The organism is Lysinibacillus sp. G1-3, from assembly GCF_056322905.1.
The window spans coordinates 57672-115342 of the sequence record NZ_JBWHYQ010000018.1; the positions used below are offsets into that span (position 1 = coordinate 57672).

55 protein-coding genes, 2 riboswitches and 1 other annotated feature (2 of these 58 cut by a window edge) are annotated in these 57671 nt (G+C 37.0%); of the genes, 18 read left to right on the forward strand and 37 right to left on the reverse strand.

The genetic code is table 11. From position 1 onward, the window contains the following. The 3 genes from ACVYAD_RS18900 to ACVYAD_RS18910 form a co-directional block, all read left to right on the forward strand. Positions 1-362: the 3' portion of a LytTR family transcriptional regulator DNA-binding domain-containing protein gene (locus ACVYAD_RS18900; protein WP_476427468.1), read on the forward strand. 595 nt of this gene lie to the left of the window's left edge; the window shows 362 of its 957 coding nt (coding positions 596-957); its start codon lies beyond the left edge, outside the window; the stop codon is at positions 360-362. Positions 363-510: 148 nt separating this feature from the next. Then, positions 511-1359, forward strand: a complete 849-nt coding sequence (locus ACVYAD_RS18905) for an ABC transporter ATP-binding protein (protein WP_349661586.1) — start codon at positions 511-513, stop codon at positions 1357-1359. Next, positions 1356-2063 (forward strand): ABC transporter permease, encoded by a 708-nt coding sequence (locus tag ACVYAD_RS18910; RefSeq protein ID WP_476427469.1) that lies wholly within the window; start codon positions 1356-1358, stop codon positions 2061-2063. The genes ACVYAD_RS18905 and ACVYAD_RS18910 overlap by 4 nt, the downstream gene beginning before the upstream one ends. A 31-nt stretch (positions 2064-2094) precedes the next feature. Here ACVYAD_RS18910 and ACVYAD_RS18915 read toward each other — a convergent pair whose 3' ends face one another. Further along, complete coding sequence (locus ACVYAD_RS18915) at positions 2095-2691, reverse strand: GNAT family N-acetyltransferase (RefSeq protein WP_476427470.1); 597 nt, start codon at positions 2689-2691, stop codon at positions 2095-2097. 93 nt (positions 2692-2784) lie between these two features. On the opposite strand from ACVYAD_RS18915, the gene pdxR reads away from it, so the two are divergent. Next, complete coding sequence (gene pdxR / locus ACVYAD_RS18920) at positions 2785-4161, forward strand: MocR-like pyridoxine biosynthesis transcription factor PdxR (protein ID WP_476427471.1); 1377 nt, start codon at positions 2785-2787, stop codon at positions 4159-4161. A gap of 85 nt (positions 4162-4246) precedes the next feature. Next, entirely contained in the window at positions 4247-5056 is an 810-nt protein-coding gene (locus ACVYAD_RS18925) for an EcsC family protein (RefSeq protein WP_476427472.1), read from the forward strand. Between the two features lie 79 nt (positions 5057-5135). Here ACVYAD_RS18925 and ACVYAD_RS18930 read toward each other — a convergent pair whose 3' ends face one another. Beyond that, positions 5136-6104, reverse strand: coding sequence for a quinone oxidoreductase family protein (locus ACVYAD_RS18930; protein WP_476427474.1), 969 nt, complete (start codon positions 6102-6104; stop codon positions 5136-5138). A gap of 76 nt (positions 6105-6180) precedes the next feature. Between ACVYAD_RS18930 and ACVYAD_RS18935 the strand changes: the two genes are divergently transcribed. The 4 genes from ACVYAD_RS18935 to ACVYAD_RS18950 all read left to right on the forward strand — a co-directional run bounded on the left by ACVYAD_RS18935 (position 6181) and on the right by ACVYAD_RS18950 (position 10120). After that, the gene (locus ACVYAD_RS18935) at positions 6181-7815 is read left to right on the forward strand and encodes an ABC transporter substrate-binding protein (protein WP_476427475.1); all 1635 of its coding nucleotides are present in this window, start codon (positions 6181-6183) and stop codon (positions 7813-7815) included. Next, the gene (locus tag ACVYAD_RS18940) at positions 7815-8171 is read left to right on the forward strand and encodes a hypothetical protein (protein WP_476427476.1); all 357 of its coding nucleotides are present in this window, start codon (positions 7815-7817) and stop codon (positions 8169-8171) included. The genes ACVYAD_RS18935 and ACVYAD_RS18940 overlap by 1 nt, the downstream gene beginning before the upstream one ends. Before the next feature lie 36 nt (positions 8172-8207). Continuing rightward, complete coding sequence (locus ACVYAD_RS18945; RefSeq protein WP_476427477.1) at positions 8208-8432, forward strand: hypothetical protein; 225 nt, start codon at positions 8208-8210, stop codon at positions 8430-8432. 111 nt (positions 8433-8543) lie between these two features. Continuing rightward, positions 8544-8808: a binding site (T-box leader), on the forward strand. A 70-nt stretch (positions 8809-8878) separates the two neighbouring features. Further along, on the forward strand, positions 8879-10120 hold the full coding sequence (locus ACVYAD_RS18950) for an MFS transporter (RefSeq protein ID WP_476427478.1): 1242 nt from the start codon (positions 8879-8881) through the stop codon (positions 10118-10120). 175 nt (positions 10121-10295) lie between these two features. On the opposite strand, the gene ACVYAD_RS18955 is transcribed toward ACVYAD_RS18950, so the two are convergent. The 4 genes from ACVYAD_RS18955 to ACVYAD_RS18970 form a co-directional block, all read right to left on the reverse strand. Beyond that, entirely contained in the window at positions 10296-11249 is a 954-nt protein-coding gene (locus ACVYAD_RS18955; protein WP_349661595.1) for a methyl-accepting chemotaxis protein, read from the reverse strand. Between the two features lie 214 nt (positions 11250-11463). After that, entirely contained in the window at positions 11464-12648 is a 1185-nt protein-coding gene (locus ACVYAD_RS18960; protein ID WP_349661596.1) for an NAD(P)/FAD-dependent oxidoreductase, read from the reverse strand. Positions 12649-12698: 50 nt separating this feature from the next. Continuing rightward, positions 12699-13127: a helical membrane plugin domain-containing protein gene (locus ACVYAD_RS18965; protein WP_079563022.1), complete on the reverse strand. Its 429-nt coding sequence runs from the start codon at positions 13125-13127 to the stop codon at positions 12699-12701. A 460-nt stretch (positions 13128-13587) separates the two neighbouring features. After that, positions 13588-14205, reverse strand: a complete 618-nt coding sequence (locus ACVYAD_RS18970) for a TetR/AcrR family transcriptional regulator (RefSeq protein ID WP_476427479.1) — start codon at positions 14203-14205, stop codon at positions 13588-13590. Between the two features lie 124 nt (positions 14206-14329). Here ACVYAD_RS18970 and ACVYAD_RS18975 point away from each other — a divergent pair, with 124 nt between their 5' ends. Then, entirely contained in the window at positions 14330-16516 is a 2187-nt protein-coding gene (locus ACVYAD_RS18975; protein WP_476427480.1) for an MMPL family transporter, read from the forward strand. Positions 16517-16717: 201 nt separating this feature from the next. Here the strand turns inward: ACVYAD_RS18975 and ACVYAD_RS18980 are convergent, their stop codons facing one another. Further along, positions 16718-18232, reverse strand: a complete 1515-nt coding sequence (locus tag ACVYAD_RS18980; RefSeq protein ID WP_349661599.1) for a DHA2 family efflux MFS transporter permease subunit — start codon at positions 18230-18232, stop codon at positions 16718-16720. A 157-nt stretch (positions 18233-18389) separates the two neighbouring features. Between ACVYAD_RS18980 and ACVYAD_RS18985 the strand changes: the two genes are divergently transcribed. Further along, positions 18390-19295, forward strand: a complete 906-nt coding sequence (locus ACVYAD_RS18985; RefSeq protein WP_476427482.1) for a TetR/AcrR family transcriptional regulator — start codon at positions 18390-18392, stop codon at positions 19293-19295. A gap of 500 nt (positions 19296-19795) precedes the next feature. Here ACVYAD_RS18985 and cydS read toward each other — a convergent pair whose 3' ends face one another. From cydS to ACVYAD_RS19045, 12 genes are all read right to left on the reverse strand, one after another. Next, on the reverse strand, positions 19796-19894 hold the full coding sequence (gene cydS, locus ACVYAD_RS18990; protein WP_386829881.1) for a cytochrome bd oxidase small subunit CydS family protein: 99 nt from the start codon (positions 19892-19894) through the stop codon (positions 19796-19798). Between the two features lie 11 nt (positions 19895-19905). Continuing rightward, entirely contained in the window at positions 19906-20934 is a 1029-nt protein-coding gene (locus tag ACVYAD_RS18995; protein WP_476427483.1) for a cytochrome d ubiquinol oxidase subunit II, read from the reverse strand. After that, entirely contained in the window at positions 20931-22274 is a 1344-nt protein-coding gene (locus tag ACVYAD_RS19000) for a cytochrome ubiquinol oxidase subunit I (RefSeq protein WP_349661602.1), read from the reverse strand. The genes ACVYAD_RS18995 and ACVYAD_RS19000 overlap by 4 nt, the downstream gene beginning before the upstream one ends. A gap of 129 nt (positions 22275-22403) precedes the next feature. Then, positions 22404-23180 carry a sulfite exporter TauE/SafE family protein gene (locus ACVYAD_RS19005; protein WP_476427484.1) on the reverse strand — a complete coding sequence of 259 codons (777 nt, stop codon included), beginning with the start codon at positions 23178-23180 and terminating at the stop codon, positions 22404-22406. Positions 23181-23532: 352 nt separating this feature from the next. Further along, the gene (locus ACVYAD_RS19010) at positions 23533-24165 is read right to left on the reverse strand and encodes a response regulator (RefSeq protein WP_197140389.1); all 633 of its coding nucleotides are present in this window, start codon (positions 24163-24165) and stop codon (positions 23533-23535) included. After that, complete coding sequence (locus tag ACVYAD_RS19015) at positions 24162-25193, reverse strand: PAS domain-containing sensor histidine kinase (protein WP_349661605.1); 1032 nt, start codon at positions 25191-25193, stop codon at positions 24162-24164. Before ACVYAD_RS19015 ends, ACVYAD_RS19010 begins: the two co-directional genes overlap by 4 nt. A gap of 287 nt (positions 25194-25480) precedes the next feature. Continuing rightward, on the reverse strand, positions 25481-25819 hold the full coding sequence (locus ACVYAD_RS19020; protein ID WP_476427485.1) for a rhodanese-like domain-containing protein: 339 nt from the start codon (positions 25817-25819) through the stop codon (positions 25481-25483). 151 nt (positions 25820-25970) lie between these two features. Further along, entirely contained in the window at positions 25971-27377 is a 1407-nt protein-coding gene (locus ACVYAD_RS19025; protein WP_349661607.1) for an MBL fold metallo-hydrolase, read from the reverse strand. Between the two features lie 19 nt (positions 27378-27396). Continuing rightward, positions 27397-27960: a helical membrane plugin domain-containing protein gene (locus ACVYAD_RS19030; protein WP_476427486.1), complete on the reverse strand. Its 564-nt coding sequence runs from the start codon at positions 27958-27960 to the stop codon at positions 27397-27399. A gap of 25 nt (positions 27961-27985) precedes the next feature. Continuing rightward, complete coding sequence (locus ACVYAD_RS19035; RefSeq protein ID WP_476427487.1) at positions 27986-29179, reverse strand: NAD(P)/FAD-dependent oxidoreductase; 1194 nt, start codon at positions 29177-29179, stop codon at positions 27986-27988. Between the two features lie 642 nt (positions 29180-29821). After that, entirely contained in the window at positions 29822-31465 is a 1644-nt protein-coding gene (locus tag ACVYAD_RS19040; RefSeq protein ID WP_476427488.1) for a sensor histidine kinase, read from the reverse strand. Then, positions 31462-32163 (reverse strand): response regulator transcription factor, encoded by a 702-nt coding sequence (locus tag ACVYAD_RS19045; RefSeq protein ID WP_349661611.1) that lies wholly within the window; start codon positions 32161-32163, stop codon positions 31462-31464. The genes ACVYAD_RS19040 and ACVYAD_RS19045 overlap by 4 nt, the downstream gene beginning before the upstream one ends. A gap of 103 nt (positions 32164-32266) precedes the next feature. Between ACVYAD_RS19045 and ACVYAD_RS19050 the strand changes: the two genes are divergently transcribed. The 3 genes from ACVYAD_RS19050 (at position 32267) to ACVYAD_RS19060 (ending at position 34971) form a co-directional block, all read left to right on the forward strand. Further along, positions 32267-33439: a DUF418 domain-containing protein gene (locus ACVYAD_RS19050; protein ID WP_476427489.1), complete on the forward strand. Its 1173-nt coding sequence runs from the start codon at positions 32267-32269 to the stop codon at positions 33437-33439. Between the two features lie 271 nt (positions 33440-33710). Continuing rightward, positions 33711-34265: an SLOG family protein gene (locus tag ACVYAD_RS19055; RefSeq protein WP_476427490.1), complete on the forward strand. Its 555-nt coding sequence runs from the start codon at positions 33711-33713 to the stop codon at positions 34263-34265. A 391-nt stretch (positions 34266-34656) separates the two neighbouring features. After that, the gene (locus ACVYAD_RS19060) at positions 34657-34971 is read left to right on the forward strand and encodes a hypothetical protein (protein ID WP_476427491.1); all 315 of its coding nucleotides are present in this window, start codon (positions 34657-34659) and stop codon (positions 34969-34971) included. A gap of 216 nt (positions 34972-35187) precedes the next feature. Here the strand turns inward: ACVYAD_RS19060 and ACVYAD_RS19065 are convergent, their stop codons facing one another. From ACVYAD_RS19065 to ACVYAD_RS19075, 3 genes are all read right to left on the reverse strand, one after another. Next, positions 35188-36516 (reverse strand): L-cystine transporter, encoded by a 1329-nt coding sequence (locus ACVYAD_RS19065; RefSeq protein ID WP_349661637.1) that lies wholly within the window; start codon positions 36514-36516, stop codon positions 35188-35190. 690 nt (positions 36517-37206) lie between these two features. Next, positions 37207-38163, reverse strand: coding sequence for a GGDEF domain-containing protein (locus tag ACVYAD_RS19070; protein WP_476427492.1), 957 nt, complete (start codon positions 38161-38163; stop codon positions 37207-37209). After that, positions 38123-39022 carry an EAL domain-containing protein gene (locus ACVYAD_RS19075; RefSeq protein WP_476427493.1) on the reverse strand — a complete coding sequence of 300 codons (900 nt, stop codon included), beginning with the start codon at positions 39020-39022 and terminating at the stop codon, positions 38123-38125. Before ACVYAD_RS19075 ends, ACVYAD_RS19070 begins: the two co-directional genes overlap by 41 nt. Before the next feature lie 340 nt (positions 39023-39362). Between ACVYAD_RS19075 and ACVYAD_RS19080 the strand changes: the two genes are divergently transcribed. Beyond that, the gene (locus tag ACVYAD_RS19080; protein WP_476427494.1) at positions 39363-40523 is read left to right on the forward strand and encodes a PucR family transcriptional regulator; all 1161 of its coding nucleotides are present in this window, start codon (positions 39363-39365) and stop codon (positions 40521-40523) included. A gap of 102 nt (positions 40524-40625) precedes the next feature. Further along, complete coding sequence (locus ACVYAD_RS19085) at positions 40626-41507, forward strand: DMT family transporter (RefSeq protein ID WP_476427495.1); 882 nt, start codon at positions 40626-40628, stop codon at positions 41505-41507. 43 nt (positions 41508-41550) lie between these two features. On the opposite strand, the gene ACVYAD_RS19090 is transcribed toward ACVYAD_RS19085, so the two are convergent. The 4 genes from ACVYAD_RS19090 to ACVYAD_RS19105 form a co-directional block, all read right to left on the reverse strand. Further along, a complete protein-coding gene (locus ACVYAD_RS19090; RefSeq protein WP_349661618.1) occupies positions 41551-42120 on the reverse strand; it encodes a YitT family protein in 570 nt (189 codons plus the stop codon). 450 nt (positions 42121-42570) lie between these two features. Next, positions 42571-43092, reverse strand: a complete 522-nt coding sequence (locus tag ACVYAD_RS19095; RefSeq protein ID WP_349661619.1) for a DUF2179 domain-containing protein — start codon at positions 43090-43092, stop codon at positions 42571-42573. Between the two features lie 309 nt (positions 43093-43401). Further along, positions 43402-43560, reverse strand: coding sequence for a hypothetical protein (locus ACVYAD_RS19100; RefSeq protein ID WP_170939023.1), 159 nt, complete (start codon positions 43558-43560; stop codon positions 43402-43404). A 272-nt stretch (positions 43561-43832) separates the two neighbouring features. Then, complete coding sequence (locus tag ACVYAD_RS19105; protein ID WP_476427496.1) at positions 43833-44015, reverse strand: hypothetical protein; 183 nt, start codon at positions 44013-44015, stop codon at positions 43833-43835. A 142-nt stretch (positions 44016-44157) separates the two neighbouring features. Here ACVYAD_RS19105 and ACVYAD_RS19110 point away from each other — a divergent pair, with 142 nt between their 5' ends. Further along, entirely contained in the window at positions 44158-44511 is a 354-nt protein-coding gene (locus ACVYAD_RS19110; protein WP_476427498.1) for a hypothetical protein, read from the forward strand. A gap of 150 nt (positions 44512-44661) precedes the next feature. Here ACVYAD_RS19110 and ACVYAD_RS19115 read toward each other — a convergent pair whose 3' ends face one another. From ACVYAD_RS19115 to ACVYAD_RS19145, 7 genes are all read right to left on the reverse strand, one after another. Beyond that, positions 44662-45960, reverse strand: a complete 1299-nt coding sequence (locus ACVYAD_RS19115) for a nucleobase:cation symporter-2 family protein (protein WP_476427499.1) — start codon at positions 45958-45960, stop codon at positions 44662-44664. Beyond that, the gene (locus tag ACVYAD_RS19120; protein WP_079562994.1) at positions 45960-46544 is read right to left on the reverse strand and encodes a xanthine phosphoribosyltransferase; all 585 of its coding nucleotides are present in this window, start codon (positions 46542-46544) and stop codon (positions 45960-45962) included. Before ACVYAD_RS19120 ends, ACVYAD_RS19115 begins: the two co-directional genes overlap by 1 nt. A 236-nt stretch (positions 46545-46780) precedes the next feature. Beyond that, a riboswitch (purine riboswitch) is annotated at positions 46781-46882 on the reverse strand. A 174-nt stretch (positions 46883-47056) separates the two neighbouring features. Then, positions 47057-48880, reverse strand: a complete 1824-nt coding sequence (locus ACVYAD_RS19125) for an APC family permease (RefSeq protein WP_476427500.1) — start codon at positions 48878-48880, stop codon at positions 47057-47059. A 180-nt stretch (positions 48881-49060) separates the two neighbouring features. Next, a riboswitch (cyclic di-AMP (ydaO/yuaA leader) is annotated at positions 49061-49211 on the reverse strand. A 191-nt stretch (positions 49212-49402) separates the two neighbouring features. Beyond that, positions 49403-49930, reverse strand: coding sequence for a PepSY domain-containing protein (locus tag ACVYAD_RS19130; RefSeq protein ID WP_476427501.1), 528 nt, complete (start codon positions 49928-49930; stop codon positions 49403-49405). Between the two features lie 243 nt (positions 49931-50173). After that, on the reverse strand, positions 50174-50845 hold the full coding sequence (locus ACVYAD_RS19135) for a PepSY domain-containing protein (protein ID WP_349661626.1): 672 nt from the start codon (positions 50843-50845) through the stop codon (positions 50174-50176). Continuing rightward, positions 50842-52137 carry a sensor histidine kinase gene (locus ACVYAD_RS19140; protein ID WP_476427502.1) on the reverse strand — a complete coding sequence of 432 codons (1296 nt, stop codon included), beginning with the start codon at positions 52135-52137 and terminating at the stop codon, positions 50842-50844. The genes ACVYAD_RS19135 and ACVYAD_RS19140 overlap by 4 nt, the downstream gene beginning before the upstream one ends. Further along, the gene (locus ACVYAD_RS19145; RefSeq protein WP_476427503.1) at positions 52127-52822 is read right to left on the reverse strand and encodes a response regulator transcription factor; all 696 of its coding nucleotides are present in this window, start codon (positions 52820-52822) and stop codon (positions 52127-52129) included. Before ACVYAD_RS19145 ends, ACVYAD_RS19140 begins: the two co-directional genes overlap by 11 nt. Positions 52823-53166: 344 nt before the next feature. On the opposite strand from ACVYAD_RS19145, the gene ACVYAD_RS19150 reads away from it, so the two are divergent. After that, positions 53167-54432, forward strand: coding sequence for an Nramp family divalent metal transporter (locus ACVYAD_RS19150; RefSeq protein ID WP_349661629.1), 1266 nt, complete (start codon positions 53167-53169; stop codon positions 54430-54432). A 317-nt stretch (positions 54433-54749) separates the two neighbouring features. Here the strand turns inward: ACVYAD_RS19150 and ACVYAD_RS19155 are convergent, their stop codons facing one another. The 4 genes from ACVYAD_RS19155 to ACVYAD_RS19170 form a co-directional block, all read right to left on the reverse strand. Then, positions 54750-55439, reverse strand: a complete 690-nt coding sequence (locus tag ACVYAD_RS19155; RefSeq protein ID WP_476427504.1) for an ABC transporter permease — start codon at positions 55437-55439, stop codon at positions 54750-54752. After that, the gene (locus ACVYAD_RS19160) at positions 55432-56355 is read right to left on the reverse strand and encodes an ABC transporter ATP-binding protein (protein ID WP_476427505.1); all 924 of its coding nucleotides are present in this window, start codon (positions 56353-56355) and stop codon (positions 55432-55434) included. The genes ACVYAD_RS19155 and ACVYAD_RS19160 overlap by 8 nt, the downstream gene beginning before the upstream one ends. A gap of 137 nt (positions 56356-56492) precedes the next feature. Beyond that, positions 56493-57428, reverse strand: a complete 936-nt coding sequence (locus ACVYAD_RS19165) for a sensor histidine kinase (protein ID WP_476427506.1) — start codon at positions 57426-57428, stop codon at positions 56493-56495. 5 nt (positions 57429-57433) lie between these two features. Continuing rightward, positions 57434-57671, reverse strand: partial view of a response regulator transcription factor gene (locus ACVYAD_RS19170; RefSeq protein WP_476427507.1) — the 3' end only. 455 nt of this gene lie beyond the right edge of the window; 238 of the gene's 693 nt are visible here — the last part of the coding sequence; its start codon lies off the right edge, out of view — the gene reads right to left on this strand; its stop codon occupies positions 57434-57436.

The following is a 57671-nucleotide window of genomic DNA, read 5'->3' on the forward strand; positions in this document are numbered from 1 at the left end:
CTCCCTCTCTTGAAAGTACACCGATTCGACTTGATAAAATCCCTACAAAGAAGAACGATAAGATTATTTTATTTAATCCTCCTGAAATCGATTATATCGAAAGTGTTGAGGGTGTTGTTTCACTGTATGTTACAGGTGAAGCCTATCCATGCACATTATCATTAAATGAGCTTGAACAAAAATTGACACCGTTCGGCTTCTTTAGAAGTCATCGCTCTTATATCGTTAACTTACAAAAGGTACGGGAAATCATTACGTGGACTCGCAATAGCTACAGCTTAGCTTTGAATAGCACTGAAAAGACCGTAGTACCTTTGTCGAAAAACAAACTCGCAGATTTAAAGGAAATACTCGGAATATAGTAGATTTCCCAGGAAATAAACGACTCCTGTCAGCTGAAAAATTTCACCACTAATGGTCATTTCACTGCCTTTCACCTGTAATTTAATGTTGTTATCTTCATTGTCCCTTATAGTTGAGACATCAACAACAACACAGGGAGGTTTTCAAATGAACGCAGTAATCGATGTTCAGCATTTGAAAAAAACATTTAATAAGGAAACAGCATTACAGGATGTTTCATTTACCATTCAAAAAGGAGAAATATTTGGCTTTCTTGGACCTAGTGGTTCTGGAAAAACAACTACTATAAAAATATTAACAGCACAAACTGAAAAAACTGATGGCGACGTTTTATTGTTTGGCCGCCCAGCAAATGAGATGAAACAAAGTAACAATCGTAAACGCTTTGGTATTTTAACAGATAATAGCGGACTATATACACGACTTTCAATCGAGGAGAATTTATTACTATTCAGTAATTTATATCAATTACCTAAATCAGCCGTCAAAGATGCTTTGGATTTTGTTAACCTATACGGTGATCGTAAAAAGAAAATTAGTCAGCTTTCTAAAGGAATGATGCAACGTGTTACGCTAGCACGTGCCATCATGCATAAACCAGAACTATTATTTTTAGATGAACCAACTTCTGCACTCGATCCCGTTAATACACAGCATATTTATAACGGCTTGCGTAAATTAAACGAGATGGGTACAACAATATTTTTAACAACACATGATATGAGTGAAGCAGAGATACTTTGTGATCGTGTCGCCTTCTTACATAAAGGTAAAATTAGAGCAATTGGTTCGCCAAAAGATTTGAAAAAAGAGTTTGGTGATGAGTCTATTACAGTTGAACTAAAAAATGGCGCTAGCGAAGTCATTCAAAATGGAAAGCAGGATGCAGAAAAGCTGTTTCATTGGATGCAATCTAACGAAGTTTCTCGCATTTATACAAACGAGCCGACACTAGGTAATATTTTTATGCAAATAACAGGGAGTGATTTAGTATGAACCTTTCAATGACACGTATTCAAGCTATTTTAATGAAGGATTATAAGGAATTTTCACGTAACTATGCGGTATCCATTATGGTATTTATGCCACTTATTTTGGCATTTTTATATAGTAAAACGGGCTCAGCTACTATCGCAACCTATTTCCTTTCAATTAATATTGCATTTTCTATGGTGACTACCTATGTACAATGTTGTCTAATTGCTGAAGAAAAAGAAAAAAATACGCTTCGCAGTTTGATGCTTTCCCCTGCTTCACTTGGCGATATTTTAATTGGTAAAAGCTTGTTTGTCTTTATTATTACGATAGTAATCGTAGCATTGACTATTTTCATTGTTGGCTATAACCCAGCTAACCTTTTCATCTTAGCTATCGCTTTAATAGTTTCAACTGTGTTCTATATTGCAATGGGAACATTATGTGGATTATTCGCCAAAACGATTATGGAAGGATCTCTTATTATACTACCTGTTATCCTAATTTTCTCATGTGGTCCTCTTGCACTAGCTCTACCTTCTGCTAGTCCGATTTTCAAGATTGCTGAATGGTTACCAAGTTCCCAATTGGTAGTATTAGGTGAAGCTCTAGAAGGCACATACACAACAATGGATGTCATTATTCCAATAGCTACTATCATCGCATGGTCAATAGTAACTTGGATTGTAGTAGGATATATTTATAAAAAAAGAATGGTCGACTAATGACCATTCTTTTTTTAGTATAATAATTTCTTTATCCAAATTTCTCGGTAGCGTCATTTAGCAACTGCTGCAAATGCTTTTTCACTAGTGGCCACTCTTGTAGCGTAATGCTGTACATCACAGTATGACGAGTTGTGCCATCCTTACGCACCATATGATTACGTAAGATCCCCTCTTTTGTTGCTCCTAGACGCTCAATTGCCCTTTGTGAACGCACATTTTCATGATCAGTTTTAATTTGTACACGCTGTAGATTTAATAGCTCAAAGCAGTATTGTAATAATAAATATTTGCAATTCGTATTAATAGCCGTACGCCAAAAAGCAGGTGAAATCCATGTAGTTCCTATTTCAAGCCGTTTATGCGTATCATCAATGTCCATAAATCGAGTCGAACCGATGATTTGTTCAGATTTTTTATCCACAATTACGAATGGGAACTCGGTTTTTTCTCGTTTTGTTAGTAATGCATTATCCACAAATTTATTCACATCGTCCATTTTTTCTATAGTTGTGGACATATGTGACCAAATCTCTGGGTAACTTGCAGCCTCTAATAACCCTTGAATATCCTCATGTTCTAACGGCTTAAGCAATACAACCTCATTTTCTAGTGCTATAAAATTCATTTTCTTCACTCCTTTTCAATATTTAACGATAATTTTGATATGATAGATAGAACCAATTTTCAAAAAATACACCATACCAGGAGGTGCAACATTTTGGATTTATCGATCTCTTTTACTGGAGATTCACCGAAGTACGTGCAAATTTACGAAGAAATAAAACAAGCAATTTTAAGCAAAAAACTGATGGCCGATGAGCAATTACCTTCTAAACGGACTCTTGCAATAACGCTTGACGTTAGTGTCCATACAATTAAAGAAGCTTATGAGCAATTACTAGCTGAAGGCTATATCTATAGTAAGGAACGCTCTGGCTATTTTATAGCACCCTTTGAATTTGAATGGGAACAGCAGCAAAAACATCACATATCCACAGCTAAAGCATCAGCTACATATACTATAAAATTTGATTTTAATAACGGACATGTGGATAAGGGAGCTTTTCCATTCTCCAGCTGGCATAAGCTGTTGAAAAAGCACTTCAATGTGGATAATTTAACGACAAGTCCTTGGCAAGGAGAAGTAATATTGCGGACGGAAATCGCTCGTTATGTTGAACGATCCAGAGGGGTTACTTGTGAGGCATCACAAGTGTTTATTTATAGTGGTACACAAAATCAGCTTCAAGCTCTATGTCACTTTTTTGGCCCAAAAGCACAAGTAGGCTTAGAGGATCCTGGCTTTAAAAGAGTACATGCAACATTACAACAATGTGGACTAACAACTCATGCCATTCCTGTTGATAACTCAGGAGTTACTATACCGAAAAAATCAATTCACATGTTATACACAACACCCGCACACCAGTTTCCATTAGGCATGGTTATGCCTGTTGAACGGCGTGCAGCACTTCTGCAATGGGCTACTACTGAAAAAGCATATATTATTGAAGATGACTATGATTCAGAATTTCGTTATAAGGGGCTCCCTATCCCCTCTTTAGCAAAAATGGATCAACTTCAACGCGTAATTTATTTCGGAACATTTTCCAAAACTCTTATCCCATCGCTGCGCATGAGTTACATGATTTTGCCTAAATCGTTAGTCGAAGCTTTTACTCATTTTAATCAAGAACAAAAATCTGTTGTTTCCAAAATAGATCAGCTTGTGTTAGCCGATTTTATTGCTCAAGGTTTATTCGATAAGCATTTAGCCAAAATGCGCACTGTGTATCGTAAAAAGCAACAGACTTTACTAGCAGCTATTAACACCCATTTTTCGAATGAATTCGAAGTAATTGGTGAAAAATCAGGACTACACATCGTTATGAAGTTACCAAAAAGACTTTCTGAACAAGAGGCGATTAGGCTTGTGCAAAAGAAAGGTATCCAAGTTTACCCATGTTCAACCTCCTATCAGCACAACTCTGAACATGCTATGGTCATTATAGGCTATGGTGGGCTTACCCTTGAGCAAATCCAAGAAGGTATAGCGTTACTTGCAACAGTTTGGCAATCATCTACATCAGCTTAATTTCAAGATTTATAAAAACAATCGAAACCTTTTTAAAAACCTTTTCGTATTTATACTAAATGCACATATAAGGGGAAAAGACAAAATGGAGAATCTCGAGCAATTAGAAAAGCATTTGCAAGAAGTTCAAGCGTGGGAGAAAGATCAAAAAGATTTGTGGTTTTGGGAGAAATTAGGTCGCATTCCGTTTAAAATCTTAGATAAGATGACACCTGCCTTTCTCCAAAATAAGATAGCATTACTAGTTGATGAATTAGGGAGCTATATTCAATCAGGTGGGCAATACTTAATTAATGAACAGGCTATGCTGCAGAAAATACGCAACAATTCTTCGTTTCATAAAATTTTTGCCATATCTGATATAGGACAAATTCCTTTGGAGGATATGATTGCTCTAAGTGACAAACTTCAAAATGAACGCGTAAAGTTAGCAACAGTACAAGGTGCTTCTACCGGCTTTGGTGGTATCTTTACACTAGCTATAGACATTCCTTTTATTTTAGGAATGGCTTTAAAAACATTGCAGGAGATTGCGATCATTCACGGCTATAATCCAAACGATAAAATGGAACGAATTTTTATCGTTAAATGTCTCCAATTCTCCTCTGCTGATATTGTCGGCAAAGAAGCTATATTGAAAGAGCTTTCTTCTATGCATACGACGGATCGTGTCGCAGAGGATATGATTTCACAACTGCAAGGTTGGCAGGAAGTATTTTTTACGTATCGCGATCAATTCGGCTGGAAAAAGCTGTTTCAAATGATTCCGGTAGCTGGGATGATTTTCGGAGCCTATGCAAATAAAGGAATGATTCAAGATGTAGCTGAAGCAGGAATTATGCTCTATCGCAAACGACGTATATATGAAAAAATCAATGAACTAGACAAGCAATAACACTAACTATGCCGATATAAAAGATGACTTTACAATATCAGAGTCATCTTTTTTATATCTACACTAGGATTTGATTACTTTATATTTTAATTAATATTTTCCCTTGATGCTGGCGACTTTCCATCAAATCATGGGCTTTCTGCATGTCCTCTAATTTAAAGATTTTCGCAATAGGTACTTGGAAGCTCTCTTCCTTCAGCAATGCAAACATCTCTTGGGTAACTTGTTGTAGCATTTCTGGCTTGGAAGCTCGAGTCGTTCCTAGACTAAAACCTTTCACATTACGGCAGCTATTATGTAAATCAGATGTTTTTATATTACCTGCTTTACCACTACTATTTCCAAATTGCACTAGCGTACCATACGGAGCTAAACAGTGAAAGCTCTCTTCTGTAATATTTCCAGCGATGGAGTCAAAAATGATGTTTACACCTTGACCATCCGTATATTCATTGACTTGCGCACTAAAATTATCGTATGTCAGTACATGGTGGGCACCTAGCTCATAGGCAATTGTCGCTTTTTTCATATCACTAACTGTGCCAATAATATTTTTAGCACCTAGCTTTTTCGCCATTTGAATAAGCATTGTCCCTGCCCCGCCAGATGCAGCATGAATTAGTACGCTATCGTTTGTACGAATTGGAGCGATTTGATGTGTTAAGAGATAGGATAAAAACAAAACCGTTGGCACAGCGGCTGCCTTCTCCAAAGAGACATCATTTGGAACTTTGAAGACAAGATGCTCTTTCGCTACCACATATTCTGCATATGCTCCATCTTTCGGGAATGCAATAACGACATCACCAGCTTTAAATGCACTATTTTCATCGTAAACCTCTTCAACTACACCTGCTACATCTAAACCAAGTATCATTGGAAAATTTGCTTTTGCTTTATTACCTGTTCTATTTTTAATATCAGCAAAATTCACACTCGTATATGTCGTACGTATTAATACTTCCCCTGCTGAAATAGTCGGCTTTGGACATTCTACGTACTTTAAAACATCAGAAGTTCCAAACTCATTAATAATCACAGCCTTCATAAATTTCTCCCCCCTTGTTATAGTTAGATTATAAAATAAAACAAATTTCACAAAAAGAGACAAAAGGAGATATTAAATGTCCACCTTTCTATCAAAAGATAAAACACTGTTTTATTTACTTTCGCTCTATTGTCATCAGAAAGACAACGACTTTCATCACCAACAATTAGCAACTATATTAAAGATAAGTCCTAAACAACTGAATCGTTACCTTAAATTGTTTCAGCAACACAATTGGCTTATTTATAATGCCGGGAATGGTCGTGGACACTTATCCAAAATTCAATGGCAAGAAGATATTGAACAAATTATTGTAGATCAACTTAAATCTCATCTCCCAACAATGACTATGATGGATTGGGAAGAATTATTTGCATTTCCTAATTTAACAGATTCTTTAGCTGTGAAATTTAAGCATCTCTATCAACAAAATATAAAAAACAATATCTTTTATAATGAGCATCTGATTGTACCAATCTACCACCCTATTCACACTCTACAACCGAATCAAGTAAACGATGTTTATAGTGCCGCACTCATATCCAATTTAACAAATCGTTTAGTTGAAGCAGATGAAAATGGTAATCTCCTCCCTTCTCTTGCGCACCATTGGCAAGTTAATGGAGAAACATTGCGTCTTTATTTACGAAAAAATGTTGCATTCCACAATGGCGATTTACTAACAGCACATGATGTAGCTTGGTGTTTACGCCAATTACTACATCTACCTTTGTGGCAGCCTATTCGAGAAATTATTATTGTTGATATGTGGACAATTGATTTTATTTTTTCGGAGTCTTGCACATATGCACTACACTTACTAACAGATATACAAGCAAGTATCTTTAAGATTGTAGATAATGTAGTTTTCGGAACAGGTTCATTTGCTGTATCAAAACATACATCTCACCAAATTGTTTTAGAAGCATTTGACAATTTTTTCGGCATGCGAGCATTATTGCATACGGTAGAATTAAACATACTTCCAAAAGGATCTAATTCGTTTTATCAAACTAATTTCTCAAATGATAATAATCGTAAAAAAATGAATATCCAAAACGGGATTTGTGCAGTCATTTTAAATAAAAATAAAGAATCTTGTTCTACTAAAGCGCAAAGGCAACATATTAAAAACATAATACATAAACATTTATATACAGCTATTGAGAATGATTTTGCATTACAAAATCATTTAAGAAATTTTAGTAAAACTATCTCGACTCTATGTAAAAAAGAGGTTTTAAAAATCGGTGTACCTAAAGAGAAATTAAATTTAATCCAACACTTAGTTTCATCTTTAGCGAAATATGGTTACCACCCACAAATAGAAACATTAACACTATCAAATTATATTAAAGATAATCCTCAACCTCTTAAGTACGATGCATTTATTTATACGAATGTCACAACTGTTAATAGCGCTTTTCACAAATTGCATGACCTGTTCAGCCCAGTTTCTCCAATTTACAAAGTGTGCAAAGAAGATGCTTATTTTATAAATATCTTTGAAAAATTTAAATTAGCCACGATGGCAGAATGGCCGTCACTTTTCGATTCTTTAAACCACTATTTAATTGAAGAAGCTATTTTGATACCATTATTTACACATCTCGACGATATTCCGTTTGCTCATGATATTTTAGAATTGAACTTCAATCACTTAGGGCACATCGACCTTTCAACAATTTGGTATGACAAGGAGGAATTATGATGAAAATCAAACTAAGAAAAGAACAATACAACGATATTCCATACAATTACTTTGATAACGAAAGTGACAGGGTGTGCTTCATGTTTTCTGGCACTGGCTATACGTATGAAAAACCACTTCTTTATTATTCTACTGAGCTGATGCTGGAGCTTGGCTATGATGTAGTACAAGTATGCTATACGTTTGATTCGCAACAATTTGAACAGGAACCAGAAGCTATTTCAGCAATGGTTTATAATGCCGCAAACCCTATTGTGGAATTTATTTTAAGCACAAAATCTTATAGCGAAGCTGTATACATAGGAAAATCACTCGGAACATTACCGATCACAGATTTTTATATGCAGCGAGTGTAATCTGTTCCTTCTCGTTATGTACTTTTGACACCCCTATTGTCACTTGATCATGTGATGAAAAATTTGCTTGGAAAGCAGGCATTTTTAGCAATCGGTACTGCTGACCCTCATTTTTCTAAAGAAAGATTAGAACTACTTTCTTCATTTGAGCTTACTATTGTAGAAAATGCTGACCATTCTCTTGAAATAAAAAATCATACAGTAGAGTCAGTGATTCTTTGCCAATCACTTTTAACAGAGCTTACAACCTATCTTCAATAAGAATATCGGAACCTTTTCATGCAATATCGGAATCATTCCAGAATTTATCGGAATGTTTTAAAAATTCCAAAGAACACTTTACCAGAATTACAAATATATGCTACACTATTAAAAAATACATTGAAGAGAAGAGTAAATAAGGCTGTTCTTCCCAGAGAGCTCGGGTTGCTGAAAACGAGTAAGAACGAATTATTGAAACAAGCCTCGGAGTAGCGCATTGGATTTCTGCTTGAATGATGATGCGACGGGAACTCCCGTTACAGAGAAACAGTATAAGCATACATATTTATGCCGTACTGAAAAGGCTATTATGGCGACATAATAGTGAACTAGGGTGGCACCACGTGAGTATAAATTCCACAATCTCGTCCCTAAGACAAATCGTCTTGGGGGTGGGATTTTTTTGTTTTAGTTGTTACTTGTCATAACTAAAGGGAGGAATTTATATGAGTGTGAATAAATTAATAGAAACGTGGCGTTATCCGGCCATATTATTGTTTAGTATTGGAGTATCCAGCGTCGGAAGCTGGATATATTTTATAGCTTTAAATCTAATTGTTTTAAACCTTACTGGATCCGCTATCGCTGTGTCTGGCTTATATATCGTTAGGGCTTTATCCAAACTTTTCGCCAGTTTTTGGTCAGGTAGTTTGATAGATCGTTTAAATAAAAAATATCTCATGATTGTTCTCAACCTTTTCGAATCTTTACTAATTGTCACACTACCTTTCTTCTCTACTTTGCCTTGGATATATTTCATGGTCTTTGTTATCACAATAGCTAGCTCTATGTATCATCCGACTTCGATGACCTACATTACGAAATTGATACCCGTTGAACAAAGAAAACGTTTTAACTCGCTTCGTAGCTTACTTGATTCCGGCGCATTCGTAACTGGTCCAGCTATTGCAGGACTGCTATTTATGATTGGATCACCTAATATGGCAATTTACTTGAATGCCATTGCATTATTTTTATCAGCCTGTATTACATTTGGAATGCCTAATATTGAGGCTAATCAACAACTGGCAAGTAAGGCCGATGCGAAATTTTCCTACAAGGTTTTATACAGTGATTGGAAGCTTGTTATAAGATTTAGCCTTAAAAATCCTTATATTATGATGATCTATCTTTTATTTAGTGTAATGATTGTCATGATGACAGCGACGGATTCTTTAGAAGCTGCATTTGCTACTCAAGTACTATCATTATCCGAAGGTGAATACGGTGTTTTGGTGGGCATAGCAGGTGCTGGAGTATTAGTTGGTTCTTTAATGAATACAGCGATCGTTGAAAAAATACCAACTGCTTGGCTTATAGGTTTGGGGTCATTAATAACAGCATTAGGCTATTTAATTTTCACATCCTCTTATACATTTCTTATCGCTTCTTTAGGATGCTTTATTTTGTCCTTTGCGATGGCCTTTGCCAATACGGGCTTCTATACGTTTTATCAAAACAATATTCCTGTCGATAGCATGGGGAGAATAGGCAGTATTTATGGTTTTGTAGAAGCCTTGTTCATTATTATCATCACTGCCGTCTTTGGGGTTTCCGCTGAAATTATATCTATACGATATGTTGTTGTTTCTGCTGCTCTTATAATGTTATTAGTATCAATTACTCTACTTATTTTTACTATTCAACCTTCAAAGGCCAAATTTTATTCAAATATTTCTAAGCTTTAGAGACTAGAGAATAAAGTGCAAAAAATCCTTCTTCCCCGTGAATTTGAAATGTGAATCATCACACACTTAAACTAGTAAAGGAAAATAGAAAAAGACAACTTCTTGTTTGTATGTAGGACCGCAAGAGGTTGCCTTTTTCGAAGTTTAAACCGTATATTTTAGTGTCCGTCTACCATTAGGAAGTAGTTGGAAAGCATTTTACTTTATCTACTGCTTCCAATAATTTTTGTGTTACAACTTCCGATTCATCTATATGATCTGTTAGTACTTTATTTGTCTCGTCAAATAAAATCGTTGTAGTATTAAATTTATTCATAACATCTTCATTGGAAATTTTTTGACTTTTGATATAATCAAGCAGTCCATTCACCTCACCTTGAACATTTGTAATCATTAGCAATAATGCATTTATTTGTTCAGAGGTTTCGGTACTCTTTTTTATGCCTTCTGTAACTAACTGCATATTGTTCTTATTATCTTCATAGGCTTCTGAAATTTGCTCTTCTATTTTTTTCGTAAGGTTGGCTATATCCTCTGTGCTAGTTTTTGTATTTTCTGCTAGTTTTCTTACTTCCTCGGCAACAACCGAAAACCCTTTTCCATGCTCGCCCGCTCTAGCTGCTTCTATTGATGCATTTAACGCAAGTAAATTGGTTTGATTGGAAATATCACTAATAACTTTTACAATTTCTGTAATTTGTTTAGAGCGATCACTTAATTGGTTCATGCTCGATGAAGTTTTTTGAGATTGTTCACCTAGAGAATCAATTAAATACTCCACTTCTTGGACAGCTTGTTTACTTTCAATTGAAAGTGTCACCATCTCATCTGATGAAGTAATTAAAGAATTACCTTTTTCAAGTGCATTTTCAGATATAGTGTTAGAGTGAATTGTGCTATCCTCTACTTTGTTAAATTCCTCTAGAATTTTGGTAACCATTTTTCCTAAAACTATATGTTGATTATTGACTATATCATGTTGTTCAATAGTCGAAATAAGTTCTTTATGTAAGTCATTTAAAAATATTTGGAATTCATGATCCTTTTTATCAAGCTTTGCATTAAGCTCATCTATTTTTATCTTAAATTGCTCTATATCCTCTTTTTTTGATTGAAACATCGTTAACATAACTTATCACCTCTAGATAAATTTTCTTATATAACATGTATAAATTTTACTTGTTTTATAACGATTAATAAAGCAAATAACAAATTTATCCGGTTTTGTTCAAGAGATATTGCTACTTTCTTCACAATTCCACAGAATTATCTCAAATATAAAACCACCCTCACAGCAGACATTATGTCCATTGCAAAAGTGGTTTTAATTAGAAAAATATAAATTAATACGCTAAGCCGAATAGCGCTTTAATGTGTGTCAGATAGCGAATGTTAGACGCTTCTTTCATAAGTGTTGCAGGAAGACCTTTAAGTTGTGTGTTGCTAGCACCGATTGTCGCAACAGCGTCTTTACGGCCTAAGCTTGCAAGTGTACCAGAGTTAATTGCAGAGAAAGGCTTCATTTCTTGGTTTTTGTATTGTGCGAATAAGTTGTATCCAGCGCACTCACCCATTTGCCATGCAACTTGTGCAGTTGGTGCGTATAGCGGACGTCCGCCATCAGCTGGTAATGCTACAGATGCATCACCGATTACGAATACATCATCATGAGATGTAGATTGTAAGAATTCATTAATCGTAGCTTTACCGCGGTCTGCTGCAAGACCAGACTCGCCTACGATTGGAAGTGGAGCTACCCCACCTGTCCAAATAAGCGTATTGGCAACGATTGGTTCGCGATCTTTAAGAGAGATGACATTACCATCAACACCTGTTACAGGAGTGCTAGTAATGAATTCAACGCCACGTTTTGTTAAGCTTTCCGTAGCGCGTTGGATAAGTACATCCGGAAGTACTGGTAAGATTTTTGGACCAGCTTCAACAAGTTTAATTTTAAGGTCAGCAAAGTTAACACCGTGTTTTGCTGCGATTTTCGGGAAGTTGTCCACGATTTCACCAACAAGCTCTACACCTGTTAAACCGCCACCACCGATAACGATTGTTGCATCTGCTTCGTCTTTTGTTTGTGCATATGCTTTAATACGGTCTTCGATATGTTTGTTAATTTTATTTGCTTCGTTCACTGATTTAAGTACCATTGAATTTTCTTCTAATCCTGGGATACCGAAGAATCCAGTTTGGCTACCTAAAGATACTACTAAAGTATCGTAATTTAAAGTATAACCAGTATCTAGGTCAACTTTTTTACTGTCTACGTTGAATTTTGTAACTTTAGCGATTTGTAAATCGATATCTAAACCTTTAAAGATTTTTTTAAGTGGTAAAGCAACAGCACCTTCAGCAATTGTACCACCAGCTAAACGGTGAAGTTCAGTGATGATTTGGTGTGTTGGGAATTGGTTTACTACAGTAATTTTAGCTTCATCAGCTGATAGATACTTACGTGCTGTTAATGCAGTTAAAACGCCAGCGTAACCAGCACCTAAGATGACGATTTCTTTTGACATGATTAATTAATCCTCCGTCCGTACGTTTTGAATATATCTCGAGTCGAGTCTTATTTAGCTTTACGTTCAGCGCTTACTTGTAAGAAAGCATTAACAAAACGGAAAACACCTTGAACTTGTGGGTCTTTTAACATTTTCATAAGACCGAATAAACCAATTACTTCTTGGCTTTCAGACGCACGGTCTTTCGCTTCAATTGCAGTAGCTGCAAGATTTTTAGCTGAGCCTACTACTGGGCCTGCCATTTCTGTTACCGCACCAACAGTATCATTTTTCAGTACTTCGTCAGTTGCAACAGCTTGAGCAAACTCATATGATTTTGTTAATAGCGTCATCATTTCAGTTAACTTTGGTAATTGTTCAACTAAAGTTGTAAGTGATTCCTGAACCTCAGGCTTTAATAATTGATCTAGCACATCCAATTGTTCTTGACTCACAGTTAATTGTTCAGACTGTGTTTGGTTATTCGTTTCTGACATTTTGAACTCTCCTTTGCCATCACTATCACTATTTTAATTTTTATTGCTTCCATGTAAAAAAGACCATTAAGGCACTTCTTAACAGTCGTTACAGCGCTTATATCTTACAAATCACCAGTCTCAAGAACTGGATAGCAATTCGTATAATTTGTTATTACAATGTTAACTTTATTTTGCAAAAAGCGCATCATAATTCCATCCTATCTTGTCTTGGTGACGTTACAACCTCCATTATAAGGTTGTTTGTATATTATTTCAATGAGCTAAATCACAATTTCGACAATCTTTTCAAAATTCATTGATTTGTAACTATATATTTGTAATTAAGTTTGCTTTGTATCCCAAATACAACATTTTTAATCTCAAATTTATTAAAATTCTTCTGATCTAAGCTTCCCCTAAATCGATTGCGTAATACTTATTTTATTTTCAGCATAAATACTACATAAAATGAAAGAAATCATTTTTCAACAGATTTCCAGAAAAAGTCTATAATTTCTTTCGCGGCCGTAGCTTCTGATTGAAATATCCTGTTCCCTTCCCCATCTTTAACGTATCCTACTGACATTAAAGCCAAAAACGAATGGGCAAAAAAAGTAGCATTCCCCTTCCGAATCGTGCCTAGTTCCATCTCTAACTGCATCGCATGCTCTATCGTTTTATACATATTATTTTCTGATGCTTGCACTTCTTTTAACTGAGATTCCGATAAATTAATTGTCGCTTCTCTCATAAAATTTTTCATATCAATATCTACAGTGGCCGATAAATGAATTTCAACAAGCTTCTCTAACCGATCTTTAAATGATATTGACTCCTCTAAAATCTGTAAAATGGAAAGTTTAATTTGATCCATCATTGCCAGCATAGCTGATGTATATAAATCCCCTTTAGTCGGGTAATAGTAATAGATAGTAGCCTTTGTAACGTTACAAGCTTTTGCTACATCAGCCATCGAAATATTTTTATAGCCTTCTTTGATAAAAAGCCTTGTTGCGGTTTCAAGAACAATATCTTTTTTTGGTTTCGCATTCTCATTATGGCGAGGTCTTCCGAGAACACGCGGTGACTGCTTCAACAAGTTCGCCCCCTTATAAAGGATTCATTTTAGACATAGTATAGCATATATTTTTTTTACAATTGATTAATTAACCTTCTGGTATATATAATTAAAATTACTTACATGAAACGGAGGTCTTTAAATGAAAAAGCACCCACTAGAGCAATGGGGCTCAATGGTAACAAGTAAAAAAGGGCGCTTTTTAGCCCTTGCCTTTTGGATTTCACTAGTTGTTGTACTGTCATTTGCCTGGCCACAGATTAATAGTATCAAGAGTGAATCTGGTAAAAATTTACCAGAAAATGAAATGTCTCAGCAGGCAGCAACTATTATTGCAGAACAATTTCCGAATGATGCAGGTACACCATTATTACTCGTTTGGCATCGAGACAGCGGGCTAACTACTGATGATTTTGCTGCTATCCAAAAAGTTTACGGAGAGCTTAAAGCTAAACCTTTAGCAAATCAAACTGTTATTCCACCATATGATAAAATGCCACCTCAAGCCTTTTTAGCGTCTGCATCTGACAATGGCACAACAATTGTAACTCCTGTTTTCTTTGAAAAAGGCGTGGCTACGGATGCGTTGCGAGAGAGTTTAAAGTCATTAACAAAAACAATGGATAAGTATAATATCCAACTAGATAAAGAATTAGTTAGTGACAATCTTCATGTGCGTTATTCTGGACCGGTTGGTATCGCTACGGATGCTGTCGGTTTATTCTCCCAAGCTGATGTTAAATTACTAATTGCGACAGTGCTCCTTGTTTTAGTATTACTAATTATTATTTATCGTTCACCGTTATTAGCCATTATTCCATTAATGGTTGTTGCTCTTGCCTACGTCGTTATAAGTCCAACGCTCGGTTTTTTCGCCGATCATGGATGGATCAATAAGGACTCGCAGGCTGTCTCTATTATGACTGTATTACTCTTTGGAGCAGGTACAGACTATTGTTTATTTTTAATATCAAAGTATCGAGAGATATTATTTCATATTGAAGATAAGACTACTGCCATGAAGCTTACTATAAAGGAGTCTGGCGGTGCGATTATGATGAGTGCATTAACGGTTGTTATCGGTTTAGCTACTCTTAGCCTTGCCCATTATGGTGCATTCCAACGCTTTGCAATTCCGTTTAGCTTTGGTGTACTAGTGATGGGTGTAGCAGCGTTAGTTGTACTTCCAGCAATTCTTGTTATTATAGGTCGAGTTGCCTTCTTCCCATTCATACCGCGAACAGAGGATATGGCTTATAAAAAAGGAAAAAAACAGCACAAACCAACACATAAAATAAGCCGCACAATTGGGCGCACTGTAACGCATAAACCATGGGTGGTCATTGTTGTCACTTTACTGTTCCTTGGTGGGTTAGCAGCATTCGTACCACGTATTCAGTATACTTTTGATCTATTATCGTCATTTCCTGAGAATATGCCATCCCGCGAAGGCTTTCATTTAATAGAAGAAAATTTTTCACCTGGCGAATTAGCTCCAGTTCAGCTCGTCATTGATACTGAGGGTATAGATATCCGCTTGCAGCAGCAATTAGCTGAAATCTCTTATATTGATAGTGTTGCAGATAGCCGAATTGGAGAGAAAAATAATGCTATCCAATTGTACGAGATTTCTTTAAACACGAATCCTTATGCTAAGGAATCGTTAGCTCATATTCCAGAGCTTAAAGCAGCGGTTATAAAAATGCTTGAGGATGAAGGTATAAAAGATGCAGATAAACATATTTGGATTGGCGGTGAAACAGCTAGTCAATATGATACACAGCAATTAACTGTACGCGATGAAACTGTTATTATGCCAACAATGATTGCTTTAATTGCTTTATTATTATTCATTTATCTACGTTCCATAACAGCTACTGTCTACTTATTAGCAACAGTTATTATTTCTTATTTCGGGGCACTTGGTGCAGGTTGGCTAATTTTACACCATGTAATGGGGGCAGATGCCATTTCAGGAGCAATTCCACTCTATGCATTTGTATTTTTAGTGGCTCTCGGGGAAGATTATAATATCTTTATGATTTCGGAAATTTGGAAAAAACGCAGAACAGTAGATCATTTAACAGCTATTGAGGAAGGTGTTGTACGAACAGGAAGCGTTATTACATCTGCTGGTTTAATTTTAGCTGGAACATTCGCTGTACTTGCTACCTTACCTATTCAAGTACTTGTTCAGTTCGGTGTCGTTACGGCAATTGGCGTGTTGCTTGATACATTCATTGTACGTCCATTGCTTGTACCTGCTATTACTACTGTTCTCGGTAAATATGCGTTTTGGCCAGGAGCATTATTTAAAAAGAACGATTAAAATTGTTGCACGGACATTAGCACAAAAGGTTAGGATGATTTTAAAATATTCATCCATCCTTTAGCTTTTGCACATATCCGTGCTATTTTTATGTGCCCATACAACGATACGTATTGCTATATTGCATCAAAAAACTCCCCTTCGATAAACAGAAATATATTTTTCATCTGTCTACCTATAGGGGAGCATATTAACTCATTATTATTTAGTTGGTTTTTTCATATCCATTGAAGCCGCTGCGCTTTCAATTTTAACGCGTTTTAAGAAGAACGCAAGTACAAGTGCAAGAACGGTAATACAAGCCGCAATGAAGAATGAGTGTGTAATACCATCTAATAAAGCCGTTTGTTTAATCTGATCCAGCATTTGTTGCATTTGCTCAGGCGTTGCTGCAACACCTGATTGCGCTGCATTGGCTTTTGCCTCTGCAATTAATTCTTCGACTTTTACTTTTGTACGGTTATTCATGAACGTTACCATCACAGCACTACCAATCGCCCCTGCCACTTGCTGTAAAGTATTATTAATAGCAGTACCATGTGGGTTCATCATTTGTGGTAATTGGTTTAAACCGTTTGTCATAATTGGCATCATAACCATTGACATACCAAACATACGAATTGTGTACAAGGACACAATAAATGTATAGCTTGAATCTAACTCTAACTTTGTTAAACCAAATGTCGCAATTGTTGTAATCGTTAAACCGATAATCGCTAATAGACGCGGTCCAAATTTATCAAAAAGCTTCCCTGTAATCGGCGACATAATACCCATTACAAGTGCCCCAGGAAGCATCATTAAGCCCGCTTCGAATGGTTCAATTCCACGAATTGATTGTACATAAGCTGGTGTTAAAATCATCCCAGAGAACATAGCCATTGAGACAATAACCGAGATAGCTGATCCCAACGCAAACATTGGATATTTATAAATACGTAATTCTAGCAAAGGCTGATCCATACGTAGTTGTTTAAATATGAAGATGATTAAAGCAAGTAGACCAACTGAAATCGTGCCATATACCCAAGGACTTGACCAGCCTTTATCCCCTGCCGTACTGAAACCATATAAAATACCACCGAATGCAATTGTTGATAATAGTACTGATGGGACATCTAAATGAACTTTACGCGTCTCCATTACATTATCTAATTTCCAAATACCAAATAATAAGCTAATGACAGCAAACGGAATAATCATTTGGAATAGCATACGCCAATCGTGATGCTCTACAATATATCCTGATAATGTAGGGCCGATTGCTGGTGCAGAAATCATCACTAGACCGAAAATACCCATTGCTGCCCCGCGTTTTTCTTTTGGGAAACTAATCAGCATTACATTCATTAGAAGTGGTGACATACTTGCTGCCCCTGCTGCCTGCACCATACGACCTGCTAAAAGTGTACCGAAGTTAGGTGCAAAGCCAGCCATAACCGTACCGATTGTAAAGACTGACATCGCTGCAATAAATAAATGTCTATTTTTAAAGCGTGTTACGAAGAATGCTGAAGCAGGTACCAAAATACCACTCACAAGCATATAACCTGTTGCGAGCCATTGTACTGTTGAATACGTTATATCAAAATCTTTCATGATTGTTGGTAATGCAACATTTAACAATGTGTTATTTAAAAAAGCAACAAAAGCACCCACAAATAAAATTGAAATCATTCCATAGGGGGGCTTTTTCAGTGTTTGCTCACTATTCATTTATATCCCTCAATTCTTTCTTGTTTTTTTCGATAAAACTTATTTTATACTCGCAGTCTACTTTTTTCAAGAATTAAGATTATAAATTTTAAAAACATTGATATATAGGCGTTTTATCTATAGAATAAGAGTATAATATTTTAAAAAAGGTGAGGTTATGAACAAAAGAAAAAGACAAATCATCACAGCTGCCCGTGCTCTTTTTATTGAAAAAGGCATTGTAGATGCATCGATTAATGACATCATTAGTTCCGCTAAAATTTCAAAAGGCACATTTTACAATCATTTTTCTTCTAAAAACGAATGCTTAATCGCCATATTAGATGAAGGGCGCGAAGAAGCAAGTAATCGTCGCCACGAACTTCTTTACGGTAAGGATCCTACTGATTTGGAAGTATTAACACAGCAAGTTGCAGTACTCATGTATGTCAATCGAGAACAAAATTTAATTCAGATTTTTGAATCGATTTTCCATTCTCGTGATAAAGAACTGAATAAAATTATTTTAAATTTTTATTTACAAGAGTTAGAGTGGCTCGCCAATCGACTTGTACAAGTTTTTGGAGAAGAAATTAGTCCCATTAGCTATGAATGTGCTGTGCAGACACTTGGTATGATTAACCTTACATTACGCGCAGTCTTAATTGCTGACTATAAATATATAAATCGAGAAGCCATTGTACGTGTAGCATTACGCAATATTAGCGTAATTATACCCGTTATGCTTGAATCAAAAGAAATCATCATTAGTACGGAAATGATCAATACGATTCAAAACGTCGCGAATTTTAAAACAGTAGATAAGGAAACGGTCATCGAGCAATTAACAGGCTTTAAAAAAGGATTAGCTAAGAACGAAACAGTAGAAGGATTAGAATACGCGGAATTCTTATTAGAGGAATTACAGCGTGAGAAACCGAAGCTCTTTATTATCGAATCACTTCTTACACCTTTCCGTAAAGCATTCGTTGGAACCGTACACGCAGAAGAGGCACGTGACATCGCTAATAGCTTGTGGCGCTATGTAAAAATCGAACGACCATCCGAGCGCTGCATCAAGTAAAATAACCCATAAACAAAAGGAGCTATATAGAAAGTCAAACATTCAAGACTTTCCATATAGCCCCTTTTTTCAAGTTTTTATCCTATTAAGTTATTTTATTATGCGAATTTGATCAACCTGTAAGTTGGTTGGAGTGGAGGCTGGGCGACTCCTCGGGGATTAGCGATAGAGGAACGAAGGCTAAAAGCATCACATCCTGTGATAACGCCTTCGTGACCAACATCGTGCTACTGCCGCTACGTTGCACTCACGCTTTCGCGCAAAAGACATCTGTTGGCCCGAGACCCTGCAGCGAAGCGAAGCGGCTCATCGGACGCCCCCAGGAAGCTTTGCTCTGTGCGAAAGCGTAGTGCTAACGTAGCGGCAGCAAATGTTTTATCTGTGCGCAAGCGTAGCGACAGCAACAACAAATGTTTTATCTGCGCTAAAGCAAGGCGACAGCGACAAAGCGCCCAGTCGGAACGGAAATCAACCACACATTACAGTGATGAATGCGTTTATCACTTAATTTGACGATCTTTCGGTCCTATCCAAAAGCCAACCGCAATGCTAATAGCTACTACAAGAAAAGGTGCATACAAAATAATAAATTGATTCATTATAATTCCCCCTACGCATGGTGATCATGTTTACCGCAAGCATAATCACGATCAAACACAAACCATTTCATTACTAAATATAGTGAAGGGATGAGTAGAACTAATCCTCCAACAAACGCTATCACTAATGCAATCGCCATTGTTTCATTTGTAAAGCTATCATAGACCGACAAATACGGATACAGTAAATACGGATAATGCGAAATACCATAGCCGAAAAATGCAAAGCCAAATTGGGCAACCATTAAAAAGACGGCTATGCCATAGTTTTTCTTTTTAAATAAAAGAATTAGTGTCAAAAGAAATAGCACACCTGAAATAGCGAAAAGCCACCACAGATTTAACATGTTTTCATAATGTTCAGGCACATGTACCTTTAACTCCACCATAATCCCTATTACACTTATCACGAGCGGTAAAGACCAACCGAGAGCATATTTTCTCATTAAATTAGAGGCATGTTCATCCCGCGCTCTTTTCCCATACCATGTTAAGAAAACAGCCGAAATATACAAAACTGCCACTATACTTAATAGCACAATAGACCAAGTTAACGGATTCGTGAAAAGTTTAGCAATTTGTAAATGCGGTTCTTCATTGACAATTTTTACGAACCCTCCCTCAGATATCGTTAACACAATAGAAAGGGATGCAGGTATAAATAAACCAGTAATTCCGTACATCATTGTATAACCAATATGTCCACCTTTTTCGCTGTAGGATTCAAATGCATAATAACTCCCTCTAATTGCTATTAATATTAATGAGATACTGACTGGCACTAGCAAAATTGTGCCGTAATAATAAGCTGTTTGAGGAAAGAAACCTACCATTCCAACAAAGAAAAATACAAGGAAGACATTTGTAATTTCCCACACCGGGGATAAATAGCGCTTAATAACATTAGCTAGTATTTGGTCTTTACCAATCAAGACACTATACGCATTAAAGAAGCCCGCTCCAAAGTCTATGGACGCAACAATGACATAGCCAAATAGAAATAACCATAGTACTGAAATCCCTAATATTTCCAAGCTCATTGCCCTGCACATCCTTCCACTTGCTGATGTTCTTCAATTTCACGTTCAATCGGATTGTTACGGAACATACGGATAAGTACAATGATACTTCCTACCGCTAATACAATGTACAGCCCCGCAAATAGTATTAGCATCGTATCGACTTGGCCACTTGTTGTAGCACCTTCCGCCGTTTTCATATAACCACGCAGTATCCAAGGCTGACGCCCTACTTCCGCAAACCACCAGCCTGCCTCAACAGCAATAAGCGATAGTGGACCCCCTGCCACTACTATTCTCTTAAAACTTTTTGAAGAAATAAATTTCCATCCTCGCCACTTACCTAGCACATAAATAGCTGCAACGACAATTAGTAAAGTTCCGATCACTACCATGATGTCAAACAAATAATGGATATAGAGTGGCGGCTGTTCGTCCTCAGGAAATTGATCTAAACCTTTTACTTCTGCAAAAGGATTATTATGCGCCAATACACTCAATGCGTACGGTACTTTGATGGCATATTTCACCTCTTCCCCATCTAATACTCCAAATAGCACAAGCGAAGCATCTTCTTTTGTTTCAAAATGCCATTCAGCAGCAGCTAATTTTTCTGGTTGATATTCAGCTAAATACTTCCCGGAAAAATCACCTACAATCAGTGCTGCTAGCGAAAATACTAGTCCAAGTTTCAATAAAAGATGTAATGCTTTTTTGTGATACACATGCTTCGATCCTCGCAGCATACGATAAGCTGCAATAGAAGCTAATAAAAATGCAGACGTCATATAAGACGTTACTAATACATGCGCTACCTTCGTTGGCATTGCAGGATTTAGCATTGCTAGTACTGGTTGAATATTTACAAGCTCTCCATCTACAAGATCAAAGCCCTGCGGTGCATTCATAAATGCATTCACAATCGTAATAAAAACGGCCGACATAGAAGCACCAATAGCTACTGGGACCAATAATAATAGATGTCGCTTTGGATTTTTGAATCGATCCCATGTATATAAATAAAGCCCTAAGAATATAGCTTCAACAAAGAATGCGAATGTTTCCATAAACAATGGTAATGCGATTACCTGACCAGCCAACTCCATAAAGTTTGGCCATAATAGTGATAGCTGCAATCCTATCGCAGTACCAGTGACAACACCAATTGCCACAGTAATCACAAACCCTCTTGCCCATCTTCTCGCAAGTAATAAATAGTGTTCGTCATTATTTTTCAATCCAACCCATTGAGCAATCATGATCATTAAAGGTATACCGACGCCAATTGTTGCGTAAACGATATGGAATGACAATGTTAACTCTGTTAAGGCCCGACTCCACATTACAGCTGAATCATTCATTTCATTTCATCTCCTAGGTACCAAAAATTCTTCCAATAATTGAAAGAAACATTATCCCCGCTACTAAAAAACTTATAATTATTAGCTTTTTTTCATGTGATTTATAGACAACCACTTTTTGTTTTTTCATCATAATAGATCAACCCAAATTTTAATCGCTGTCGCCAAGATGAGTACGGCTAAAATACTTTGCAAAATTTTCGTATTCATTTTTTTACCTACTTTTGCCCCAAGAGGAGCCGCCAGTAAACTTGCCACTATCATAATACCTGCGGAATAGTACTCTACTTGTCCTGTCATTAACTTACCGATTGTTCCACCGATTGATGAGATAAACGTAATAGCTAAACTAGTAGCAATCGTCATGCGCGTTGGAATCCCGAGTACTACAAGCATAATCGGAACAAGCAAGAAACCACCTGCAGCACCAACGATCCCTGAGCCGATCCCAACAATAAATGCTAAAATTGCGGCTAACGGCTTGTTGAAGGTTACTTCCTTCATCGGCTTATCATCAATTAGTTTCCTAGGAATAAACATCATCACAGCTGCAATCAAGGCTAAAATCCCGTATACGACATTCACACCACTTTCAGATAAAAACTGTGATCCGTAGCTCCCGACAAAGCTACCAGCTAAAATGGCACCTCCCATATAAAGAATAAGGGGCTTATTAAGATAGCCACCCTTTCGATATGCCCAAACGCCTGCAATCGAAGCAAAAAACACTTGTACCGCACTAATACCTGAAACTTCATGTGCTGAAAATGCCACTAAGCCAAAAAGTGGTGGAATATATAGCAGCATTGGGTATTTAATGATTGAACCGCCTATTCCCAACATGCCGGACACAAAAGATCCAACGAATCCAATCAGGAAAATCACAATTATAAATGTTATATCCACTGTGCTTGCATCTCCTTTTATTTATGTGCCTTCAGTATAGTCCCACTGTAATTCCAGACATATAGGGGTTTTCCACTATTAGCTTTACTCACTGTGACAATATTGAAAATTATGTTTAAAAAATAAAAAAAGATCACTCATCATTCGAGTGATCCCAACTTGCTGACAAAAATAAATATAAAATGATGTGTATCAATAAACAAAGGTTGATTTTTACTCCGAGTTGGCGCCTCCCGCGGACTTGGCTTCAATCTATCCCGCAGGAGTCGCCACTTCAGCAGCTCCAAGAAAGCGCTAGTCGGAACGTAAATCCACCCCTCATGTTGCACCAGATCCTAACCACAATACGCTGTTACATATAGTTATTTGCAAGTCCATACTGAATAAGCTCAGCTTTATTACTTAAATCGAGTTTTTGCATAATATTTGATTTATGATTTTCAACCGTTTTACTACTGATATATAGTTGCCCAGCAATTTGGACATTCGTATATCCTAGAACTGTTAACCTCATTATTTCCTGCTCACGCACAGTTAAAATGCATTGTTCTTCATGCCCTTTATGTTCAAACAATTTATTAAGCTGCTCCTGTGGAATACCCACGTTATAATATATACGGCCACTATACACAGCGCGGATAGCCTCATAGAGAACTCCACCTTGACTATTTTTTAAAATATAGCCATGAGCTTCAACAGCAATCGCTTTTTGAATATAAGCAACTTCATTGTGCATTGTTAACATAATAATTTTCACGTTAGGCATTTGCTTATGAATCTCTTGAGTAGCCGTAAACCCATCTAACCCATTCGGAATGGATACGTCCATTAAAATGACATCCGGGTTTAATGATATTGCCTGAGTGATTGCTTCCGCTCCATCACCCGCTTCACCTACAACCTGGACATCTTTATAATTTTCCAATAAAAGTACAATCCCTTTACGGATTAGCACATGATCATCTACTACTAAAACACGAATCATCTAAAGTCATCCTTCCAATTAGGTACTTGAATGCTAATTTTAGTACCTTTATTGTGAGCCGAATTAATATTAAAAGATCCCCCTAATAGTGTAATTCGCTCCTCCATATGCTTTAAACCAAGCCCTTCTTTTTTCATGTACTGCAAATCAAACCCTACGCCATTATCTTCTATATAGAGTGATAAATTTGTAGCTTTCTTTTCGAGTCGAATGACGACTTTAGAGGCCTTTGCATATTTAGTAATATTGTGTAAAGCCTCCTGCACGACGCGATAAATATTGATTTCTACAGATGGATGACACCGTTCTTCAAAATCTGTTTCTAACGATATAGCAATATTAGGATGTACCTTTTGCACTGAATCGACAAGGGTGCTTAATGTAGGTGTAATCCCTAATTGATCTATACTATGGGGGCGAAGCTGATAGGAGTACAATTTAATATCATTCATTACTTGCTCTAGCTCATTGCGTACTTCTTCGATATACGTATTTAGTTTTTCATTGTCTTTGACATAAGATTCAACCGCCTGCAATGCAACAGATATTGTATATAATGATTGGCCAACGCCATCATGTAATTCTTGCGCAAGCCTTTTATGTTCTTCCTCTTTTGCCTCAATCAGCTTTTTAATAATCAGCTTTGAAATCCGAGCCTCTTCTTCCTTTAACTGAAGGGTCTGATCGCGCAACACAAGAAGAAACGCTTGCTCGTTACTGTCTGTATACATCAATGCCGTGCTCATTTCAACATCTATCTTACTACCATGATACGTCGGCATTTTCGATAAAAAATAAGGAACCTCATTATGCTCTATTAAATAACATGTATGTTCTTTTGGAGATTTTTGACGATTTTCGCAAAATGAACAAAAGGGCACTCGATCTCCTAATTCCCATCCCGATAACCGCTTCGCTGAGGGATTCATCATTAAAATTTCACGGTTTTGATTCATTATGATGATGCCATCTTGAATATATTGAAATATTTGCTGTAAATATTTATTTTTCAGCTGTTCTTTCTCCAAGCTAAACACACTCCTAGATCAATTATACCTCGGCATAATTCCGTCCGGAATCGGCTTTGTGCTTAGGCCTGCACGAGGGCCGACACGATGTCGGTCATTTCGGTAATGCCACAGGACGTGGCGTTTTTAGACTGAGTTCCTATATTTCGGATGTTTGGACGCCCGCTGAAAAGTGACTTAAAACCACATTCATCCCACCTATAGAGGTGGGAAACTTAAGCTGAAAGAAGTTAAAAAAGGCATGAAGCCTCCCTTTAAGTTTACTTGTTACTTCAGCATAATTGACCCTATACATTTTCTTCTATTAAGCTATAACTCCTCACTTCATGCCCCGCTTTCCGAATGATACGAACACTCATATTTTTTTCTAGCTGTGTTGATGCAATGATATGAAGTGGTTTTTTTGGTAGTTCATGCATGTGACGTACTAAATAAGCAATTGGTAAATTTAATGCATTTGGTGTAGGTGATTTATAAGAGTCATTATAATCACGTACATCCACTATAGCCATTCCCGCATTCAACTCTTGTAGTAAACACTCTTGTATTTGACGTACTGGGATATGCCGTTTATAAATAATTCTACCAATAATAAGAAGGAATATACTCAAACTTACAATAATCATTTTTTAACCCCTTTTACCGAGAAAAAAGGTTGTCTAAATCCGTTTAGCATTTCATTGACGAATCTCATAACGCCTTACCAAACCTTATAAGCAAAGAAAAATAGCAGACTAGGATCACTAGTATGCTATTTTTCTTTTAGAACAACCTCATTTATTTAGTCACTACCTCTTGTTGCCAAGCCATATAGCCACCCGTTAAATTTACAATGTCGTGAATGCCGTTTGCTTTTAGCACACTTACAGCAATTGCAGAACGAGCACCACCTTGGCATTGAACAACAATTTTTTTAGTAGTTTGCAATTCATCTAAACGTCTAGCTAGCGTACCAACCATAATATGTTGAGCATTTTCAATATGCCCTGCATCATATTCTGTTTGATTGCGCACATCAAGCACATGAACTTTTTCACTTTCAATGAACGACTTTGCTTCTAAAGGAGTTATATTTTCATAACTGTCTAGAGAAGTAGCCTCTTCCAATACTTTCATCACATCTCCATAACCAACAACATTGTCGATACCGATAGAACGTAATGCTATTAAAATATCATCTAGTTGGGAAGGATTAATTAATAAATATAACGGTTTTGTATAATCTACTAACCAACCAGCCCAATTGGTCAATGAATTATTGTAAGGGATATTTAGTGTACCTGCGATAAATCCTTGTGAGAAATCTTCCGCCGATCTAGTATCAATCACTTGCTTCCCATCCGCAAGAAGTTGAGTAATCTCTTCATAGTTTGACACTGCCTTTACTGGTGGTAAGTTCTTAAGAAGTTCTATCCCTACTTTATTGACACGCTTCATAACAGCGAAATAATAAGGAGGTTCCGGCTGACCATCTAGTAATGCGTCAACAAATTTTTGTTCATCATCAAACTGCATAGCCCAGTTGAATTGCTTCTCATACCCAACTGTTGAAGATGGCACAGCGCCTAATGCTTTACCACAAGCGCTACCCGCTCCATGAGCTGGCCATATCTGCATATAATCTGGTAAAGCCTTAAAACGTTCTAATGATTTAAACATCGCTTTAGCACCAGATAATGATGTACCCTGAATACCAGCAGCCTTTTCTAACAAGTCAGGGCGTCCAATATCACCTACAAAGACAAAGTCACCTGTAAAAATCCCCATCGGCTTATCTGCTACACCGCCACGATCCGTTAATAAGAAGGAGATACTTTCTGGCGTATGTCCTGGTGTGTGCATGACTTTGAAAATAAGATTACCTATAGAAAATTCATCACCATCTTTTAATAATTGATGAGGAATTCCTTCAAGATTTTGATACTTCCAATCAGCATCCCCTTCGTCGGAAATATACATCGTTGTTCCAACACGGTCTGCTAACTCACGAGACCCCGCTACAAAATCGGCATGGATATGTGTTTCTAACGCACCAACAATTTGCATCTTTTCTTTTTCTGCTAATGCAAGATAGGGCTCAATATTACGCATCGGGTCAACAATGACCATTTCACCTTTCGCCTGACATCCCACAACATAAGAAGCGTGCGCTAATTTTTCATCGTAAAAATATCGTAATAACATGTGTAAAACTCCCCTTTACTCAGTTTTTTTCTTTTAAAATATCTAGTGCAGATTGAACATAATTAAGTGTTTTTTGAACAGAAGGATCTTTCGTCCATTTAATAATTGAAAAAACATTGATATGTTGAGGCTTCTCTTCTGCTCTTTGCTGTACCATTTTGAAGAACTCCATACCTGTCTTACCTTTTTCGACATAGGGATCGGTATAGCTCTTTAAGTTATTCATTGTATATTCTGTCGTTTGTTTATCCTGAAGTACCGCTGCACCAAAATCAATGATGTTTTCTAACTGATGAATGATTTGAACAAGCTTTGGCAACTTCTCCATCAGCTGAACAATAGCTGTTATCGTTTCTGAGCCTACATTATAAGTAGAGACAAATTGCTCGTATCTATCTATCGTCTTGTCATCAGTTAGTACTGCTTTTCCAAAACCCACAACATTTTCTGCTGATTCTATCGTTTGCTCTACATTCGGTAATTTTTCCAATAAGCGCTGTAAAGAGTCTCGAACTTCTGGCTTCTCAAGCGTTTCGATTATTTGATATAATTCCTTGCTCATACTTACCGTAGCATTAGCCATGCTTGTCGCCTCCCTTCATTCGTAATTACATAGTGCCTTTCAACATCCCATCCCAATACATAACAGGTAGTAAATCCTTTTTCATGAAATACATACTGGATCTTTCCACCGCCTGGTTGAAGGGCATAGATTCAACAGGTTCTTTATTGTAATCAAACTCCGCCAATATCAGTTTGTTGTAGCCTGTTACAATTGGGCAAGAAGAGTAGCCGTCATACGTTTGCGTCATTGGCTGTTGTCTCATTAAAGCAATAAGATTTTGTGCAACGACAGGAGCTTGCTTGCGTATAGCTGCACCCGTTTTGGATGTTGGTAGATTAGCGTTATCTCCTATTCCAAACACATTGCTATACTTTTTATGTTGCAAAGTAAACTTGTCGACATCTACCCAGCCACATTCGTCCGCTAAAGCACTCGTCCGTATAAATTCGGGTGAACACATATAAGGTGTCACGTGAATCATGTCGTATTTAATTTCTTCTAATGTGCCTGTATCTAAATTTTCAAAAATAGCTATTTTTTCTTCAGTCTTAATTTCAATTAAATTACGACGGAATCGAGCATCAATCTTTTTCCGTTCTATTACCTTTTCAAGTGCTTCACGATATTTCAAAACATCGAAAATCGCTGGATTGGCCGAACCAAAAATAACGTTAATATTGTCACGAACATTGACTCTATTAAAATGGTCTTCTGCTAAATGCATAATTTTTTGTGGAGCACCGCCACATTTTACCGGAGAGTTTGGATGTGTAAATAACGCTGTCCCTTCTTTAAAATTACGGATTGTTTCCCACGTATAATCCACATGCTTAAAAGAATAATTACTACATACACTTTTAGTCCCCAATGCCTCTTTCAGCCCTTTAATAGCACCCCAGTTAATTTCTATCCCACCAGCAACTACTAAAAAATCATACGTGTATGTTGTACCACCTAGTGTTATTACCTGGTTTTGACTGGGGTCAAAACTACTAACAGCCTCTTTTAACCAAACAGCTCCTTCAGGGATAACAGAAAGCATCTCACGTTCAGAGTCCCACTTATTTGCCGCACCCCCTCCCACCAATGTCCAGAGTGGTTGATAGTAATGTTTTTCCGCAGGATCTATGATGGCAATCTCCCCTTGAAGTGAATGAGATTGACGAAGTAAGCGTGCCGCTACTGAAATACCAGCAGTTCCTCCTCCAACGATGACTACTTTAAAAGAAGTCTTCATGTGTGCATCCTCCTTATCATGCTGTCTTTCGTATACAACTTTTACACCTTAATAATAGTTTTAAGAGAGGGCCGTTCATATAGGGGTAATCCCCTAAAAAATTACACTCCAATGTTCAATATCACAAAAAGGGCAGTACAAGGTGAATGTTTCATCACTTGTACTGCCCTAAATAACAGTGCTTTACTTTACTTCTTTAATTAAAAACTAGCCATCTCCATAATGTGGAGTTGATTTCCGTTCCGACTGGGCGCTTTGTTGTTGCTGTCGCTTCGCTTTCGCACAGATAAAACATTTGTAGCTGCCGCTTTGCTTTCGCTACAGAAAACATTTGTTGTTGCTGTCGCTTCGCTTTCGCACAGATAAAACATTTGCTGCCGCTTCGCTTTCGCGCAGAGCAGAGCTTCCTGGAGGCGTCCGATGAGCCGCTTGGGGCAACAGATGTTTTTTTGCGCGAAAGCGTAGTGCTAACGTAGCGACAGCGGCACGATGTTGGTCACGAAGGTGTTATCACAGGATGTGATGGTTTTAGCCTTCGTTCCTTTATTGCTGATCCCCAAGGCGTCGCCCAGCCTCCACTCCACTCAACTTATATACTTGCATTCATTTTCACAACCGCCCTAACTTTGAGGCCAAAAACTACTACTTACATTTAAACTTTAATATAAAAACTGTACCTTCCGCTCCTGATTGGACCCTAATGGTACCCCCATGTAAATCAATTAACTGCTTAGTAATAGCCAATCCTAGACCTGTACCCGTTGTATCGTCTGTAGTATTTGTACCTCGATAATATCGCTCAAAGAGGTTATCAAGCTCCTCTTGAGGAATTCCCGGACCTTGGTCGGCAATTGTCAGCATAATTTCCTTGCCTATATTTTGCGCTTCTACGTTCACCTTAGTACCGTCAGGCGTATACTTTTTAGCATTGGTTATAAGATTATCCAAAATACGCTTTAATAAAAGCTCGTCCGCTTCAAGCATGACATCACCATAAACCTTTACAGACACTTGCTCATCTGCAAATTGAGGTAACCAGACAGCGAGTGGTATCAACACTTTTTCAAGCTGGATCGCTCTATTTTTTAATTGGTACGTATATGTTAAGTCTCGTATAAGGGCATCCATGTACGTTGCCTTCTCCTGCATCGTAGTTGCAAAGACGCGCATTTCTTCCTTCGTCCACTCATAGTCCTCAGAAGCAAGCATTGTTGAATAACCATAAATAGAGCTTAACGGTGTCTTTAAGTCATGCGATAAGCCTGTTATCCATTCCTCACGTAATTGCTCCGCATGTTTAATCTGTCTTTCATTAGAGGAGAGGCGCTTTGATAAATTATTAATCGATTCATCAACTGGCTCAAATAATTTAAATTTCCTTTTTAACTTCCCTGTCTTCAGATGATGGATACTTTTATCTATTACTTTACTGTAGTCGAATTGAGCTAGTAGCTCGATACGAGATATGACATAAACAAGTGGGCGAACAAATTGACGGGAAATGCTAACCGATAAAAAAATAATTCCTATTAACAATATAATATGTCCACCAAAGAAGATGGAGATAAATAAAAGCATCGCTTTATTAAAGGGCTCGTCAAACGGCTTATACGCTGGGTTGGGCATACGTACAACTAGTGTCGATCCATCCTCTAAAAAAGCATTTCGCGTAAGCTCTTTGTACTCAAAAATATCGTAGTTTTCTTCGAGCAATTGAGGCTTATGAAGTTTTTTATAGCGCTCACCAATGACTTCTACACGATCCCACTGCTCATTATAGATTTCAACCGATACCTTCTTATTCTGTAAACGCTGGAGCAGTTCAGAAGGAATCTCTCCTTTATCCTTCCACTCCTGAACTACTTCCTCAAAAAACGGTTGGACAGGTAAAGCCGGGAGGAATAATAAATGGTATTTTGGAATCTCCCATGTGTGCATTCCCGGCCGTTTAAGAGCCATTATTTCGTTATCTGGCATTCCACATAGTTCACAAGTTTCTCCCGTGTAATCAACAATGTCCATCGATCGATTGAACAAATATAATTGCCCTAAGTTCTCCTCTGCTCGCTTCACTAAATAATCAGCAATCTTAATGGAATCCCCTTTTTCTACGACAGCATCATCTTTAATTTCAGAGGAAGACATTATATGAATATCGTCACCGACATGACGATTGATAAAGATTGCGAAAAACACCAAACTTATAATAAAGCCTGTAATGATTAGTAAATAAAAAACGATGAAATAAGACACAAAACGAAGAGTTAATCTTCTAGCTGGCTTCATGAATGAACATCTCCAACAAGCTTATAACCAATCCCCCTCACAGTAATAATGCAGGTTGGTTTACCAGGTTTCTTCTCTATTTTTTCACGGAGTTTTCGAATATGTACCATCACGGTATTGTCATCAAACAAACAGTCACCCCATACACGCTCGTAAATTTGCTCCTTCGATAATACTTGCCCCGCATTTTCACATAAGTATTTCAATAGATGAAATAACCTACCGCTAATAATTTCCTTTGTGCCATTTACAGTTACCTCTGCTGCATCGATATCGAATGTAAACCGACTACATGAAAATATATGACTTTCTGGCACATCTTTTTTCTTTACATATCTTGTCAGTTGCACCTTAACCCTCGCAACAAGCTCTAGCGGATTAAATGGCTTCGTAATATAATCGTCTGCGCCATTCATAAAACCACGAAGCTTATCTGCATCACTACCTTTTGCAGTTAAAAAGAATATAGGTGCTTCACTTTGCTCTCGAATCATATTCGCCATATCCAGTCCACTACCATCCGGAAGCATAATATCTAATAGATAAAAATCAAACACTAGCGTTTCCATTTTCTTTTTTGCTTCTTGAACAGTTTCGCAGAGTGTAATGTTTAAAAAACCTTCTTTTCTTAATATAATTTCAATCATTTCTGCAATTGCCCGTTCGTCCTCTAATACTAAAATTGACACGTCTTGCATGCTATCACCTTCTTTTAAGAATATTTTAAGGTAGCCATCATTTCACCATAAGCTTTACCAACTACACTATGTATAAGATAACCAATTAAGGAGATAAAACGCAATGACAACTAAACGTGTTACCTTCATAGATACAATGCGTGGGTTTAGCTTATTCGGCATCTTAATGGCAAATTTGCTGATTTTCCAATTTGGCATGTATGGCAAAGATGAACTAAAAGATCTTTCCGCTCTCGATAATGGAGCCCTGTATTTTGTAAAAATCTTTATAGAAGGTTCATTTATGCCGATCTTCACCATTTTATTTGGCTTCTCTCTTATTAAACTTATAGAGTCTATTCGTAGAAAAAAAGATAAGAGTCGCTGGTCCATTTTACGCCGTGCAACTGGGTTAATAGCCTTAGGTTTACTACATTCAACCCTTTTATGGGACGGGGATATTCTATTTGCCTACGGCTTAATGATATTGTTTTTAATCCCATTCATTAATCGTAAACCAAAAACTTTATTTATTTGGGCTGGCATCTTCTTATTACTTATTACTAGCCTATCATTTGGTTCCGTAGAAGAAACTAAAAAAGAACAGAAAGAACTAGCAACCTATGTAGAGAAAGCCGACCATGTATACGCTAATGGAAGTTACTTAGATATTTATGATTTCCGTGCAAATACTCCACTCCCAGGCATGGATGATGCAGGCTTAGTCTTTTTCTTTTTACTTTTTCTCGCACCAATGGTTACCGCTTCATTGACACTTTTCGGCATGGGGCTCGCTAAAAAGCAAGCTTTTGTGAATATGGACGACGAAAAGAAATGGTATAAGCTTGGCGCTCTGCTTGTGCCAATAGGGCTAGCTTGTAAAAGTCTAAGTTTTATAGAAAGCAATTTTTCTGGCATGTTGATGACAGGTGGATCTGAATTATTAGCAGTTGGCTATGTCTGCCTTGCAGCTTTACTATATAAAACTCGCACTGTACAACGTCTCGCTCCCGCTTTTGAAAGTGTCGGTAAATTATCTTTAACCAATTATCTAATGCAAACCATCATTTGTACAACAGTATTTTATGGATATGGTCTAGGCTTATACGGCAAGTTAGGCGTTTTTGGCGGTATTTTATTTGGAATCGTCGTGTATAGCTTGCAATGTGTTTTCAGCCTTGCCTATTTCAAGAAATTTAAACGTGGACCATTCGAAACCATACTACGTATATGGACGAATTGGTCTTGGAACGGACAGATTAAAACAAAACAGAAAGGAAGTACTTTACATGAATAGCGACTATAAAGAGGACTTTACTGATACATGGTGGTTTTTAGGAATCTGTACTGCTGTTGCTGTAGTTTTAACACTGTTTGCGTTTTAATATAGCAAGGCAGTAAGTAATGCTGTTTTCTTTCCCCTTCACACGTTTTGATTAATCGGTCCTTCCGAGCTGTTAATAGATCAATTAACTATCATCTTTACAACAACCTATAGAAATTCGTTTTCAAATGCCTCCTACTGTATACTATGATTACACATACTATACAGCTTAGGGGGCGTTTTTTTGCTAGAGCGAATTATTATTACTGGCTATAGACCACATGAATTAGGCATCTTTAATGACAAGCACCCTGGCATTGCCATCATAAAAAAAGCACTCGAAAACCGTCTTCGTCTATTGATAGACGAAGGTTTAGAATGGGTCATTATTAGTGGTCAGCAAGGTGTCGAAACATGGGGTGCCGAGGTTGTTCTTATGTTAAAAAGAGAATTTCCTCATTTAAAATATTCTATTATCACTCCTTTTTTAGAGCAGGAGAAAAATTGGCAGGACCATAAAAAAGAAAAATATCAAGCATTAGTAGCACAAGCAGACTTTGTGACGAGCGTTACGAAAAAGCCATACGAGGCGCCATGGCAATTTATCGAAAAAGATAAGTTCATTATCCAAAATACAGATGGTCTGCTGCTAATTTATGACGAAGAAAACGAAGGCTCCCCGAAGTATATGAAACGTCTAGCAGAAAAATATATGGAGACACACGATTATTCACTTTTAATGATTACCGCTTATGATTTACAAGTAGTAGCAGAAGAAATACAGCAACAAGATTGGTAAGCAAAATATTGATATAATTTTCTGATAACTATATAATTGAACTATATTAGTCATAAACTTATGGATCATCACAATAGTGTGTGGTTGATTCCCGTTCCGACCGGGCGCTTTGTCGCTGTCGCCTTGCTTTCGCACAGATAAAACATTTGTTGTTGCTGTCGCTTTGCTTTCGCACAGAGCAAAGCTTCCTAGGGGGCGTCGGGGCAACAGGATGTTGGTCACGAAGGCGTCATCACAGGATATGATGCTTTTAGCCTTTGTTCCTCTATCGCTGATCCGCAAGGAGTCGCCCAGTCTCCACTCCAATCAACTTATATAAAAAATGGTATTCCTTTTTCACGCCTTCTTTTCTACCCTTCAGTGCTAATTTCTAAAAAGGAGCTGCTAACATTTGAGTAAAAAAATCGAAATGGTTCTTGAGTCGTCGCCGGTGAACGTTTCTCATGATACGTACCGCAGAGAATGCAAATATACACGTGGGATTCATATTGAAGCACAAGAATTTCAAGCAATTTTGGATGCAATGTGTCCCGATTCTCGCTTGTATTTTGATTTCCATAATCCACGCAAAGAGATTAAAAAGGGAACATATTTAAATGGACACTCTGGGTTAGCACGTAATATTTATAATTACTATAAAACAAATCACAACATTGAACTGACCAAGCTTATTAACGGTAAAGATTTTTATGTAAAAATCATATAATGAGATGAATAGATTCCTTATCATTAAAGTGGGCTGTTACTTACATAACACCCCACTTTTTTCGGATATAAAAAGAGCTACTCTCAATTGAGAGTAGCTCTTTGTCTTCATTCAGCAAATGTTTTCTATAGCGAAAGCGAAGCGTCAGCGGCATATGTTTAACTGCGCGAAAGCGAAGCGTCAGCGGCATATGTTTTCTGTAATGAAATTGACTTTTTATAAATCCGACACTTGAGCACCTAGTTCTTTATCATTGTACATTTCAGTGTCCAATTCTTTTGTAATACGTGCAGTTGTGACACCCGCAGTCATTGAACCACTTACATTAAGAGCTGTACGACCCATGTCGATTAATGGTTCAACAGAAATTAATATACCTGCAAGTGCAATTGGTAAATCAAGTGCTGATAATACAAGAATGGCTGCGAATGTCGCACCACCACCGACACCAGCTACACCAAATGAGCTGACTGCTACTACTGCAATTACAGTAATGATAAACATTGGATCAAGTGGATTAATCCCAACTGTCGGTGCAATCATAATCGCTAGCATTGCAGGATAAACACCAGCACAGCCATTTTGACCAATAGATAAACCAAATGAGCCTGAGAAGTTCGCAATACCTTCTGGTACGCCAAGACGGCCTGTTTGTGTTTTAATGTTCATCGGTAAGGCACCTGCACTTGAACGTGAAGTGAAGGCAAACAATAATGTTTCTGCAGATTTTTTTAAATACGTAAATGGATTTAAACCACTTAAAGTAAGAATCAATAAGTGTACTAATAACACGATAAATAATGCTACATACGACGCAATAACAAACTTACCTAGATTATAAATTGCTCCGAAATCAGATGTTGCAACTGTACGCGCCATAATTGCTAAAATACCATATGGTGTTAAACGTAAGACAATTGTTACAACGCCCATTACTAATGCATAGATTGCATCTAAGCCTTTTTTAATAGTCGCTGCTGTGTCTTCATCTTTACGTGCTACACGTAAGTAAGCAAAACCTAAAAACGCTGAAAAAATAACAACAGCGATTGTTGATGTAGAACGAGCACCTGTTAAATCTAAGAATGGGTTTGCTGGGAATAGCTCAATAATTTGTGTTGGTAAATCCGGTGCAGTTAATCCAGAAGTTTTCTCCTCTAAATATGCCCCACGCTCTTCCTCTGCAGCGCCTTGCATAATATGAGAAGCATCTAAATCAAACACTGTTGCTGAAAAAATACCGACAGCAGCTGAAACAGCAGTTGTACCGATTAAAATGACTAAAATCAGAGCTGCCATTTTCCCGAAGTTTTTACCAACCTTCATTTTCGTAAAGGCTATTAAGATGGAAATGAAAATTAATGGCATTGCAACCATTTGTAGCAATTTAACGTAGCCAGTACCAATAATATTGTACCAACTTGTTGTTTTTGCTAAAACATCAGAATCAATACCATATATTAAATGCAACCCAAGACCAAGTACAATACCTAAGCCTAGCGCAGTAAATACACGATTTGAAAACTTAACGTGCTTTTTATTCATATAAAATAATATTCCAACGAACACGAGTAACACGGCAACGTTAAGAATAATTTGTAATGTAGACAATGGACAGCCTCCTAAGAAGTTTAATTATAATGTAAATCGAATTATATACCTATAATCCCTATAATTCAAGTATGTTTTATTAAGATTGATAATTTCCTATTATGCATGACTTTTCTCTTTTGATTATGCCCTAAAAATCGAATTTAATTATTTTAGTTAAACATAAACCTTTTTGAGCAATTAAGATAAAAGGCTTTTTCATAGAAAATCGCATGAAAGAAGTTAAACAAAGGCTTCGCTGGATTTAAGGGAGATGTTTTGAGGCATTCGGAGCAAATGTAAATGCTTCTATAAAATAAGGGATTCAAGCTATGATTACTGCTACAATTTCTTATTTCATTTTATATTTTAGTCAACAATGCCGAAGTTGGTGACAAAATATATGCTGCTGTATGGCAGCCTGTGACGGATATTAACGTTACAAGTATGTTGTGTGTTCTTCGTTAGGTTTTTACAAGCATATACCCTGAAATGCGATTGCACCTGAACTTGTGGAAGGCTTTACCGAAACAATGACAAACGTCAATCCATTTGGTAATCAGCAATCTTACTGCGGTGTTCAACTGATTCTGGCTGAAGTGCTTACTAGGAATGTTCTAAAGATAAAAAACCTACTGCGTGCATTTAATGAACGCAGTAGGTTTCCTTTGTATTGTCATTTATGAGGTAACAGCTTCCCGAAATATTTTTACATTGTTTTTTCACACGTGTCACTGCATCTGACAATTGGTCTACTGATTCAAATTGCTGATGTTGATTAGTAATAACAGCAATGGATAGCGTAGTACAAGATAATGGCCCTAATTCACCAGCTCTATTTTGTACTTGTAAGTATGTTAAATCCTCTACATCATAAAAGCTTAAAATAGATGCATCAAACTCATCAATAATTCTTTGACAGATTACAGCAGACTCATAGTGTGGAAGAATCGCAACAAAATCATCTCCACCAATATGTCCTAAAAAATCTTCTGTTCCCACTATATTTCTTTTCAAAACATCTGTTAAATACAGTAAAATCTTGTCTCCTTTATTAAAACCGTACGTATCATTGTATGATTTAAAATGATCTAAATCAAAATATATTAAACTAAATTGCGGTAGCTGTAATGCTTCCTCTAGCTTTTCATCAATTAATTTATTGCCAGGAAGACTACTTAATGGATTTAAAAAGCTAGCAATAGCTACTTGTGTGTCTACGAGCTTTAGCAGTAACTCCCGAATACTTACTACACCGTAATATAAGTCATCCCTTGTTACAATCACATCATCATATAAATCCTCTGGAGGTCTAGACATTGCTAATGTACTGACCTCTGTTATAGGTATGTTGCGATCTACAATTAAAGGATTTTCTTTAATAATCAGCTGATTATGCCGTCCTATAAATAAATTATAGCCATAGCGTGTACCAATCTTTTGATAGAAATGTGTACGCGTAATATGCCCAATTGGTTTGTCATCTCGAACAACAACAACACTACGTAATAACGGATTGCTTATAAAAAGTAAATCCACATCTTTATTTTTCACAAATTCATCAATACAAGGAACGTTTTCTATGACTTCCCCTATCTTCATGGTCACCCATCCTTATTTTTCCTAAATGTATTTCCTTTGCGGGTTTCCCTATCGCATAACCTTGCGCGTAGTGGATTCCAATAGTATGTAAATAATGAAGCTCTTCCTGGCGTTCAATACCTTCTGCAATAATTTTCGTCTTCGCCTGCTCCGCGTATCTCATCAGCAAGGTAACAAGCTGCTGCTGCTCCCTGTTTTTATCAATAAATTGTATTAAAGAACGGTCTAGTTTAATAAATTCTGGCTTTAAGTAAATAAGCGTTTTCAAGCTATTATAGCCTGAGCCCACATCATCCACTGCAATTCGATATCCCTGTGATCGATAATGAGATAATACACGTTCAAACTCTACAAAATCTACCACTGCACTACGTTCAGTTAGCTCAAACACTACTTGCTGTGGTCTTATGCCAAGCTCCTTTAATAGCTGCAAGGTTTCACCACTATGGTAGTTCTTATCTAGTAACACATTAGGATGTATATTTACGAATACTAAAAAATCTCTATTTATCCATTCTTCGTGCAGTCGTTCTTTGAAACGCTGTAATGAAAGATTACGACAAAAGCATTCAAATAAAAATACACAGTCCGTTTGCCCAACAAATTCATAAAACTGATCGACGCTATTAAACAATTTCGAAGGCTCCGGACGGTTTAGTGCCTCAAAACCAACTGTCTGCCTCGTCTGTAAATCAATGATAGGTTGAAAAAAAGTATGTAAATTCTTGTCTTGAATAATTTGCTTCAATGCTTTTAAACGTTTTATATAGAGCGTATTGTTTTGATGCTGCCCGTAGAAATATTTTAAATAAGAAAATAAATTACTCGTTTTTATGCTTTGTCTCACAACAGACTCCATTCTCGCACCTCTTAAATCGGTTATTAGGATCTATTGTACGCTTTTATTGTAAAAACACTGTGAATTTCATGTAAAAATAGATGTCTCTAGCACTAGATTTCCTTTTCAATAGCTTGCATCACCTTATAAAAATAAGCTTTTTTGATCATTTGATAGAGTTGTATAAATTTAGGGCGTAGAGAAGGCAGGTCGAGCAAAGGTTAGTGGTTTTAATCAGCGATTCGCATCGCCCTATCAGGTATTTCACTGTACATTCATGATACTAATAGTATTTTACTGACAAGTACTTTTATAATAAGTAATAGAAACTCAATCATAGGAAAGGTTGCTTGATATTGTAATGAACATAGAGAACTTTTTACAACTGCCTATAACAAAAGAATTTACAGTCGTTGCTGGTCGTAACGGTTTACATAAACCCGTTCAAAATGTTGAAATTCTAGACTTTGAATTTTCACCCGATATTCAAACGGTGAGAGAAGCGATTTTCACACCGAATAGTGTTGTGTTAAGCAGTTTATTATTCGCAAAGCACAAGCCAGAGTATTTACGGAATGCCGTGAAAAGCCTTATTGAGCTGGGGGCAAGTGCTTTAGCTTATAAACCTGTCATCTATGAGGATTTACCAGAAGAAGTGTTAGTCTATGCAGACGAACAAAATTTTCCGATCTTACGATTTGGTGGAGATGAATTTTTTGAAAAGATTATTTTAGAAACGATGGCCTATGCAAAAACACAGGATTATTCGTTCTTTTTAGATACGATTATGCGACGTCTCATGGAGGATGAAGTAACTGATGAACAAATAAAGTCTATTTTACAGCAAATTAATAAGCCCTTCGACAAGTATGTATTTGTTGCTAACATTCAATCGCAAAACCATGAAAATAGCCAATGGATGCACTCTCTTTTTCAATTAGAGCCTCTATTGAAATTTGGTATGATTTGTACCTACAAAAAGAGTCTCTTTATTGTAATGACCCATTCATCACAGCAATTTCAATTTGAAAAACTTCTCAATGAATGGTTAACGATGTACACCATCTCGACGAATTCATTGACCTTTGGCTATAGTCGTTGTCACATAACACAATCAGAATTCCCTATTGCTGTTCGTGAAGCCTTTTATGCACGTATGATGGCTGAAATTGAATCGGCTTCTATATGTCATTATGAGAACCTCGCTTCCGATTGGTTATTAATTGAATTGCATCGTAAAGATGCTACATTTGCTATGGACTATGTAAATAGCTATCTTGGTCCCCTACTTGAGGAAAAGATTGATCCGGATTTAATGAAAACAGCAATCACCTATGTTGTAAAAAAAGGAAATATTAAAGAAGTAGCCGTTGCTCATTTCTGCCATCCAAACACAATCCGTTATCGCATGTCTAAAATACGTCAGCTAGTAGCACCTTTAGAAAATGATTATGTTTTTTATGAGCGTATAGCTGCAGCCGTTAAATTGTACTTATTACACAGCAAAGTGAATGTCGAATGACAGCTTTGGAATAAGTACAAAAAAACGCCTGAATTTTTAGAATTAAAATCAAACTATTTTCTTCCATCTCATGCTATTCTATTGAAGTTAGGAGGGAGAATGATGAAACAATACATAGCTGACGGTATGCTATTAGTCACTGCAATCGTTTGGGGTAGCGGATTTGTAATAACAGCTATTGCATTGGAATATTTAACAGCCTATCAAGTAATGGCAGGTAGATTTTTATTAGCCTCGATTATACTGACAGTCTTATTTGGATCTAGATTAAAAAAAGCTTCTAAATCTGTTATCTGGAAAGGTATTTTATTAGGGACCATTTTGTATATTGCCTTCGCCCTTCAAACAGTAGGGCTTCAATATACAACACCATCTAAAAATGCATTTTTAACTGCTGTCAATGTCATTATTGTTCCATTAATTGCGTTTGCGGTTTACAAGCGTCGTATAGATGGCTATGAAATTATCGGTTCAATAATAGCTATTGTCGGTATCGGTTTTCTATCTCTACAAGGCTCACTAACAATGAATATCGGAGATGCGCTTTCCTTAGCTTGCGCTGTCGCCTTTGCCTTTGATATTTTTTGTACAAACCTATTTGTCCAAAAAGAAGATGCCATTGCCCTGACGATCATCCAATTTCTCACAGCATCATTTTTAGGTGTTTTGGTCATTGTCGGTCTAGGCGATATCCCAACTACTCTTGAAAAAGAAGCCATTTATTCGATTATTTATTTAGCCATTTTTTCAACGACTCTTGCCTATCTTTTTCAAAATGTGGCGAATCAATATACGTCTGCTACAAAGGCAGCTATTATCCTATCTACAGAATCCTTCTTCGGCATGGTGCTATCCGTTATATTCTTACATGAGGTATTAACAAGCCGTATGGTCATAGGGGCTGTCATGATTTTACTCGCCATATTAATAGCAGAAGTAAAGCCTGCTCATCCGAAAAAACGAATGATGAAGAGCTCACGATAACGAATTTCAAAATAGTTTCAGTGCTACTGAAGCTATTTTTTTATTAAACACGACTAGTCATGATACTTGTAGTAATCCCTACGACTAAAATTGTAATAATGGAAAGCCATAATGTACTAGTAGATAAAAGCAGTCCCCCTACGACAATGACTATGGAATCGATTATAAAAATAAGGATTCCGACGTTAACTCCAGTCTTTTCACTTAAAAATTGTGCAATCAAATCTGTACCACCAGTGCTTGTCTGAAATCTAAGCATCAAACCTACACCAAAACCCATAAGTACCCCTCCAAAAATGGCGCTATAGAGGGCATCTACTTGAATAAAATTCCGAACAGATTTTAGCAAATCAATACTAAGAGAAGATGCTAATAATCCATGTATACTATTGTAAAAATACGCTCTATATTTATACCAAGAAATAATAAAAATAGGGATGCTAATAATGATAATCATTAAACCTATTTTAAGGTTATATAAATAATGTAAAATAAGCGCTATCCCTACAACACCCCCATCTAAAATTTGATAAGGCGTTAAGAATAGATTAATCCCTAATGATATCGCGACACTTCCTATAAGAATGACTAAGCCTTTCGTAAAAAAATACATACAACACCCCTTCGAGACTTGCATGTTTTTATAGTATGAAAGAATCGATTTGAACATGTTATTGTTCACGTCAGTCGGTGTAATCATATTAATATTTTTTATCGAGCCCAGTCGCTAAATTCCTCTATAAATTGTGTGAATACAAAAAATGGATCGTCACCAAAACGTGTGGTTGATTTCCGTTCCGACTTGCCGCTTTCGCGCAGATAAAACGTTTGCCGCTGTCGCTTCGCTTTCGCGCAGAAAACATTTGTTGTTGGTCACGAAGGCATTATCACAGGACGTGATGCATTTAGCCTTCGTTCCTCTATTACTGATCCCCAAGGAGTCGCCCAGTCGTAACGAAGATCCACTTATTTACCTAATAGACGTTTTAACAAAGTCATCCACAACTTTTGGTGATGAACCAAAAAAAGCCCTTCTGCATATACACAGAGAGCTTGGAAAAGACTATTTATTTTTTGCCTTCATTCGTTTCAGTAAAAATCCACCTTTAAATGATTTTGGCTCATAAGAAATAATAAAAGCATTTGGTTCATAATGCTCCACAATTTGGAACAATTCTGTCTCACGATTTCTCTTTGTTAATATTTCATATTTATAGCGATTACTATCTCTACCTTCACCAATATAAATCGTCACAGCAAAGCCTTCATTACGGAGAAAATTCACGAGCTCTTCGTTCTTACTTTGCGTATTGATTGTCGCATAGACATAGCCAATCGCCAGCTTCCGCTCAATTTTAGCACCTAGAAAAATACCTAAACCAAAACCAGCGGCATAAACAACCATCGCTAAAATACTTTGGTCTCCATTAAAGACAAGAGAAAGGCCGAATACATACACTAACATTTCCAGCATACCGAATATGGCAGCAAGGAACGTAATGTTCTTCACTAAAAATATTGTACGTAACGTTAAAAAAGGCACATAAACTAATTGAAGTAATACAATCAAAAATATACTTTGCATTTTGTAAGAGACCTTTCAAAAAGTAGTTTTATATCTATAAATGTATGTCGATATACCGAATTACATTCTAGTGATATGTTTCTATTTTATAGATTCCCTACTAATTAAAAATTAAACATCTAGTCTCATAAAAAATGCCACCTACTATAGAAGTAGATGACATCTTGTTTTTTATTGAAAACCTTTATGCTTTCCTATTCATCAGGTCTTCCTTATGCTTTGCCCAATCATGTTGAACAAAATGTTGCGGATAATCGCGTGACAGAACCAAAAGGACAACTCCGAAAAAGAAGTGCCTCATTTACATGACTAGCAATCCGAATTCATCGGTACTTTCTTCTTTATTAGTTCATCTATGTAATACTCTTTTAACCAAACTTCCAATTTCATTTTTTCTTCTGAAGACATATGTGACTCCATGGTTACTTGTAGTTCTTCAATAACTTCTTTAGCAGTTTTTAAATTCATTTATAACCATCCTTTCCATATGGTTCATATTATTCCACATCCATCTGTATTTCAACAACCAATTTTTACCACAGTTTTTCGCCCCTGTACGTACAATAAGACACCACTATCTCCTTTTACCTTCTAAACCGCCATAATGGGAAACTATCTTTCTTAATTCTTCAAACGAAGATAACAAATAGCTTTGTTCACTTTCAAATTCAAAATGCAGTTTATTTTCTTCACTAAAAAACTCTTGGAAATACCCTTCTATAGTAATCTGCCCCAATCGATTAGATCTGACCAGTTGAAAACCATAATTCTGCGTCTTTTACAAAATAGTTAACACTTTTTATATCAATTTTCCCTTTAACTTCGTACCCACCCAAATAACTAGTTTCATTCGGAAATCCAAAAACCTCAATGATTTCTATCCGGATAAATCCTTTTTTGCTTCCAATTAAAAACGCATTCATTTAAATCCCCTTCTATTATACTGTATGTCATAAAAAGGCAGTTTAAAAGACAGTGCATTGACAAACGACATAAATGGTGTAAAATTACACTAAGCTAGTTAATTGAAATCAAATAAAATAGTTTAAGAGCGAGGTGCTTGGAATGTCATTCTACTTATTAATATGTATATTACCTTTTACCTTAGTAACACTGTTATATATAATTAATATTATTTTCTTATCAAAGAAAACGTTGAATAATATTAAAATGTGGAAAACCTCGATTCTAGTGGTCAATGCCATTGCGTTATGTTTAAGTACTTTAATCGTTTTACCATACATTGTATTATTAACCATTTTTTCTTTAGGCACAGGTGATGAGTTTAATACAGCGGATGATTTTAATTTAGAGGCAGCCACGCTTATACTGTTGAGCATTTTTAGTTTTATATATTTCTTCGTTACAAATATTGTATTTACTGTTTTTACAGCTAAAAAGCAATTCCATCAGGGGTGACTTGTTCCATGAAGAAGTCTTGCTGTAGAAACAGCCTTGTTTCCGCATAAAAAAATGTCACCTCCTTTAATCTACATCAATAGATAAATGGAGGTGACAACGTTCTTTTCATCGAAATACGTAGGGTATTTAGATGTATGTTATTAAATTTTAAACTTCCCCATGCATCGGGTCTTCCTTATGCTTTGGCCCAATCATGTTGAATAAAATATTAAGAATAATCGCTGTGACAGAACCACAGACGATACCGTTAGATGTTAGAAGAGAAACGCTTTCTGGCAGCGATTCGAAAATTCCCGGAACAACCGATACGCCGACACCTAAGCTGACTGCAATAGCAGCAATCATGGCGTTTTCCGCTGATTCATTCATAACAGGTACTAGCATGCCCATACCTTGCGTAATAACCATACCGAACATCGCAAGCATTGCCGCACCAAGTACTGGTGTTGGAATGATCGTTGTTAATGCTGCAATTTTTGGTAAGAAGCCAAGTGCTACTAGTAAACCACCTGTAATGTAAATGACTTTACGATCTTTGACGCCTGACATACGCGTAAGTCCCACGTTTTGTGAGAACGTTGTATATGGGAAAGCGTTGAAAATACCGCCGATCACAGAAGCAAAACCTTCAGAACGATACCCACGTGCTAAATCTTTTGAATCTAATTTTTTCTTACAAATATCACTTAGTGCAAAATAAACCCCTGTTGATTCTACTAAAGAAACCATTCCTACAAGCGTCATTGTAATAATCGCAGATGCATTAAATGTTGGCATCCCGAAGTAAAATGGCTGCACCATGTGTAATACGTCAGCATCTGAAACTGGGCTAAAATCAACCATATCCATAAATACGCCTAGGATTGTCCCCGCAACTAATCCAACTAAAATGGAAACTGCACGAATGAAGCCCGTAGAAAAACGATAAACGACTAAAATAATGACTAATGTAATAAACGCTAAAGTTACATTCGAACCCGATGCAAAATCTTCTGCACCTTGTCCACCTGCCATATTATTTAAAGCTACTGGTAATAAAGAGATACCGATAATCGACACGACCGAGCCTGTAACAACTGGCGGGAAGAACTTTACTAACTTACCAAAAAAGCCTGCAATAATCATGATGATTACACCTGATGCAATAATAGATCCATAAATATCAGTAATACCTTGTTCAGGATTAGTACCAATTGCAATAATCGGACTAACCGCTGTAAATGTACAGCCTAATACTACCGGCAAACCAATACCGATAAATTTACCTGAATACACTTGTAAAAGCGTTGCGACCCCACACATCATAATGTCAATCGCTACTAAATACGTCATTTGTGTTGAATCAAAGCCAATTGCCCCACCGATAATCAGTGGCACTAAAATGGCACCTGCATACATCGCAAGTAAATGTTGAATAGCTAGCGTCGTCGATTTAACGGTATTCATTACGCATTAGCCTCCGGAGCAAATGTTACTTTGCCATCCTCAAGAGAATCTACAATTGCTAATGATTCCACGCGAACCCCTTGCTGGCGTAATAATTTCCCACCGTCTTGGAAGCCTTTTTCAATAACAATACCTACGCCCACAACATTTGCACCAGCTTGTGCGGCGATATCAAGCAAACCTTTAACAGCCTCGCCATTCGCTAAGAAATCGTCAACGATTAGAATGTTATCATCTTCATTTAAGAAACTACGTGATACTGAAATATCATTTGTTTCATTTTTTGTGAAAGAATGTACTTTTGAATTATAAAGATTATCTGATAGTGTTAATGATTTACGTTTACGTGCAAACACTACAGGAGCACCGATTTCAAGCCCTAGCATAACAGATGGTGCGATACCTGAAGATTCGATCGTTAATATTTTTGTAATCACTTGATCAGAGAATCGAGTCGCAAACTCATGACCAATTTCTTTCATAAGCATTGGGTCAATTTGGTGGTTTAAAAACGAGTCTACTTTTAATACAGATGAAGACAGAACTTTACCTTCTTGCACAATTTTGTCGTGTAATAACTTCATTTCCCTTATATCCTTCTTTCTTATAGTAATAAATTTTTATGAGCAAATAACCGAAAGCGCCGTGCTAACGCAGTGTCAGTAACACGATGCCATTGTCACAAAGGCGTTATTATAGAAGAAATACTCATTCCAAATAACAAAAAACGCTGAATACTTTGATTCCAGTCATCTACGAGTGGAGCAAAGCATTCAGCGTAAAAACGTCGAAACGAATAGAAAACATCTTAAATAAAGTCTTCTAAAGCATTGCTACCCATAGTCGATTTTTTTACGGAAAATCGGTAGAGACTTGCGAGCCATATTCTCGCTATTATATGAGTGAAATATTATTCAATTATACCTTGGTATTATTTCCAAAAATGGCACTTTATTCGGTATGTGCTTGTATCTTACACTGAATAAAGTCTGTTTTTTCGGAATTTACTATTATTTTACTAACTTTCAATTGCAAACGTTCGTGTTTTACAATCAACGTAATGATTATATCAGACAATTTTCGAGCTTGCTAGTCATTATTTTGATAAATGGAAGGGCACAGTCATAATAACGATATTTTTGTGAAATAACAGCGACGTGCGAATTAATAGACTCGATTGATTGTGTAACATATGATGCCATCCTTTTTTCGGTAAAAACTGTGGAATGATGACTGTTACTTGATGGCCTGTTTTCGCACATTGATGTTCAACTTTATCAATAAATTTCATTAACGGCTGTGTAATACTTCGATATGGTGAATAGTACGTGACAAGCCGTACATTTGGCTGCCAAGCTTTCCACTTCTCTTCAAACGCTTTTGCATCCGCTTGATCGAATGCAACATAAAAGGCAATAACTTTATCAACATTTAATGACTGCACGTAATGCAATGTGTTTTCGACTACTTTCGTAATACCAGCGACAGGTACAATGAAGACATTCCCCTCTACATTCGGTAATTCCTCATGATCTAATCTTAGTTGTTCACCAACTGTTTGGTAATGCTGCTTAATCCGGTGAAACGTCCAAATAATAATTGGTAAAAAGATAAACACTGGCCACACTTGAGGCAATTTTGTCACAAAAAACATCATCGCTACAACGAAGGAAATGACCGCTCCAATCGTATTGATTGAAAATTTGCCCACCCAACCTTTTGGCTTTTCACGCCACCATTTTCGCATCATTCCAGCCTGCGCTAAAGTAAACGGAATAAAAACACCAACTGCATAAAGTGGAATCAAATGCTCTGTTGTTCCATCAAATAAAATGATTAAAACAATGGCCGCTAAGCCAAGCATTATGATGCCATTTGAATAACCAAGTCGATCCCCACGAATCTGGAATATTCTTGGGATAAAGCCGTCCTTCGATAAATTGACAGCTAATAAAGGAAACGCTGAATAACCCGTATTCGCAGCAAGTACTAATATCATTGCTGTTGTTCCTTGCACTATATAATAAAAGATATGACGACCTACACTTGCCTCGGCAATTTGCGAAACAACCGTTTCTTTCGCATTGGGAGCAACTCCATAAAAATAAGCTAAGCTCACAATACCAATAAATAAAACTGCTAAAATACCACCCATAGCTAATAATGTTTTAGACGCATTTTTCGGCGCTGGGTCTCTAAAATTAGGAATAGCATTCGAGATTGCTTCAACACCAGTCAAAGCTGAACTTCCGGATGCAAATGCCTTTAATAATATAAATAGACTGATACCCGCAACTGGTGTACCGACCTTCGGATGCAACTCTGCTGGAACTTGCCCTGTCATTACGTTAAAAATCCCTACTCCGATTAACACCAGCATCACTACTACAAACAAATAAACGGGATACGCTAAAATGGATGCAGATTCTGTGACACCACGTAGGTTCAAAAGCGTTAAACAGATAACAAAAAACACAGCGATTATCACATTATAGGGATGTAAACTTGGAAAAGCCGAAGTAATGGCATCCGTTCCAGCCGATACACTTACCGCAACTGTTAAAATATAATCGACAAGCAATGACCCACCAGCGACTAGACCAGCATTAACACCTAAATTTTCCCGAGAAACTACATAAGCACCACCACCATGTGGATACGCGAAAATAACCTGACGATACGAGAAAATAAGTGCAGTCAGTAACACAACTACCCCAGCAGCAATCGGTAGAGAGTACCAAAAGGCAACAGTACTTACTGCCATAAGTACGATTAAAATTTGCTCAGGTCCATACGCCACTGATGACAACGCATCGGACGATAGTATGGCTAGTGCTTTTGTTTTACTAAGCTTTTGTTCTCCTAACGCTTCAGATCTCAATGGTTTACCGATAATATAACGCTTTAATGAGGATTTCATATTCAACACCTTCTAGTTTCATAGAATGTGTTTCGCATTTCTAAATCGATTACACTTTAGCATAATCGGTTTTGTGCCGTTCACTGGGGCCTTGTTTCATTTTTAGAATGAAGACAAAAAAAGCCTACAAGTCATCACTAAACAAGACTTGTAGACGCTCATTCGTCTGCCAAGCTCCACTTTTCTGCTCTTAACGCTTACGAGGTTAGCTGTCGGATTCGGGCCTGAGTAGCCCTACCCTTCAAAAATGAAGAGATTCACCCCAAGGATTACTTATGTAATCCGTAAAAATTGGTTCCCCCGCGTCTAATTGCTTCAGCGATTTAGAAATTTGAAACTTTTATAATGATGTCATATTACGCCTGTAATTAAAAAAAGTAAAGAAGAAAATATTTCATCGTCAGGTGTTAAAAACATAGACATATCGATAGTTTAATTACCTACATTGTGCCGCTCGTAATAGCAATAACATAAAAAGCTATCTTAAAAGTATTCCTCTACTTTTAAGATAGCTTTAGCATATTAGTCTTCCTTATCTTGTTCGAAGCTTACAATTTCTCCTGTAGATGCATCAACATCAACTTCGTATTCATACTGACCATTTTTAATTTCGATTTCATAAATACCTTCATCAAGCTTAATTTTAGTCACTGTGCCATTTGCTTTCGTTAATGCCTTTTCAATAGCCTGCTCTTTTGTGATTTTAGTTGTTGGAGTGGCAGCAGTTACATGAACATCCAGATCATCGTCATCTCGGCGTTCCTTCTTTTGCTTTAGCAGCTTCCCTGTATAGGCATCAAATATCAAGTCATATTCTTCTGTATCTGTATGAACTTCTACCTCATAGACAGAACGATAACGATTCTGGTCTAACTCAATATCAGCTACCGTTCCATTGACGACCGCTAGCGCCTTTTTCTCAATTTCCTGCATTGTTATGATCTTCTTCTCTTGAGCATTACCTGTTAATAATGTTGTTGAGCCAATAACAGCCCCAACACCAAGTGCACCGACTAACGCTGGGATTAAAATCATTTTTTTCATGTTCATATGTCCATCTCTCCTTTGTTTTATCCCGCACATAACTGGAAGTAAGATCCAGTAAATGTCCGGTTGGTTCAGAGCAACAGATGTTGGTCACACAAGCTGCACCATGGTGTAATAGCTTGTGTTCCCCTTATCTTCGAAGATGAAGAAAGCCCCTCTGAACGAAGTTTCGCTTTAACTATTTTTAGTTTATCAAGCAAAGATGAAAGGACGATAAGAGAAACATTAGAATTTCATGAGAAGGCCTTAATGATCGTCATCCCAAGTAACGGACATAACTTTTCCCGAGACTGCATGTATTTGAAAAACAGCTTCGTCATCTTTCGTTTCAATTTCAACTAAATAGTAGCCACCATCCGCTGTTTCCTCATAATCAACTGAATCCACTTCTCCATTTAGTTGTTGGAGGGCAATCTTTATTGCTTGCGGTTCAGAAATAATTTTTTCTTCTTCAGGTCGCTCAATTGGTTGAACATTTTTTTCAGATAACACCTCACCTGTAAAAGCATCGAGGGCCAACTCTTTTTGCCTATCCTCTTTTTCAACTCTTACGGTGTAAACACGGTCTGTTAACTTAACACTTTCTACACGCCCATATTCTTTTTTAACAAATTGACGTATTTGCGATTCTGTTAACAATAATTTACTTTCTGCCTCCATCAGTTTTAACGCTTTAATTTGTTGAGTAGTAGGATTTAGTATCGCTGTGTAAGTGGCTCTATCTCGCGTAAATATTATTTCATAGTCGTTTCCTTGCTTTTTAGCCTTTGTTACATGACCGTTGTAGATTGTTTCAATATGGTCAATGGCCTCTGCTTCACTTAGAGGCTCGGCATGAAAAAAGCGATTTTGAGCATACCATAGTGTTACACTACAAAGAATGATGATGGCAACAATTATCGATAGCCATTTTTTCATTGTTGCCCCTCCTTTGGTACTCGTAATGTAAAGCTTGAGCCCTCACCAAGTGTACTTTCAACATCGATCGCAATGCCCAATTGCCCTGCAAGCTCATGAGCAATAGCCAACCCTAAGCCAGACCCTCCAGTTTTACGATTACGGTCCTCATTCACACGATAAAAACGTTCAAATAAATGGGTAATATGCTCATTTGGAATCCCCGCTCCAAAATCTTGAATCGTAATAAGAACATGAGTAGTAGTTTCTTTAGCGTGTATGAGGACTTCATCCTCACTATATTTACGGGCATTATCAAGTAAAATGAACAGCAGTTGCCTCAACATTTTTTCGTCACTATAAATAGCATTTGGCATTTTATCCTCGACAATGAATGAGCGATGATAAGCTTGTTGCATTTGTAAAGCAATCTTCTTTAAAAAGGGGTTAAGCTCTATCTGCATGCAATGTACTTCAAAATGCTCGTTATTTTTGGCTAGCTCAAGTAATTGCAACACCATTTCATGCATACGCGCTGATTCATTCACAATGGCTTGTAGTGATTCCTGTGCTACCTCTTTATTTTCAAAGCCTCTACGTACTAGCAATTTTGCATAGCTTTCAATTACAGTAATGGGCGTTTTTAATTCATGGGAAGCATTCGATACAAATTGCTGTTGCTTTTGATAATGCTGCTCAAGCTTCTCCATCATCATGTTAAAAGTACGATGAATGTTTGTTAACTCGTCCCCACCCTGATCGGGTATTTCAATTTTTTCATACTTACCCGTCGTAGCACTTTTAAGCATCGTTTCATTTAAACGATCGAGTGGCAATAAAATAAGGCGACCAAGCGCTAAACTCGCTAAAAATATAGGTATTGTCGCAACGATTGATACGACCACCAATATCGCTTTTAGCAAACCTAATGTGCTCGCCACTTCTTCCATTGACTGTTTTAATTTTATTTGGACAACGGTTCCGTCCATCCAAATAGCCGGCATTGTAAAGGTAATGTACGGAACATCAGGCATCTCTAGCGTAGCCTGAACTTTCATTTTTAAGTTCTGTCCATCATCAATATAGACTGCGCCATCTGTTGGCATATAAGCTCTTAAGACTTGCTGTAAGTCGGTTTGCTCGTTTAACTGACTTAATGTCGAGCTTAGTTCATTTGCTCGTGCTTGGAGCTGTTTATATTCGGTATTATAAGCAAACTTCTCATACAAAAAGTAAATACCACTATTTGTAGCTACTAATAAAACGAGCATTAATAATGTTGTTAGCAGATGAATTTTTGTTTTAAGTCTCATGTTTGTGCTCCTTTAGCACATACCCTACACCACGCACCGTTTGGATAATTGGTGTATCGTTAGCAGCTTCAAGCTTTTGTCGTACATAGCGGATATAAACATCCACAACATTCGTATCACCGTAATAGTCATAACCCCATACAGCCTCTAAAATTTGCTCCCTAGCCAGTACTTGCTTTGGATGCTTTAGTAAATATAAAAGCAAATCAAATTCACGAGGTGTCAATTGAAGTTCTTTTCCATAATAAATTACCTCGCGTGTCTGTTCATTAATAGACAATTGCCCAAATGTCGGCTCGGCTTGTTGTAGATTTCCTTTTTGAGAGAATCTTAAAGCAGTCCGAATGCGAGCAAGTAATTCTTCAATATCAAACGGCTTCGTTATATAATCATTTGCTCCAAGATCCAGCCCCTTTACCTTATCTTCCACTTCACTCTTTGCAGTTAGCATAATTACAGGTGTCTGTGATTCTGTTGCACGAATCCGTTTTAGTACATCAATCCCGCTCATCTCGGGTAACATCACATCCAGTAAGATTAAATCCCATTGTTGCTCACGATATTTAAGCAAACCATCTGTCCCTGTATGTGCCATATCAGCTTTATAACCCTCAAATTGAAGCTCTAACTGTAGAACTCTTGCGATATTCTCTTCATCCTCTATTATTAAAATTCGATTGGTCATGTCGAATCAGTCCTCATCATTTTCTTTTCATCGTAAACGATACTAAGGGTGGAAGTCTAATTAGAAAATGATGAGAAGAACAATAAATTAAGCTCGACAACAAACACGACCTGAGCACAGCAGTCTTCCAAGTTTAAAAATCCACATCCTAAAACCATGTCGAGTGACACATTTTTTAATACTCCATATTTAATTTGTGCATACTTTAACTACATTACTGAGCAAAAAATAATAATGGGCAAAAATCTTCACATTTTTTTCCTAAAGCTATAGAATAGTAGTATATCGTTTTCCTCTAGGAAACTTTATTTCATTGATGATACTTTTTGAAATGAGGGAACAACATGGTTTACAAACGAATGACAAAATCGTCTGCTGAGGCAGTTTTAGATGGAGATATAACAGGTTGGCGACGAATCTTACCGTTTCTTGGTCCGGCCTTCATCGCAGCAGTTGCCTATATTGATCCAGGCAACTTCGCAACAAATATTACAGCAGGTTCACAATATGGCTATTTATTGCTTTGGGTAATCGCTTTTTCTAATTTAATGGCAGTGTTAATTCAATCCTTGTCAGCAAAGCTTGGTATTGCTACAGGTAAAAATTTACCCGAAGTATCACGTGAACATTTTTCTAAAAAAACGTCTATCTTTTTATGGATCCAGGCTGAATTGGTCATTATTGCAACAGACCTTGCTGAATTTATTGGTGCTGCATTAGGGCTATACTTGTTATTCAATATTCCAATGCTGCCTGCAGCGCTTATTACAGCAGTTGGCTCATTTGCTATTTTAGAATTACAACGCAGAGGCTTTAGAGCATTTGAAGCAGGCATTTCCGGCATGGTGCTTATCGTCGTATTAGCATTTGCATTCCAAACATTTTTAGCACAGCCAAATTGGGGCGAAGCAACAATGGGCATGTTCACACCGCGCTTTGAGGGCGTAGATTCTATTTTACTCGCAACGGGTATTTTAGGGGCAACTGTCATGCCACACGCTATTTACTTGCATTCTTCGTTAACCCAAAATCGCATCGTTGGCCGAAATGATAAAGAGAAGAAACGGATTTTCCGTTTTGAGTTTATTGATATTATTATTGCGATGATTATTGCCGGTGCCATCAATATGAGTATGCTTGTTATTGCTGCGGCAGTATTCCATACACAAGGCGTAGTAGTTGAAGATTTAGATATCGCTTATAACGGTTTAAAAGAGGCGCTTGGTCCAATGGCGGCAGTGTCCTTTGGTCTTGGCCTTCTCATTGCAGGTCTTGCTAGTTCTTCAGTCGGTACACTTGCAGGTGACGTTGTGATGCAGGGCTTTATTAGAAAAAAAATACCGCTCTATTTACGCCGAGCTGTTACAATGTTACCGCCTCTAGTTATCATTGCATCCGGTGTGAATGCGACTTATGCGCTTGTCCTAAGTCAGGTTATTCTATCCTTTGGCATCGCATTTGCTCTTGTACCACTTGTACTGTTTACAAGTAAGCGTGACATCATGGGAAGCCTAGTCAACCATCGTATTACAACTATATTAGGATGGATCGTCGTGGTGATTGTAGTTACTTTAAATGTTTATTTATTATGGCAAACAATATTTGGTTAAAAAAATGCCAGCCACAAAACCTCAAATTTGGTTTTGTGGCTGGCATTTCTACATGTAAAAGACTTACTCCATTACGTGTGATTGATTTCCGTTCCGACTGGGCGCTTTGCCGCTGACGCTTCGCTTTCGCGCAGAGCAGAGCTTCCTGGGGGCGTCGAGACGGTCACGAAGGCGTTATCACAGGATGTGATGCTTTTAGCCTTCGTTCCTCTATCGCTAATCCCCAAGGAGTCGCCCAGTCGTAAAGAAGATCAACTAATATATGGCATACGTTTCAGCAATTTTCACACCTACTACAATGCGCTATTTTTTTACCCTTAAATATCTATCTTCTCAATGTTCCGAAATGATAAGTAGGCCACGCTTATACCGATAATCGCTAAAGTGATAGGTATAAAAATAATATCATATAAGGTGAAGCTACCCGAATTTGATGATACGACTGATACAATTAATATAGATGATACAATCGTTGCCGGAATAGAGTATTTTCTCATACCGAAATACAATGGTATTAAAGCGATGCATGATGCTGAAACTGCATTCATGATCACAGCGGGAATTCGTTGTATGATGATAGATACCGATAACGTATCTGGGAGCAATTGAAAACTCTCACTAACAGCACAAAAAATGGCTGTGACAAATATAGTAGATAAAACAATTGCACTAAAGGTAAAAAGAACAACTATGGCTAGCTTTGAAGCAATTAGTTTTTTTCTATTGATCGGGTACATAAAGGCTACAGTGATCGTTTTATATTTAAATTCTCCAATAATAAACTTGGCGATTAACACACTAGCAAAAATAATAAATACTGCTCTTACAAATGAATCTATCATGCCTAATGCCGTCTGATAAGTTCTAAAATCTACATCACCTTCTACTTTAGTGATAAATATAAGCATAAATATAACAGCTAGTATTACAAAATTTGCGAAGACAGCTCGTTTTATATATGAACCAATATGATATTTTTTCATTTCTAAATGCATTAAATTAAGCACTAGTGACACCTCCATTGATTAACTTCAAGAAATAATCCTCTAATGAGCTTGTTTTTTTGCTAATGCCCTCAATTTCAAGATCATGCTCAATCAATGTTTTAGATAGCACCTTTTGCGAAGCCGTCAATTCATAAATTCGAATACAATTGTCATCCACTAGTTTGAAATTAGTAATATTTAATTTACTTTCTAAAATAAAGGCAGCCTTTTTCCCATCATTAACAATCAATTCTATATAGTTTGACTGACTACGATTGACAGCGTCCATAGATACTTCCTTCATTAATCTCCCATCCTTAATAACTCCAACTGTATCTGCCAACTGTTCAATTTCACCCAAAATGTGGCTAGAAATCATAATTGTAATGCCATACTCTTTACAAAGCATCTTGAATAACTCTCGAAGCTCTTTAATACCGACTGGATCTAGCCCATTAATCGGTTCATCTAAAATAAGTAGTTCCGGCTTCGTAATAATTGCACGTGCAATACCCAAGCGTTGTTTCATTCCAAGGGAAAAGTCTTTTACACGTTTATTTTCCGTGTTTGTTAGTTTTACTAAATCAAGAACATGCGCAATTTCTTTCTTGTCATAATAGCCCATATATTCGCAATGTAATTCTAAAGTTTCCTTTGCCGTTAAATTTTCATAAAAAATTGGGTATTCAATAATCGTCCCCATCCTTTTCAGCACTTCGTATGAGCGGTCACTTAATTTCTCACCAAAGATTTCAATATCTCCACTCGTTGGCTTCGTAAGATTTGTCAGCATTTTCATGACTGTTGTTTTTCCGGCACCATTAGGACCTAAAAAACCGTAGATCTCTCCTTTTTTCACATGCATAGTAACAGCAGAAACGACTTCTTTCCCCTCGAACACTTTCGTAAGCTGATTTGTCTTCACAATATATGTCATGTAAATCTCTCCCTTACATTTAACTATCCTTATTATAAAAAATGAAACTCTCTAATTTATTAATGGATTCTTACAAATTTCTTAAGCGCAGAAGAAAAGCCTGTAAAGCATTTTAAATGCTCTACAAGCACGGCTGTTCAATACATCATTCGTTTTAGTGAAATCGTAAAAATGGTCTTCTCATATGGAATACTGGAAAGCTGGATGGAGCCATCCATTAATTCTACAAGACGTTTTGTAATCGTTAAGCCAAGTCCACTCCCTTGGAAGGATTTATTTCTAGAATCCTCAAGCGTATACATTCTTTCAAAGACATTATCGATATGATATTCGTCAATCCCTTTACCATGATCCCATACATCAATACAAATATTCGTATCATCAGTTCTTACTGTGAGTCCAAGGATGTTCCCTGCCGCCCCATAGGCAATCGCATTTGACAATAAATTATTCAAAACTCTATCTAATGCTTCCTCATTACCAAGTGCATATACAGATATCTCCGGTATTGTTATATCAATCTCTAACCCCAATGACATGACCATATCGTAAAATGATAAAATGTTTTTCCGGCAAATTTCACTTACGTTAATTTTCGTCATTGGGTAATCTGTATCTCCAGCCTCCAATTTTGCCAAATCAAAAAATGTATGGATTATTTTTAATACGTCCAATGTTTTCGAATGAACGCCAGTGAGCAAGCGCTGCCGCTCCTCGTCACTAAGTGATGGCTGTAGCTGCAGCATTTCCGTATAACCTAGCACAACAGTTAAAGGTGTTTTAAGATCATGCGAAATATTGGCCAACATTTTTTTCATAGACTCTTCCATTTTCAGATGTGTTGCTTGCACTTTTTGGTTGTGGTCTAACAATGCATTCATCGCGATTAGTAGCTGCTGTAATTCTTGATTACCTGTCGATACTAAAATCTTTTCGTTCGATTGTTCATCAATGATTGTTTGCAGCTTTTTATGCATGTATTGAATCTCATCACCTTGTTGTTTCTTTGCCTTCATCTGAAAAATAATAATTCCTACGAGTAATACAATAATTAGCAATAGACATATAATCATGCTGTTTACCCTTCAAATTTGTAGCCGATCCCCCAAAGCGTTTTAATATACTTTGGGTTGGACGGATCGTCTTCAATTTTTTCTCGTAATCTTCTTATATGTACATTAATAATATTTTCATCTCCATAGTAAGCATCATTCCAAATCAATTGATAAATTTGCTGCTTCGTAAAAACTCGATTACGATTTGTCACGAATAGCGTTAAAATAGCAAATTCCTTTGACGTGAGCTTTACATTTTGT

Coding starts and splice junctions, on each gene's coding strand:
- ACVYAD_RS18965 (WP_079563022.1), bottom strand. CDS start 13,127: ATGTCAGAAACGAATAACCAAACACAGTCTGAACAATTAACTGTGAGT.
- cydS (WP_386829881.1), bottom strand. CDS start 19,894: ATGAATCAATTTATTATTTTGTATGCACCTTTTCTTGTAGTAGCTATT.
- ACVYAD_RS19100 (WP_170939023.1), bottom strand. CDS start 43,560: ATGAATTTAAAAACTGCTAAAGAAGTTATTGAAGAACTACAAGTAACC.
- ACVYAD_RS19085 (WP_476427495.1), top strand. CDS start 40,626: ATGAAACAATACATAGCTGACGGTATGCTATTAGTCACTGCAATCGTT.
- ACVYAD_RS18950 (WP_476427478.1), top strand. CDS start 8,879: ATGAGTGTGAATAAATTAATAGAAACGTGGCGTTATCCGGCCATATTA.
- ACVYAD_RS19125 (WP_476427500.1), bottom strand. CDS start 48,880: ATGAAATCCTCATTAAAGCGTTATATTATCGGTAAACCATTGAGATCT.
- ACVYAD_RS19035 (WP_476427487.1), bottom strand. CDS start 29,179: ATGAAGACTTCTTTTAAAGTAGTCATCGTTGGAGGAGGAACTGCTGGT.
- ACVYAD_RS19075 (WP_476427493.1), bottom strand. CDS start 39,022: ATGGAGTCTGTTGTGAGACAAAGCATAAAAACGAGTAATTTATTTTCT.
- ACVYAD_RS19080 (WP_476427494.1), top strand. CDS start 39,363: ATGAACATAGAGAACTTTTTACAACTGCCTATAACAAAAGAATTTACA.
- ACVYAD_RS19140 (WP_476427502.1), bottom strand. CDS start 52,137: ATGAGACTTAAAACAAAAATTCATCTGCTAACAACATTATTAATGCTC.
- ACVYAD_RS19020 (WP_476427485.1), bottom strand. CDS start 25,819: ATGATTATTGTAAGTTTGAGTATATTCCTTCTTATTATTGGTAGAATT.
- ACVYAD_RS18925 (WP_476427472.1), top strand. CDS start 4,247: ATGGAGAATCTCGAGCAATTAGAAAAGCATTTGCAAGAAGTTCAAGCG.
- ACVYAD_RS18930 (WP_476427474.1), bottom strand. CDS start 6,104: ATGAAGGCTGTGATTATTAATGAGTTTGGAACTTCTGATGTTTTAAAG.
- ACVYAD_RS18985 (WP_476427482.1), top strand. CDS start 18,390: ATGAACAAAAGAAAAAGACAAATCATCACAGCTGCCCGTGCTCTTTTT.
- ACVYAD_RS19070 (WP_476427492.1), bottom strand. CDS start 38,163: ATGAAGATAGGGGAAGTCATAGAAAACGTTCCTTGTATTGATGAATTT.
- ACVYAD_RS18940 (WP_476427476.1), top strand. CDS start 7,815: ATGAAAATCAAACTAAGAAAAGAACAATACAACGATATTCCATACAAT.
- ACVYAD_RS19095 (WP_349661619.1), bottom strand. CDS start 43,092: ATGCAAAGTATATTTTTGATTGTATTACTTCAATTAGTTTATGTGCCT.
- ACVYAD_RS19010 (WP_197140389.1), bottom strand. CDS start 24,165: ATGATTCGTGTTTTAGTAGTAGATGATCATGTGCTAATCCGTAAAGGG.
- ACVYAD_RS18915 (WP_476427470.1), bottom strand. CDS start 2,691: ATGAATTTTATAGCACTAGAAAATGAGGTTGTATTGCTTAAGCCGTTA.
- ACVYAD_RS18955 (WP_349661595.1), bottom strand. CDS start 11,249: ATGTTAACGATGTTTCAATCAAAAAAAGAGGATATAGAGCAATTTAAG.
- ACVYAD_RS19045 (WP_349661611.1), bottom strand. CDS start 32,163: ATGCAAGACGTGTCAATTTTAGTATTAGAGGACGAACGGGCAATTGCA.
- ACVYAD_RS19145 (WP_476427503.1), bottom strand. CDS start 52,822: ATGACCAATCGAATTTTAATAATAGAGGATGAAGAGAATATCGCAAGA.
- ACVYAD_RS18995 (WP_476427483.1), bottom strand. CDS start 20,934: ATGAGCTTGGAAATATTAGGGATTTCAGTACTATGGTTATTTCTATTT.
- ACVYAD_RS18905 (WP_349661586.1), top strand. CDS start 511: ATGAACGCAGTAATCGATGTTCAGCATTTGAAAAAAACATTTAATAAG.
- ACVYAD_RS19160 (WP_476427505.1), bottom strand. CDS start 56,355: ATGACATATATTGTGAAGACAAATCAGCTTACGAAAGTGTTCGAGGGG.
- ACVYAD_RS19165 (WP_476427506.1), bottom strand. CDS start 57,428: ATGATTATATGTCTATTGCTAATTATTGTATTACTCGTAGGAATTATT.
- ACVYAD_RS19135 (WP_349661626.1), bottom strand. CDS start 50,845: ATGAAAAAATGGCTATCGATAATTGTTGCCATCATCATTCTTTGTAGT.
- ACVYAD_RS18960 (WP_349661596.1), bottom strand. CDS start 12,648: ATGTCAAAAGAAATCGTCATCTTAGGTGCTGGTTACGCTGGCGTTTTA.
- ACVYAD_RS19025 (WP_349661607.1), bottom strand. CDS start 27,377: ATGTTATTACGATATTTTTACGATGAAAAATTAGCGCACGCTTCTTAT.
- ACVYAD_RS19105 (WP_476427496.1), bottom strand. CDS start 44,015: ATGAATGCGTTTTTAATTGGAAGCAAAAAAGGATTTATCCGGATAGAA.
- ACVYAD_RS19050 (WP_476427489.1), top strand. CDS start 32,267: ATGACAACTAAACGTGTTACCTTCATAGATACAATGCGTGGGTTTAGC.
- ACVYAD_RS18980 (WP_349661599.1), bottom strand. CDS start 18,232: ATGAATAGTGAGCAAACACTGAAAAAGCCCCCCTATGGAATGATTTCA.
- ACVYAD_RS18935 (WP_476427475.1), top strand. CDS start 6,181: ATGTCCACCTTTCTATCAAAAGATAAAACACTGTTTTATTTACTTTCG.
- ACVYAD_RS19120 (WP_079562994.1), bottom strand. CDS start 46,544: ATGAAGTTATTACACGACAAAATTGTGCAAGAAGGTAAAGTTCTGTCT.
- ACVYAD_RS19150 (WP_349661629.1), top strand. CDS start 53,167: ATGGTTTACAAACGAATGACAAAATCGTCTGCTGAGGCAGTTTTAGAT.
- ACVYAD_RS19040 (WP_476427488.1), bottom strand. CDS start 31,465: ATGAAGCCAGCTAGAAGATTAACTCTTCGTTTTGTGTCTTATTTCATC.
- ACVYAD_RS19030 (WP_476427486.1), bottom strand. CDS start 27,960: ATGGCTAATGCTACGGTAAGTATGAGCAAGGAATTATATCAAATAATC.
- ACVYAD_RS19000 (WP_349661602.1), bottom strand. CDS start 22,274: ATGAATGATTCAGCTGTAATGTGGAGTCGGGCCTTAACAGAGTTAACA.
- ACVYAD_RS19130 (WP_476427501.1), bottom strand. CDS start 49,930: ATGAACATGAAAAAAATGATTTTAATCCCAGCGTTAGTCGGTGCACTT.
- ACVYAD_RS19065 (WP_349661637.1), bottom strand. CDS start 36,516: ATGAATAAAAAGCACGTTAAGTTTTCAAATCGTGTATTTACTGCGCTA.
- ACVYAD_RS19115 (WP_476427499.1), bottom strand. CDS start 45,960: ATGAATACCGTTAAATCGACGACGCTAGCTATTCAACATTTACTTGCG.
- ACVYAD_RS19090 (WP_349661618.1), bottom strand. CDS start 42,120: ATGTATTTTTTTACGAAAGGCTTAGTCATTCTTATAGGAAGTGTCGCG.
- ACVYAD_RS18910 (WP_476427469.1), top strand. CDS start 1,356: ATGAACCTTTCAATGACACGTATTCAAGCTATTTTAATGAAGGATTAT.
- ACVYAD_RS19110 (WP_476427498.1), top strand. CDS start 44,158: ATGTCATTCTACTTATTAATATGTATATTACCTTTTACCTTAGTAACA.
- ACVYAD_RS18975 (WP_476427480.1), top strand. CDS start 14,330: ATGAAAAAGCACCCACTAGAGCAATGGGGCTCAATGGTAACAAGTAAA.